Source organism: Acidovorax sp. PRC11 (genome assembly GCF_031844105.1).
Taxonomy (GTDB): Bacteria; Pseudomonadota; Gammaproteobacteria; order Burkholderiales; family Burkholderiaceae_C; genus Paracidovorax.
In genome coordinates this window covers 56,074-111,703 of sequence record NZ_JAUZUQ010000012.1, presented here as the reverse complement: position 1 = coordinate 111,703, position 55,630 = coordinate 56,074, and the positions used below count along the sequence as shown (strand labels likewise).

49 protein-coding genes and 1 riboswitch (2 of these 50 running past the window's edge) are annotated in these 55,630 nt (G+C 71.5%); of the genes, 27 read left to right on the top strand and 22 right to left on the bottom strand.

Features of this window, described 5'->3' with window-relative positions:
- Positions 1 to 2,127 carry the 5' portion of a methionine synthase gene (gene metH / locus Q9R47_RS15115; RefSeq protein WP_311234022.1) on the bottom strand. Its footprint begins 654 nt before the window's first position, so 2,127 of the gene's 2,781 nt are visible here — the first part of the coding sequence; the start codon lies at positions 2,125 to 2,127; its stop codon lies off the left edge, out of view.
- A 32-nt stretch (positions 2,128 to 2,159) separates the two neighbouring features.
- Positions 2,160 to 2,276: riboswitch (S-adenosyl-L-homocysteine riboswitch) on the bottom strand.
- 46 nt (positions 2,277 to 2,322) lie between these two features.
- Positions 2,323 to 3,084: a hypothetical protein gene (locus Q9R47_RS15110; protein WP_311234021.1), complete on the bottom strand. Its 762-nt coding sequence runs from the start codon at positions 3,082 to 3,084 to the stop codon at positions 2,323 to 2,325.
- A gap of 85 nt (positions 3,085 to 3,169) precedes the next feature.
- Between Q9R47_RS15110 and Q9R47_RS15105 the strand changes: the two genes are divergently transcribed.
- Positions 3,170 to 4,231: an acyltransferase gene (locus Q9R47_RS15105; RefSeq protein ID WP_311234020.1), complete on the top strand. Its 1,062-nt coding sequence runs from the start codon at positions 3,170 to 3,172 to the stop codon at positions 4,229 to 4,231.
- 47 nt (positions 4,232 to 4,278) lie between these two features.
- Here Q9R47_RS15105 and Q9R47_RS15100 read toward each other — a convergent pair whose 3' ends face one another.
- The 3 genes from Q9R47_RS15100 to Q9R47_RS15090 all read right to left on the bottom strand — a co-directional run bounded on the left by Q9R47_RS15100 (position 4,279) and on the right by Q9R47_RS15090 (position 7,923).
- On the bottom strand, positions 4,279 to 5,343 hold the full coding sequence (locus Q9R47_RS15100) for a porin (protein WP_311234019.1): 1,065 nt from the start codon (positions 5,341 to 5,343) through the stop codon (positions 4,279 to 4,281).
- A gap of 125 nt (positions 5,344 to 5,468) precedes the next feature.
- Positions 5,469 to 6,392 (bottom strand): substrate-binding domain-containing protein, encoded by a 924-nt coding sequence (locus tag Q9R47_RS15095; RefSeq protein WP_311234018.1) that lies wholly within the window; start codon positions 6,390 to 6,392, stop codon positions 5,469 to 5,471.
- A 166-nt stretch (positions 6,393 to 6,558) separates the two neighbouring features.
- Entirely contained in the window at positions 6,559 to 7,923 is a 1,365-nt protein-coding gene (locus Q9R47_RS15090) for a PLP-dependent aminotransferase family protein (protein WP_311234017.1), read from the bottom strand.
- Positions 7,924 to 8,099: 176 nt separating this feature from the next.
- On the opposite strand from Q9R47_RS15090, the gene Q9R47_RS15085 reads away from it, so the two are divergent.
- Positions 8,100 to 8,333 (top strand): hypothetical protein, encoded by a 234-nt coding sequence (locus Q9R47_RS15085; protein WP_311234016.1) that lies wholly within the window; start codon positions 8,100 to 8,102, stop codon positions 8,331 to 8,333.
- Positions 8,334 to 8,364: 31 nt separating this feature from the next.
- Here the strand turns inward: Q9R47_RS15085 and Q9R47_RS15080 are convergent, their stop codons facing one another.
- On the bottom strand, positions 8,365 to 9,390 hold the full coding sequence (locus Q9R47_RS15080; RefSeq protein WP_311234015.1) for a tripartite tricarboxylate transporter substrate binding protein: 1,026 nt from the start codon (positions 9,388 to 9,390) through the stop codon (positions 8,365 to 8,367).
- A gap of 63 nt (positions 9,391 to 9,453) precedes the next feature.
- The gene (locus Q9R47_RS15075; protein WP_311234014.1) at positions 9,454 to 10,665 is read right to left on the bottom strand and encodes a muconate/chloromuconate family cycloisomerase; all 1,212 of its coding nucleotides are present in this window, start codon (positions 10,663 to 10,665) and stop codon (positions 9,454 to 9,456) included.
- A 134-nt stretch (positions 10,666 to 10,799) separates the two neighbouring features.
- Here Q9R47_RS15075 and cynR point away from each other — a divergent pair, with 134 nt between their 5' ends.
- Both cynR and Q9R47_RS15065 read left to right on the top strand, forming a co-directional pair.
- Complete coding sequence (gene cynR / locus Q9R47_RS15070) at positions 10,800 to 11,738, top strand: transcriptional regulator CynR (RefSeq protein ID WP_311234013.1); 939 nt, start codon at positions 10,800 to 10,802, stop codon at positions 11,736 to 11,738.
- Positions 11,735 to 12,250: a hypothetical protein gene (locus Q9R47_RS15065; RefSeq protein WP_311234012.1), complete on the top strand. Its 516-nt coding sequence runs from the start codon at positions 11,735 to 11,737 to the stop codon at positions 12,248 to 12,250. The genes cynR and Q9R47_RS15065 overlap by 4 nt, the downstream gene beginning before the upstream one ends.
- Before the next feature lie 321 nt (positions 12,251 to 12,571).
- On the opposite strand, the gene Q9R47_RS15060 is transcribed toward Q9R47_RS15065, so the two are convergent.
- A complete protein-coding gene (locus tag Q9R47_RS15060) occupies positions 12,572 to 13,036 on the bottom strand; it encodes a PACE efflux transporter (RefSeq protein WP_311234011.1) in 465 nt (154 codons plus the stop codon).
- A 71-nt stretch (positions 13,037 to 13,107) separates the two neighbouring features.
- On the opposite strand from Q9R47_RS15060, the gene Q9R47_RS15055 reads away from it, so the two are divergent.
- The 6 genes from Q9R47_RS15055 (at position 13,108) to Q9R47_RS15030 (ending at position 20,338) form a co-directional block, all read left to right on the top strand.
- Positions 13,108 to 14,019 carry a LysR family transcriptional regulator gene (locus tag Q9R47_RS15055; protein ID WP_311234010.1) on the top strand — a complete coding sequence of 304 codons (912 nt, stop codon included), beginning with the start codon at positions 13,108 to 13,110 and terminating at the stop codon, positions 14,017 to 14,019.
- Positions 14,020 to 14,143: 124 nt separating this feature from the next.
- Positions 14,144 to 15,049: a glycoside hydrolase family 19 protein gene (locus Q9R47_RS15050; RefSeq protein WP_311234009.1), complete on the top strand. Its 906-nt coding sequence runs from the start codon at positions 14,144 to 14,146 to the stop codon at positions 15,047 to 15,049.
- A gap of 7 nt (positions 15,050 to 15,056) precedes the next feature.
- A complete protein-coding gene (locus tag Q9R47_RS15045; protein ID WP_311234008.1) occupies positions 15,057 to 15,500 on the top strand; it encodes a DUF4087 domain-containing protein in 444 nt (147 codons plus the stop codon).
- A gap of 220 nt (positions 15,501 to 15,720) precedes the next feature.
- Positions 15,721 to 17,910 carry a TonB-dependent siderophore receptor gene (locus Q9R47_RS15040; protein ID WP_311234007.1) on the top strand — a complete coding sequence of 730 codons (2,190 nt, stop codon included), beginning with the start codon at positions 15,721 to 15,723 and terminating at the stop codon, positions 17,908 to 17,910.
- 111 nt (positions 17,911 to 18,021) lie between these two features.
- Positions 18,022 to 18,900, top strand: a complete 879-nt coding sequence (locus Q9R47_RS15035; protein WP_311234006.1) for a PPK2 family polyphosphate kinase — start codon at positions 18,022 to 18,024, stop codon at positions 18,898 to 18,900.
- A gap of 136 nt (positions 18,901 to 19,036) precedes the next feature.
- Positions 19,037 to 20,338 carry a Glu/Leu/Phe/Val dehydrogenase gene (locus Q9R47_RS15030; protein WP_311234005.1) on the top strand — a complete coding sequence of 434 codons (1,302 nt, stop codon included), beginning with the start codon at positions 19,037 to 19,039 and terminating at the stop codon, positions 20,336 to 20,338.
- A gap of 129 nt (positions 20,339 to 20,467) precedes the next feature.
- Here Q9R47_RS15030 and Q9R47_RS15025 read toward each other — a convergent pair whose 3' ends face one another.
- The 6 genes from Q9R47_RS15025 to Q9R47_RS15000 all read right to left on the bottom strand — a co-directional run bounded on the left by Q9R47_RS15025 (position 20,468) and on the right by Q9R47_RS15000 (position 27,683).
- Positions 20,468 to 21,652: a Fe-S oxidoreductase gene (locus Q9R47_RS15025; protein WP_311234004.1), complete on the bottom strand. Its 1,185-nt coding sequence runs from the start codon at positions 21,650 to 21,652 to the stop codon at positions 20,468 to 20,470.
- Positions 21,653 to 21,906: 254 nt separating this feature from the next.
- The gene (locus Q9R47_RS15020; RefSeq protein ID WP_311234003.1) at positions 21,907 to 22,770 is read right to left on the bottom strand and encodes a hypothetical protein; all 864 of its coding nucleotides are present in this window, start codon (positions 22,768 to 22,770) and stop codon (positions 21,907 to 21,909) included.
- A gap of 132 nt (positions 22,771 to 22,902) precedes the next feature.
- Complete coding sequence (locus tag Q9R47_RS15015) at positions 22,903 to 23,484, bottom strand: cytochrome b (protein WP_311234002.1); 582 nt, start codon at positions 23,482 to 23,484, stop codon at positions 22,903 to 22,905.
- A 38-nt stretch (positions 23,485 to 23,522) separates the two neighbouring features.
- Entirely contained in the window at positions 23,523 to 24,152 is a 630-nt protein-coding gene (locus tag Q9R47_RS15010) for a TetR/AcrR family transcriptional regulator (protein WP_311234001.1), read from the bottom strand.
- Between the two features lie 43 nt (positions 24,153 to 24,195).
- Positions 24,196 to 26,661 carry an ATP-dependent DNA helicase gene (locus Q9R47_RS15005; protein ID WP_311234000.1) on the bottom strand — a complete coding sequence of 822 codons (2,466 nt, stop codon included), beginning with the start codon at positions 26,659 to 26,661 and terminating at the stop codon, positions 24,196 to 24,198.
- A gap of 11 nt (positions 26,662 to 26,672) precedes the next feature.
- Positions 26,673 to 27,683 (bottom strand): hypothetical protein, encoded by a 1,011-nt coding sequence (locus Q9R47_RS15000; RefSeq protein ID WP_311233999.1) that lies wholly within the window; start codon positions 27,681 to 27,683, stop codon positions 26,673 to 26,675.
- 195 nt (positions 27,684 to 27,878) lie between these two features.
- On the opposite strand from Q9R47_RS15000, the gene Q9R47_RS14995 reads away from it, so the two are divergent.
- Both Q9R47_RS14995 and Q9R47_RS14990 read left to right on the top strand, forming a co-directional pair.
- Positions 27,879 to 29,228, top strand: coding sequence for a serine hydrolase (locus Q9R47_RS14995; protein WP_311233998.1), 1,350 nt, complete (start codon positions 27,879 to 27,881; stop codon positions 29,226 to 29,228).
- Positions 29,149 to 30,270, top strand: coding sequence for a serine hydrolase (locus tag Q9R47_RS14990; RefSeq protein ID WP_311233997.1), 1,122 nt, complete (start codon positions 29,149 to 29,151; stop codon positions 30,268 to 30,270). The genes Q9R47_RS14995 and Q9R47_RS14990 overlap by 80 nt, the downstream gene beginning before the upstream one ends.
- On the opposite strand, the gene recQ is transcribed toward Q9R47_RS14990, so the two are convergent.
- On the bottom strand, positions 30,228 to 32,090 hold the full coding sequence (recQ, locus tag Q9R47_RS14985; protein ID WP_311233996.1) for a DNA helicase RecQ: 1,863 nt from the start codon (positions 32,088 to 32,090) through the stop codon (positions 30,228 to 30,230). The genes Q9R47_RS14990 and recQ overlap by 43 nt on opposite strands.
- A gap of 276 nt (positions 32,091 to 32,366) precedes the next feature.
- On the opposite strand from recQ, the gene Q9R47_RS14980 reads away from it, so the two are divergent.
- The 5 genes from Q9R47_RS14980 (at position 32,367) to Q9R47_RS14960 (ending at position 37,492) form a co-directional block, all read left to right on the top strand.
- Positions 32,367 to 33,353 carry a tripartite tricarboxylate transporter substrate binding protein gene (locus Q9R47_RS14980; protein ID WP_311233995.1) on the top strand — a complete coding sequence of 329 codons (987 nt, stop codon included), beginning with the start codon at positions 32,367 to 32,369 and terminating at the stop codon, positions 33,351 to 33,353.
- A 172-nt stretch (positions 33,354 to 33,525) separates the two neighbouring features.
- A complete protein-coding gene (locus tag Q9R47_RS14975) occupies positions 33,526 to 34,785 on the top strand; it encodes a CoA transferase (protein WP_311233994.1) in 1,260 nt (419 codons plus the stop codon).
- Positions 34,786 to 34,850: 65 nt separating this feature from the next.
- Complete coding sequence (locus tag Q9R47_RS14970; protein ID WP_311234073.1) at positions 34,851 to 35,264, top strand: cupin domain-containing protein; 414 nt, start codon at positions 34,851 to 34,853, stop codon at positions 35,262 to 35,264.
- Entirely contained in the window at positions 35,264 to 36,427 is a 1,164-nt protein-coding gene (locus Q9R47_RS14965; RefSeq protein WP_311234072.1) for an acyl-CoA dehydrogenase family protein, read from the top strand. The genes Q9R47_RS14970 and Q9R47_RS14965 overlap by 1 nt, the downstream gene beginning before the upstream one ends.
- A 180-nt stretch (positions 36,428 to 36,607) precedes the next feature.
- Entirely contained in the window at positions 36,608 to 37,492 is an 885-nt protein-coding gene (locus Q9R47_RS14960; RefSeq protein WP_311233993.1) for a LysR family transcriptional regulator, read from the top strand.
- 59 nt (positions 37,493 to 37,551) lie between these two features.
- On the opposite strand, the gene Q9R47_RS14955 is transcribed toward Q9R47_RS14960, so the two are convergent.
- Entirely contained in the window at positions 37,552 to 39,138 is a 1,587-nt protein-coding gene (locus Q9R47_RS14955; protein ID WP_311233992.1) for an aldehyde dehydrogenase (NADP(+)), read from the bottom strand.
- 64 nt (positions 39,139 to 39,202) lie between these two features.
- Positions 39,203 to 40,339, bottom strand: a complete 1,137-nt coding sequence (locus tag Q9R47_RS14950; RefSeq protein ID WP_311233991.1) for an iron-containing alcohol dehydrogenase — start codon at positions 40,337 to 40,339, stop codon at positions 39,203 to 39,205.
- Between the two features lie 141 nt (positions 40,340 to 40,480).
- Here Q9R47_RS14950 and Q9R47_RS14945 point away from each other — a divergent pair, with 141 nt between their 5' ends.
- The 9 genes from Q9R47_RS14945 to Q9R47_RS14905 all read left to right on the top strand — a co-directional run bounded on the left by Q9R47_RS14945 (position 40,481) and on the right by Q9R47_RS14905 (position 50,976).
- Entirely contained in the window at positions 40,481 to 41,398 is a 918-nt protein-coding gene (locus Q9R47_RS14945) for a LysR family transcriptional regulator (RefSeq protein WP_311233990.1), read from the top strand.
- 38 nt (positions 41,399 to 41,436) lie between these two features.
- Positions 41,437 to 42,501, top strand: coding sequence for a homocysteine S-methyltransferase family protein (locus tag Q9R47_RS14940; protein ID WP_311233989.1), 1,065 nt, complete (start codon positions 41,437 to 41,439; stop codon positions 42,499 to 42,501).
- 126 nt (positions 42,502 to 42,627) lie between these two features.
- On the top strand, positions 42,628 to 44,085 hold the full coding sequence (locus Q9R47_RS14935; RefSeq protein WP_311233988.1) for a HAMP domain-containing sensor histidine kinase: 1,458 nt from the start codon (positions 42,628 to 42,630) through the stop codon (positions 44,083 to 44,085).
- Complete coding sequence (locus Q9R47_RS14930; protein ID WP_311233987.1) at positions 44,070 to 45,443, top strand: sigma-54 dependent transcriptional regulator; 1,374 nt, start codon at positions 44,070 to 44,072, stop codon at positions 45,441 to 45,443. Before Q9R47_RS14935 ends, Q9R47_RS14930 begins: the two co-directional genes overlap by 16 nt.
- A gap of 161 nt (positions 45,444 to 45,604) precedes the next feature.
- Positions 45,605 to 46,333 carry a hypothetical protein gene (locus tag Q9R47_RS14925; RefSeq protein ID WP_311233986.1) on the top strand — a complete coding sequence of 243 codons (729 nt, stop codon included), beginning with the start codon at positions 45,605 to 45,607 and terminating at the stop codon, positions 46,331 to 46,333.
- Between the two features lie 48 nt (positions 46,334 to 46,381).
- On the top strand, positions 46,382 to 46,933 hold the full coding sequence (locus Q9R47_RS14920; protein ID WP_311233985.1) for a hypothetical protein: 552 nt from the start codon (positions 46,382 to 46,384) through the stop codon (positions 46,931 to 46,933).
- A 4-nt stretch (positions 46,934 to 46,937) separates the two neighbouring features.
- Positions 46,938 to 48,287: an MFS transporter gene (locus Q9R47_RS14915; RefSeq protein WP_311233984.1), complete on the top strand. Its 1,350-nt coding sequence runs from the start codon at positions 46,938 to 46,940 to the stop codon at positions 48,285 to 48,287.
- A gap of 105 nt (positions 48,288 to 48,392) precedes the next feature.
- Positions 48,393 to 49,298 carry a dipeptidyl aminopeptidase gene (locus Q9R47_RS14910; protein ID WP_311233983.1) on the top strand — a complete coding sequence of 302 codons (906 nt, stop codon included), beginning with the start codon at positions 48,393 to 48,395 and terminating at the stop codon, positions 49,296 to 49,298.
- A 229-nt stretch (positions 49,299 to 49,527) separates the two neighbouring features.
- On the top strand, positions 49,528 to 50,976 hold the full coding sequence (locus Q9R47_RS14905) for a methyl-accepting chemotaxis protein (RefSeq protein ID WP_311233982.1): 1,449 nt from the start codon (positions 49,528 to 49,530) through the stop codon (positions 50,974 to 50,976).
- A 21-nt stretch (positions 50,977 to 50,997) separates the two neighbouring features.
- Here Q9R47_RS14905 and Q9R47_RS14900 read toward each other — a convergent pair whose 3' ends face one another.
- From Q9R47_RS14900 to Q9R47_RS14885, 4 genes are all read right to left on the bottom strand, one after another.
- Positions 50,998 to 51,327, bottom strand: coding sequence for a non-heme iron oxygenase ferredoxin subunit (locus tag Q9R47_RS14900; protein WP_311233981.1), 330 nt, complete (start codon positions 51,325 to 51,327; stop codon positions 50,998 to 51,000).
- Positions 51,328 to 51,343: 16 nt separating this feature from the next.
- Positions 51,344 to 51,868: an aromatic-ring-hydroxylating dioxygenase subunit beta gene (locus Q9R47_RS14895; protein ID WP_311233980.1), complete on the bottom strand. Its 525-nt coding sequence runs from the start codon at positions 51,866 to 51,868 to the stop codon at positions 51,344 to 51,346.
- A gap of 13 nt (positions 51,869 to 51,881) precedes the next feature.
- Complete coding sequence (locus tag Q9R47_RS14890; protein ID WP_311233979.1) at positions 51,882 to 53,153, bottom strand: aromatic ring-hydroxylating dioxygenase subunit alpha; 1,272 nt, start codon at positions 53,151 to 53,153, stop codon at positions 51,882 to 51,884.
- Positions 53,154 to 53,219: 66 nt separating this feature from the next.
- Complete coding sequence (locus tag Q9R47_RS14885; protein ID WP_311233978.1) at positions 53,220 to 54,215, bottom strand: 2Fe-2S iron-sulfur cluster-binding protein; 996 nt, start codon at positions 54,213 to 54,215, stop codon at positions 53,220 to 53,222.
- 111 nt (positions 54,216 to 54,326) lie between these two features.
- On the opposite strand from Q9R47_RS14885, the gene Q9R47_RS14880 reads away from it, so the two are divergent.
- Positions 54,327 to 55,238 carry a LysR family transcriptional regulator gene (locus Q9R47_RS14880; protein WP_311233977.1) on the top strand — a complete coding sequence of 304 codons (912 nt, stop codon included), beginning with the start codon at positions 54,327 to 54,329 and terminating at the stop codon, positions 55,236 to 55,238.
- Positions 55,239 to 55,423: 185 nt separating this feature from the next.
- Here the strand turns inward: Q9R47_RS14880 and Q9R47_RS14875 are convergent, their stop codons facing one another.
- Positions 55,424 to 55,630, bottom strand: the 3' end of a protein-coding gene (locus Q9R47_RS14875) for a hypothetical protein (protein ID WP_311233976.1). Its footprint extends 327 nt past the window's final position; the window shows 207 of its 534 coding nt (coding positions 328–534); its start codon lies beyond the right edge, outside the window; the stop codon is at positions 55,424 to 55,426.

Sequence of the window (55,630 nt, the reverse complement as noted above, 5' to 3'; positions counted from 1 at the left end):
GTCGCCTACGCTGTTGGCGGGGTAGAGCGCCAGCACGCCGCTCGCGCTGAGCCAGCGGCCCTCGATCAGCTTCTTCAGCATGGCCTGCCCGTCGGCGAACACGCGCTGCGCCTGCTCGCCCACGACGTCGTCGGTGAGGATGGCGGGGTACGGGCCGGCCAGGTCCCAGGTCTGGAAGAACGGGCCCCAGTCGATGTACTTCGCCAGTTCGGCGAGGTCGAAGTTCTTGAACACGCGCCGGCCCAGCAGGCGGGGCTTCGGGGGCTGGTAGTTGGCGAAATCGACCGGCGTGCGGTTGGCGCGGGCCTTGGCCAGCGGCCACATCGGCGTCTGCTTCTTGTTGGCGTGCTGCTGGCGGACCTTGTCGTAGTCGGCGGTCAGCTCTTCGACATAGCTCTGCGCGCCGTCGCCCAGCAGGCTCTGCGCCACGCTCACGCTGCGCGAGGCGTCGGGCACGTACACCACGGGGCCCTCGTAGTGCGGCGCGATCTTGACGGCGGTGTGCACGCGCGAGCAGGTGGCGCCGCCGATCAGGAGCGGGATCTTCTTCACGCGGAAGTGCTCGTCCTTCTGCATCTCGCCGGCCACGTACTGCATCTCTTCGAGGCTCGGCGTGATGAGCCCCGAGAGGCCCACGATGTCCGCGCCCTCGACCTTGGCGCGCGCCAGGATCTCGTGGCACGGGACCATGACGCCCATGTTCACCACCTCGAAGTTGTTGCACTGCAGGACCACGGTGACGATGTTCTTGCCGATGTCGTGCACGTCGCCCTTGACGGTGGCGATGACGATCTTGCCCTTGCTGCGCACGTCGCGGCCGGCGAGTTCGTCCTGGCGCTTTTCTTCCTCGATGTAGGGGATCAGGTGGGCCACGGCGGACTTCATCACGCGTGCGCTCTTCACCACCTGGGGCAGGAACATCTTGCCGGCGCCGAACAGGTCGCCCACGACGTTCATGCCGTCCATGAGCGGGCCTTCGATCACGTGCAGCGGGCGGCCGCCCCTGGCCAGGATCTCGCGGTAGGCCTCTTCGGTGTCTTCGACGATGAAGTCGGTGATGCCGTGCACCAGCGCGTGCGAGAGGCGCTCGCCCACGGTCTTGGGGTGCTCGGGCGTGCCGCGCCATTCGAGCTTCTTGCTTTCGTCCTTGGCGCCGCTCTTGGCGGTCTCGGCGATCTCCACCAGGCGCTCGCCGGCGTCGGGGCGGCGGTTGAGCACCACGTCTTCCACGCGCTCGCGCAAGGTGGGCTCCAGGTCGTCGTAGACGCCGACCATGCCGGCGTTGACGATACCCATGTCCATGCCCGCCTTGATCGCGTGGTACAGGAACACGGTGTGGATGGCTTCGCGCACCGGGTCGTTGCCGCGGAAGCTGAAGGAGACGTTCGACACGCCGCCCGAGACCTTGGCGCCCGGCAGGTGCTGCTTGATCCAGCGCGTGGCCTCGATGAAATCGACGGCGTAGTTGTTGTGCTCCTCGATGCCCGTGGCCACCGCGAAGATGTTGGGGTCGAAGATGATGTCCTCGGGCGGGAAGCCGACTTCGTCGACCAGCACGCGGTAGGCGCGCTCGCAGATCTCGATCTTGCGCGCATAGGTGTCGGCCTGGCCGACTTCGTCGAAGGCCATGACCACGGCGGCGGCGCCGTAGCGCTTCACCAGCCGCGCCTCGTGCTTGAACTTCTCCACCCCCTCCTTCATGGAGATGGAGTTGACGATCCCCTTGCCCTGGATGCAGCGCAGGCCCGCCTCGATCACGTCCCACTTGGAGCTGTCCACCATGATCGGCACGCGGGCGATGTCGGGCTCGGAGGCGATGAGCTGCAGGAAGCGCACCATGGCCGCCTTGCTGTCCAGCATGGCCTCGTCCATGTTGATGTCGATGACCTGCGCGCCGTTCTCCACCTGCTGGCGCGCCACGGCCAGGGCCTCTTCGAACTGGCCGTTCAGGATCATGCGCGCGAAGGCCTTGGAGCCGGTCACGTTGGTGCGCTCGCCGATGTTGACGAACAGCGTGCCCTCGCCGATCAAGACCGGCTCCAGGCCGGACAGCTTCATGGGGGGCACGGCGGAGGCAGAGGCAGCGGCCTCGGCGGCGGCGGAAGGGGAATGCGGGGCGGAGGACATCAGGCTCACCTGTGCGATCGGTTCGGGGATGAAACAGGCGAGCGTCGTTGTGCGGATGCCGGCCCCGAGCCTGACGCCGCCGTCCTGGTTCTGGGCTCCTGCGCTTTCATCGGCAGGGGACGGCGGGCGCTGCAACGCTCCTCGGGGGCGGGCAATTTTAACGGGGCCGGGGGCGCAGCGGGGTGCGGCCGCCCGTCAACGCACCGGCAGGAACTGCAGGAAGGTGCCGCCCACCAGGTTCTGCACGTAGCTGATGGCCGCGCGGCGGTACTTCTCCGCCACCACGCCGGCCAGCAGGTCGAGCCGGGCGATGACCTTGCCGAACTCGCGCTCGAAGCTCAGGTTGCGCGTGTCCGCCGTGATCTCGTCGGCCAGCAGCAGCGGCCGGCCGTCGGCGCCGCGCCGCTGCGCGAGGATCCACACGGCGATCTCCACGTTGCGCGCGGCGTTGTAGAGGTGCTGCGCGTCCAGGCCGTCGATCAGGAAGAACTCGGTCTTGCCGCCGTGCGCGGTGATGAGCATGTCGGCCGTGGCGCAGGTGAACGCCGCCACGCGGTCGCCGGCGAACTCGGGGCTGAGCGCCAGCGCCAGCGCGGCGACGTCGCGCCGGCCCTGCAGCGGCGCCCAGGGCTGGCGGTGCTCGACGGCCTCGCGCACGCGCTGGCCCGCCAGGATGCGGCCCGGCAGCTGCCCGGGCTCCTGGCCCTTGCGCCATTCGGCCGGATTGCGGCGGTAGAGCTTGTCCATCACCATGTACAGGCTGTCGAGGTTGGCACGCATGCCGAGCGTGGCCATGCGGTTCACGTCGGACTGGGCCAGTTCGGTGGGCGCGACGGCGGCGGCCTGCACCTCGCCGCGGTCCGTGTGGGCGGGCGAGCCGCAGCCGGCCAGGGCGGCGCCGGCGAGGGCACAGCCCTGCCACAGCAGGCAACGGCGGGACAGCGGAGGTGGAGGCATGTGCGCCGCATTATCGGCAGGGGGCGGAGCCCGCTGCGGATCCGCGGCGACAATCGCCCACCGACAGGCACTGGCAGCGAAGGCAATGGCATTGGCATCCCACACCCCCGACAACCTCCGGTCGATCCAGATACTCCGGGCCGTCGCCGCCACCAGCGTCGTGTATTTCCACATCGGCGCCGTTCCCGTGTTCGGCTCGTTCGGTGTCGACATCTTCTTCGTCATCAGCGGCTTCGTGATGGCGATGGTCTGCGAGCATGGCGAAGCACCCCGCGCCTTCGCGGCGAAGCGGGTGGCCCGGATCGTTCCGCTCTACTGGGTGCTGACCACCGGGGTGCTGCTGCTGGCCGCCGTGCGGCCGGACCTGCTGAACTCCACGACGGCCCAACTGGGCAACTACCTCAAGTCCCTGCTGTTCATTCCGTACTTCAAGGAAAACGGCGCACTGCACCCGATGCTGGCGGTGGGATGGACGCTCAACTACGAGATGTTCTTCTACCTGTGCGTGGGGCTGGTGCTGCTGGCGGGCCGCCGGAACCTAGCGCTGTTCGTCGGCAGCGTGGCTGCGCTGGTGACCGCCGCGTACATCGGCCTGGGGCACCTGGCGGGCGGGCCGGTGCTGTCCAGCTTCTTCGGCTCGGCCCTGCTCTTCGAGTTCCTGTTCGGGATGGCCGCCTACCTGCTCTGGCGCCGGGGATGGCCCGCGAAAGCCGCCGGGCCCTGGCTGGCCGCGGCGGCCCTGGCGGCGTACGCGTTCATGGCCGTCTGCGAAAGCCGGGGCGCCACGATCGACCGGGTGTTCGTGTTCGGCCTGCCCTCGTTCGTGCTCGTTCTCGCCTGCGTGGGCTGCGAACGCTGGATTCCCGGGCCGGGCGGGACGGTGTCCGATGCGCTGTGCCGCGTCGGCGACGCCAGCTACGCCACGTACCTGAGCCATTTCTACGTCGTCGAGGGCATCCGCAAGATCGCCCACCAGAAGCTGGGCCTCATCGATCCCTACCGCCCGGTCGGCGTGGCGGTCATCCTGGTGTCGGCGCTCGTCGTCGGGCACGTGGTGTACCTCTGGCTGGACCGGCCCCTCAGCCGCTGGGCCCGGCGGGTGCTGGCGCCCGTGCGCCGGCCCGCGCGGGCCCTGCCGGCGGCCTGAGGCGACGCCCCGGAGGCCGGGGGCCCGCGACCTCCGGCCGTGCACGCTCAGAAAGTGTGCAGCACGCCGGTCGTGACGCCGGTGGCACGCGCCTTGTTGGCCGCGCCCTGGTAGCCGTCGCGCCAGTGCGTGCGGTCCAGCTCGGCATACAGGCGCGTGCGGCGCGAGAGCTTGTATTCCGCGAACAGGATCGCGCGGGTGTAGCCGTCGTCCCGCTGGCCGGTGCGCTGGCGGTCTAGGCGGTAGAGCGAGGCCGTCAGGTCCACCGAGGAAGTGGCGGCCCAGGTCAGGCCGGCCGAATGCACGCGCTGCACCGTGCGGGCGGTGGCCGAGGTGTCGGCCTCGCTGCGCGCGGTGTTCAGGGCCACGCGCACGCTGCCCCACTGGTAGGCGGCTCCCAGCGTGGCGGCCTCCAGCTCCAGCTGCGTGGCGGTCTTGAAGCGCTGGTAGGCGCCCGAGACGGCCCAGGGGCCCGCGGCGTAGGCCAGGCCCGCGCCCGTGGAGGCCTGCGCGGAGGCGCGGCCCGCGTTCTCGCCGAAGGCGTGCATCGCACGCGCCGTGACGGGACCGAACCGGCCGGTGTACTTGACGGAATTGTCCAGGCGGTACGAGCCGGTGGTGGCGCCCGCGCTGCCGTACTCCTGGCCCAGGCCGTGGCTGCTCAGGGCCGCGGTGGCGATGTTCGGGTTGAAGGACGCGAAGCGCATGCCCACCGGGTCCACCGGGCTGATCGCATCGGCCAGCAGGTTGGTCTGCCGGCCGGCCGTGACCTGGCCCCAGCCTCCGCCCAGGCCGACGATGGCGGCACGGTCGAAGAACTTGGTGGAGTTGGCGGTGGTGCCGGTGTCGAGGTTCAGGCCGGTTTCCAGGTTGAACAGCGCATGCAGGCCGCCGCCCAGGTCTTCGCGGCCGCGCAGGCCGAAACGGCTGGTGCTGTTGACGCCGCTGGCGATGCCGGTGGTGGAGGTGGCGGCCGGGGCGTTGGCGGCCGTGAGGCCGGAGCCGTAGCGCACGCCGGCATCGGCGATGCCGTACACGGCGAGGTGGGTCTGGGAGAAGACGAGCGCGGGCGCGCAGAGGGCAGCAGCCGCCGCCAGGGATCGGAGGGCCATGGTAAGTCTCTTGAGGAAAGGCGCGCAGGACCGCGCCGCGCCGGGCGCGGCGGCAGGCCTCGCGCGGAAGCCGAAGAACGAGGAAAGGAACAGCACGGGCGCCGATCGGCCCGGCAGGATCGCGTTCAGAGCGCGGGCGCGGGTTCCTTGCGGGCCGGCGCCGCGGGCTCGGCACGGGCGGGAGCGGCTGCGGGCGCGGCACGCGTGGCAGGCTCCATGCCGGTGCTGCGCACGATGGAGGCGGCGGCGGGCGCGGCCAGGAAGCGGATCAGGTGGCGCGCGGCCTCCGGGTCCGGCGAGCCGGTGGCGACGCCCGCGGAGAAGAACACGCGCTGCTGGACCTCGTCGGGCAGTGCGCCGACGAACTGCAGCTCCTTGAACGGCAGCAGTTCGCTCACCTGCTGGAAGCCGATCTCCGCATCGCCGCGCAGCACCACCGCGCCCACGCGCTCGCTGTAGATCTTCGTGGCCTTGCCCTTCATCTGCTCGGCCACGCCCAGGCGCTGGAACAGCTCGGTGGAGAGGTAGGTGCCGCTCGCGCTGGCGGAATAGGCGACCGACTTGGCGTTCAGCAGCGTCTGGCGCAGCGCGTCCACCGTGCTGATGTCCGGCGGGGGCGTGCCCTTGCGCACGCTCATGCCGATCATCGAGCGGGCCAGGTCCACGCGGCTGCCCGCCTGCACCTTGCCCTGGGCGATCAGTTGGTCGAGCGCCGAGTCGGCCAGGATCACCACGTCGAACTGCTCACCGCGCGCCATGCGGCTGGGGATCGAATCCGGCGCAGTGCCCATCGAGGCGCCGCGCGCGGTCGTCACCTTGTGGCCCGTGGCCTGCTCGTAGAGCGGCACCAGCTGGTCGTACGCCGCCGAGAACCCGCCGGAGGTGACCACGCGGATCTCCGCCGCCTGGGCCGTGGAGGGCAGCGCCCCGCCGAAGGTGAGCCCCAGGCCCAGCGCGGTGCCCCACAGCGCGCCGAGGAAGCGGCGGCGCAGTGCGGGAAGCGCGGGAGAAGGGGCGTGGGAAGGGGAAGAAGCGGCGCGCGGCGGCATGGGATGTCTCCTGTCGTTGTGATGGTGCTCTGCAGGGTCTGCCAGAGAGCCCGGATGCTAGGCAGGCAGGCATGTTCTGTGAATTGCAATTTACGGAGAGACTGTTGCACCAGGAACATCAAACAGCGCGGCTGCCGTACCACGCCTCCCACTCCGCTCCCAACGCCTAGAGCCGCCTTGCCAGCAGCTCCGACAGTCTCCGAAGTCCCGCCTGCAAGCGTCCCCGGTCCTGCACGCTGCCCAAGGAGATGCGGATGGCATTCACCTGCGGGGCTGCGCCGCCGACGGCGAACGCCTCTGCCGGCATCACGGCGATGCCCTCGCTGCGGGTGGCCTGCGCCAGCTGCGACGAGGCCCAATACGCCGGCAGTTCCAGCCACACGTGCAGGCCGTCTCCGGCGCCGCGGTACCGCCCTGCCAGAAGATCCCCTGCCATGCGGTGCCGCAGCCGCGCCTCCTTGCGCACGCCTTCCATCAACCGGGCGGCCGAACCGTCGAGGATCCACTGCGTGGCCAACGCAGCCGTCAGGGGCGTGGCCATGAGCGCGAAGGACCTCAGCGCGGCCAGGAATCGCTCGCGCTCCCGTGGATCACGCAGCAGCACGAAGGCGACGCGCAGGCCGGGCGTCAGGCATTTCGACAGGGTCGCGATGTAGGTCACCTGCTCCGGCGCGAACGTGGCGATGGGCGGCGGCGGGTGGTCGGCCAGGAGCCAGTAGGGGTCGTCCTCGACGATGCGCAGCTTGCAGCGCTGCGCGATGCGGGCCAAGGCTTGGCGCCGGTGCTCCGGCATGGTGATGGCGGTCGGGTTCTGCAGGGTCGGATTGAGATACAACAGCCCGGGGCGGTGCAGCCGGCACGCCTGCTCCAGCGCTTCGGGAACCATTCCCTGCCCGTCCGTTTCCACTGCCACGATGCGCCGGCCGGACTGCGTTGCCGCAGCCAGCAGGCCGGGATACGTGGCGGGCTCCGCGAGGATCGCATCGCCCGGCTCCGTCAGCGCCAGGATCGACGCAGCGATCGCTGCCTGCGCCCCGGGGCAGACGACCACCTGCGCCGCATCCACATCGCCCAGCATCGGGCGGAGCCAGCGGGCCCCGGCCTCCCGGTCGGCATCGCCGCCCCCGCCCGGGTGGTACGTCATCAGCAGGCCGGCATCGGACCGCATCAGGACCTGGGACACGCCCTGCTTGAGCAGGTCGCCGAAGTCCACGCCCTTGGGTGGCGGCGGGATGTTCATGCCCAGGTCGAGGACCGGGGCCCCTTCGGCTTTCGGCGCCGCGACATAGGTGCCGCGGGCGCCGCGCCCCTCCAGCAGGTGGCGGCGCCGGGCTTCGGCGTAGGCGCGGGTGACGGTGGTGAGGTCGATGCCCAGCCGTGCCGCCAGCACGCGCTGGGGTGGAAGGCGGTCGCCCGGGCTCAGGGTTCCGCCCTCCACCGCCGCCTGCAGTGCATCCGCGATCTGCAGGAAGCGCGGCCCGCCCCGCGTGGCCACGCGGGGCAACCAGGAGGGGACGTCGTCGTCATGCATGGAGGATGGATGGGGATACGCCTTGCGCGGCATGTATGGATATTGCTTTTCCATACTATGCCGGGAACGGGCGGCGGCTTCATCCCGGTGCCATCCACCGGGCGAGCGGCTGCCCACCCCACCCACACCCTGCCCGGCACTGCCCGCGTCAGGCCACCCGTCTGGAAACTCTCAGCATGATCGATTGGGTCCCCGTAGCCTTCCTCACGTTCAAGGTCCTCGTCTTCGGCACCTGCATGTTCCTTGCCATCAAGTGGCACTACGACCAGGACAAGAAGACGCTGGACAAGCGCGCGCTGCTCATCAATGCGGCCAAGGTGGGCGCCGCCTTCCTGGTGGCGCTCGCGGTCGTGCTGTGGTTCACGTTCAGCCTGGCCCGGCATCTCGGCATGGACCTGAGCCTGCCGTGAAGCCAGGTCCGGGCCACGGGCAGCCTTGGCGTCAATCCATCCGGATGTTGCGTTCCTTGATCAGCTTGCCCCAGCGCGCCATCTCCTTGTCCAGGTGGGTGGCGAGCTGCGCGGGCGTGCTGCCGATCGGCTCGGCGCCGATGGCGTCGAAGCGGGCCTTGGTGTCGGGCTGTTTCATCGCGTCCAGCAGGGCCGCGTTGATCTTCTGCACGATGGGCGCGGGCGTGCCGGCCGGGGCGAACACCGCGAACCAGGGCGAGACCTCGTAGCCGGGCACGCCGGCTTCGGCGATGGTGGACACGTTGGGCAGCGCGGCCGAGCGCTTGGCGCTGGTCACACCCAGCGCGCGCAGCTTGCCGGCCTGGATGTGCGGGACGGCCGAGGTGATGCTGTCGAACATCAGGTCCACCTGCCCGCCCAGCATGTCGGTGACGGCCGGGCCGCTGCCCTTGTAGGGCACGTGCAGCAGGTTCAGGCCCGCCATGGAGGCGAACACCTCGCCCGCCAGGTGGATGGAGGTGCCGTTGCCGGCCGAGGCGTAGGTGAGCTTGCCGGGCTCGCGCTTGGCGTGCGCGATGACGTCGGCCACCGTCTTGTCGGGGCTGTTGGCGTTCACGACGAGCACGTTGGGCACCACGGCCAGCAGGCTGATGGGCGCGAAGTCCTTCACCGGGTCGTAGCTGAGCTTGGCGTAGAGCGCCTTGTTCGTGGCCATGCCGATGGAGGTGATCATGATCGTGTAGCCATCGGCCGGCGACTTGGCCACGGCGTCCGCGCCGATGTTGCCGCCCGCGCCGGGCCGGTTCTCGATCACGAAGGGCTGGCCCAGGGCACGGCCGGCGCGCTCGCCGAGCGTGCGGGCGATCACGTCCATCGCGCCGCCGGGCGGGAACGGCACCACCCAGCGGATGGGCTTGGCGGGCCAGGGGCCCTCCGACTGGGCGTGCGCGGTGGCCGGCAGGAAGGCGGCGGCCGCCACGGTGGCGATGGCGCCGGCCGCGAGGGCCAGGGTGCGGCGGCGGCTGGGCAGGGTGTGGGGGGTGATGGACGAGGCCATGGTCTTTGTCTCCAGGTTTGTGATTCGTGAGTCGCCTCCAGGCAGCGGTCGGGCCGCCTGGGCTCAGTTCGGGGGGGCTGCCGCGGCGGTGGCGCCGCGGCCCATGTCCACATGCACGGGCGCGAGGCCGTCGCGGGCCCGGTCGAAGCGGCGCAGCGCCTCGGGCAGCACCTCCACGCCGAAGCCGGGGCCGTCGGGCAGCTGCAGGGCGAAATCGCGCACGTCCATGGGCGCGGCGACGATGTCGTCCACCAGCAATTGCGGGCCGAACAGTTCGCAGTTGTGGTGCGCGCCGGGCAGCGTGGCGAACACGTGGGCCGATGCGGCGCTGCCGAGGGACGTCTCCAGCATGGTGCCGCCGTACCAGCCGATGTCTGCGGCCTCGGCCACGGCGGCGACGGCGCGGGTGCGCAGCAGGCCGCCGTGCTTGGCCACCTTCAGCGAGAAGACGTGGCAGGCGCCCTGCCGCGCGAGCAGCATCGCGTCCTGCGGCGTGCAGACGGTTTCGTCGGCCATCACCAGCGCGCCGGCGGGCAGGCCGGCGGTGAGCTGGCGCAGGGCCTCCACGTTCCATTGCGCGACGGGCTGCTCGATCAGGGTCACGCCCGCATCGATGAGCTGGGGCACGTAGCGGCGCGCGGTGTTGCCGTCCCAGGCCTGGTTGATGTCCACCGTCATGTCGGCGCGCCCGTCCAGCCCGCGCGCGATGCGGGCCACGTGGGCCACGTCGTCCTGCGGGGAGCGCGCGCCGATCTTCAGCTTGAAGATGCGGTGGCGGCGCGCTTCCAGCATGCGCTCGGCCTCTTCCACGTCGCGCGCGGAGTCGCCGCTGGCGAGCGTCCAGGCCAGCGGCAGGCTCTCGCGCTGCTTGCCGCCCAGCAGTTGCCAGGCGGGCAGGCCCAGCGAGCGCGCCACGGCGTCGATGGCGGCCATCTCCACGGCGCTCTTGGCGAAGCGGTTGCCCTTGCAGACGGCGTCCATGCGCTGCAGCAACTGCTCGAAGCGGCCCGCGTCCTGCCCGGCCACCGCGGGGCCGAGGTACTGCGTGATGGCGTGCAGGATGGTTTCGGGGGATTCCTCGTTCCACGACGGGCCGCCGATGGTGGCGGCCTCGCCGAAGCCGCAGGCCCCGTCCGACAGCCACAGCTGCACCACCACCGGGCTCTGGCGGTGGATGGCGCCGAACGAGAACTTGTGCGGCCGGATGGTGGGAATGTCGAGGATGCGGGCCTCGATGCGCTCGATGCGCAGGCCGGCGGGAGCAGGTGCGGTCATGGGGGGGGACGGGTGGATGTGCGGGCTTCGGGTGCGACCTTATCCCGCGGAAAGCATCCGATCCAATGGTATATATCGCACGCTCCGTTCGATCCCATCGAACGATTTCCTGCACCTGTCCGGAGAACCTTTCCATGGAGCTGCGCCAGTTGCGCTATTTCCTGAGCGTGGCCGAGACCGAGCACCTCACGCAGTCGGCCGACGCGCTGTTCGTCACCCAGTCCACCCTGTCGCACGGGCTGCGGCAGCTGGAGGCCGAACTGGGCCTGCCGCTCTTCGACCGGCTGGGGCGGGGGCTGAAGCTCTCGCAGGCGGGCATGGCCTTCCGCAGCCACGCGGCGCGCGCGCTGCGGGAGCTGGAGGCCGGCCGCATGGCGCTGGCCGACATGGCGGGGCTGCAGGCGGGCACGCTCACCGTGGGCGTGATTCCCACCTTCCTCACGCACCTCGTGCCGGACGCGGTGGCCGCCTTCAGCGCGGATTACCCGGGCGTGCAGGTGGTGGTGCGCGACCTGCGCGGCGGCCCGATCGAAGAGCAGCTGATCGCCGGGCGGCTGGACGTGGGCATCTCCTTCCATCCCGCGCAACGCGAAGAGATCGAGGCGGAGCCGCTCTTCGAGGAGCGCCTGCAGCTGGTGGTGCATGCGGGCCACGCGCTCGCGCGCCGCCGCAGCCTGCGCATGCGCGAGCTGGCCGGCGTGCCGCTGGCGCTGCTGCCGCAGAGCTTCGCCACGCGCCGCATGATCGACGCGGCCTTCGCCCAGGCCGGCGTGGCGCCGGTGGTGCGGGTGGAGATGGAGTCGGTGGACGCGCTGCTGCACGCCTGCCGCGGCGGGCCGCTCGCCACCATCGCGGCCGAGCGCGCGGCGGGCCAGGCCGGGCCGGGCATGCGCGCGATCACGCTGACCGATCCCGCCACGGTGCGCCGCGCGGGCGTGCTGTGGCGCCGGGACGCGTCGCGCAGCGCGGCGGCACGCGAGTTCGTGGCGCGATTGCGGCCGGTGGCGGGCCCCCGCGCCGCGGCTACCGTTGCCGCCACTCGGCCGGCCGCGTGCCGGACAATGCAGCGATGAACGACTCTCCCCTGCAGAACACCGACGAGGCATCGCCCGACGACCACGAAGCGCCGATCCAGGAGGCGCGCCTGTGGAGCGACGGCCGCTGGACGGCCGAAGTGATCAAGAACGAAGACGACGACGGCTGGGCCGTGTCGATGACGCTGCGCGGCGAATCCGAGCCGGCGCTGGTGGGCCCGTGGACGATGGGCCGCGACAAGAAGAACCCCAAGCCGCTGGACGTGACCGCCTTCCACACGCTGGTCAAGACCGCCTCCGAAGTGCTGCGCCGCCACGAGCAGCAACTGCATGCGCAGCTGCACAAGGAGGTGGCCGTGGGTGCCGGCGCGGACCTCGTCCGCGTGGCGCTGCGCATCGTGCCGGACGAGGAATATCCGTACGCCGTGCTGACGGCGCACGACGCTTCCGGACAGCTGCTGGGCGAGGCGCGCGTGGAGGCGAACTTCAGGCTCGGCCAGGGCAGCGCGCTGGCGTGGATCGAGAGCGGTTATTCGCCCCGGGGGCGCTGATGGTACCGATGCCCGCAGGTGGCCATAGCTGCCGGCATTGGAGTCCCGCGCGGGCCGGGAGCACCGGGTAGCCCCTTCCGCGAATGTCCCCCGGCTTCGCCTCCTCCTTGATTTCGCTGCAGGGGCTACCCGGCACTCCCGACCATTTCAACGCTCTGCCGCGCCAGCCTTCGCAAAGCCGCAGCGGCGCTGGCCGCCTGCGGTGGTGGCATGCCCCGCGCAGCGAAATCAAGGAGGAGGCCGCAGGCCGGGGGACATTCGCGGAGCGGGGCATGCCACCACCACAGGCCACCCCGAACCCAGGCGCAAGACGCAGCCCGGTCAGCCCTGCGCCGACGCCGGCAGGCCGAACACGCGGTCGAACACCCAGTTGAACACGAAGGTGTAGCCCAGGAAGAACAGCAGCAGGCCCATGTCCATCACGAAAGCCTCCCACAGGCCGATGCCGAACCACCAGGCCAGCACGGGCACGAGGACCAGCGCCAGGCCACCCTCGAAGCCGATCGCGTGCGCCACGCGCCGCGCCGTGCTGCGGCCGCGCACCGCCTGGCGCGACTCCCAGCGCTCGAACGCCCAGTTGAACACCACGTTCCACACGATGGCGATGCCCGAGGCGATCGCGGCGACGGCGCCCGAGTGGCCCGCGCCCTGCCCGGTCGCCCACATCATCCCGAACGTGGCGAAGGCGATGGCGATGAGTTCGTACAGCGTGACGTACACCACGCGGCGGACGGGGCCCTGCAGGCCGGAAGGACGGGAAACGGTCGAAGACGGAGTGGAGAACATGGGGGCACTTTATGTGCGCGGCACTGATATATAAAGTCAGCTTCTTTCAGTTTTTCTGATACTTCGCTGCCATGGCTTTTTCTTCCGACAGCGTGCAGGTGTTCCTGGCCGTGCTGGACCACGGATCGTTTTCCGCCGCGGCGCGGGCGTTGTCGCGGGTGCCCTCGGCCGTGAGCATGACCATCGCCCACCTGGAGGCCGAGCTCGCCGTGCAGCTGTTCGACCGCAGCGGGCGCGAGCCCCGCCCCACCCCCGCGGCCCGTGCGCTGGAGCCGCAGGCGCGGCTGCTGGGCGCGCAGTTGCGGCAACTGAATGCGCAGGCCCTGTCGCTCACGCAGGGGCTGGAGGAGCGCCTGACGATCGCGATCGCGCCCGAGCTGCTGGCCGGCCCGTGGACCGAGGCGCTGGCCGCGCTCACCGCCGACTATCCGCAACTGCAGGTGGAGGTGCTGGCCGCGCCGCAGGCCGATGCCATGGCCCTGCTGCATGCCGGACGCGCCCAGCTGGCGCTGGTGTTCGAGCGCTCCAGCCTGGACGGGCGCGAAGGCTTCCAGGAAGTGGGCAGCGCCACGCTGGTGGCCGTCATCGCGCCGCAGCATCCGGTGATGCAGGCCGCCGCGGGCGCGCCGCTCAGCGAGGCCCACCTCACCACCACCCGCCAGATCGTCGTGGCCGGCCGCGACCTGGCGCAGACCGATCCGCGCTTCGTCTTCGCGCGCCACCACTGGCGCGCCGACAACCACTTGGCGGCGCTGGGCCTGATCGAAGCCGGCCTGGGCTGGGGCTGGCAGCCGCGCGAACTGGTGGAGCCGCGCATCCACGCCGGCACGCTGGTCGAGATGCCGTTCGACAACCTCAGCAACGGCGTGAAACTGTGGGTGGACGTGGTGTGGTCCAAGGAGCGCCCGCAGGGCCTCGGCGCACGGCGTTTCGTGGAATGGATCCGCGCTTCCGCGAAGACCGCGGCGGACCGGGACGGCTGAATGCGGGAGCGGCCGTGCGGCCCGCCGCACAAATCGGTTTGCAGAAATTACAAACGGCAAAACGGCGGTGCGCCCAGGCGCCCTAGACTGGCGGCCCGACCGACGGATGGAACCACCCCGACCCATGCCAGCGCCGCAGAAAATCAACTACCACCACACCGGCCCCTACAACCGCGTCGTCTTCCAGGAAGAATTCACCGAGCGCTTCAGCACGAGCGGCCGCTACAGCGCCGCCGCCATCCCGGACATGCTGAGCCTGCTCGGCATGATCGAGCGCGACACGGCCATCAACGACGTGCGCCAGGCCGCCTACATGCTGGCGACCGTGATGTGGGAGACCACCTCGCCGCAGACCATCACCAGGGTGGCGACCAACAAGAAGGGCCAGCCGATCCTGGACAAGCACAAGAAGCCGGTGGTCCTCAAGCAGCGGAAATGGCTGATGACCATGGCGCCCGTGAGCGAGATCGGCCACGGCAAGGGGCGGCAGTACCACGAGCCCGTCAAGGTCAAACCGCTGCCGGACGGCGGCGTGCGCATCACCGAGCAGGACGGCGACCAGTTCAAGGTGACGGCCGGGGGCGACGTGTCGCCGCTCACCAAGGGCGCCACCATGGGCACCAAGGACGGCGGCGCCGCGAGCAAGGTCTACGACGCCGACGACGGTGCCGAGCACGCCTACTACGGCCGCGGCTACGTCCAGCTGACCTGGTGGTCCAACTACGCCAAGGCGGGTGTGGCCCTGGGCCGCGGGCTCGACCTGCTGAACGATCCGGAACTGGTGAAGACGGCGGAAGTCGCCTATGCCCTGATGTCGCACGGCATGCGCACGGGCGCCGGCTTCGCGAACGGCCGCAAGTTCTCGATGTATTTCGCGGGCGACGTGACCGACTACGTGACGGCCCGCAGGATGGTCAACGGCAGCGATCATGCCGAGGACATCGCCGCGATCGCCCGGAAATTCGAAGCCATCCTTCTGAAATCGGTTCCCGCGGCCGCCAACGCCCCCGCTCCCGCAGCCCAGCCCTGATCCCGCCATGACCCAGTCCCCTTCCCCAGCCCGCCGCCCCCGGACCACCCGGCTCCTCGTCCATGCCCTGCTGTGGGCCGGCGCCTGCCAGCTCGCGGCCGCCGGTGCCCCGCCGAATGCCACCGCTGCGGCGGCGGCGGCACAGAACCGCTGCGGCTGGTTCGACAACCCGACGCCGGGCAACGCCACGCTGGTGGACAAGGACGGCGAGTGGACGGTCGGCGTGCAGGGCGGGCACCAGGCCGGAGGAAAGTGGCCCGCGTTCTCCAAGTCCCGCTGGGTGCAGACCGGCAACGGCAGCGCGGGCTACGGCTGCGCCTGCCTGAAGATGAGCGCCCGCCCCGGAACGCAGGAAGTGGCGAACATCGTCTCGGCCCGCTCGCAGCCGCTGGCGACCTGCCGCAACGACAAGGCGCTGGCGGGCAAGGAGCCGGAGAACCCGCTGAAGTGAGGTAGACCGCCCCCGGAGACGGAGGCAGGACGCCATGCCCGGGCAGGCAGGCGCATGCCCCATGGCGGGTGACGGATCCGCGCCACGGCGGCGCGACAATTGATGAGAATAAATCTCATTGCATGTATCATCGCCGCCCGCAACGGCCGGGCCCGGATGCCGCAGGCCGCGGCATCCCGCCGCGTTGCCTGGCCCGATCCTCACCGTCCAACGCTCCGACATGTCCCAGCCCCTGCCCACGGCGCCGTCGCGCCGCCGCCCGCCCCTGGCCCTCTCCCTGGTCACGCTCTGCGTGCTGTCCGCCGCGCGCATCGCCGCGGCGCAGACCGCCCCCGAACCCTCGCCGGCCCCGGCGCCCACCGCGGGCACGGGCACGCCGGCCACCGCCACGCTGCAGGAAGTGCAGGTGCGCGACGCGGGCGATGCGGCCCAGGGTTACCAGGGCGTGCAGCGCAACACCGCCGCCACGCGCACCGACACCCCGCTCATCGAAACCCCGCAGGCCGTGCGCGTGGTGCCCCGCCAGCTCATCGAAGACCTGGGCGCGCGGCGCCTGGCCGACACCGTGGACTTCGTGAGCGGCGTCACCCGCATGAACGACTTCGGCGGCACCTGGGACAACTACGCGATCCGCGGCTTCAGCAACACCGACGGCGGCTCGCTGCTCAACGGCTTCGCCTCCGGCCGCGGCTACGGCCCGCAGCGCGATGCGGCCACCATCGAGCGGGTGGAGTTCCTGAAGGGCCCGGCCGCCGCGCTCTACGGCAGCAGCGAGCCCGGCGGCACGCTCAACGTGGTCACGAAGAAGCCGCAGTTCACCGCCGCGCACAGCGCCGGCCTGCAGATCGGCACGCTGGGCCTGCGCCGCGCCACGCTGGACACCACCGGCCCGATCACGCAGAACCTCGCCTACCGCCTGAACGTGGTGGCCGAGGACGGCACCAGCCGCACGCACCTGGTGGACAACCGCAAGTACGTGGTCGCCCCGGCCTTCACCTGGACGCTCGGCGCCGACACCGTGCTGCAGTACGAGGCCGAGATCATCCGCATCCGCACGCCGCTGGACCGGGGCGTGGTGCAGGTGGGCGGCAACGCCCTGGCCCTGCCCGCCGACCGTTTCCTGCAGGAGCCCGACCGCGGCAACCTGCACGTGAACGGCGACACGCACCAGGTCACGCTCGACCATGACCTGGGCGGCGGCTGGCGCACGCGCCTGGGCGGCACCTACCGCGAGACCGAGTTCTACGGCAATGCCGTGGACTTCGGCACGGGCCAGATCGGCCTGCTGGCCGCCGACGGGCGTACGCTGGCGCGCACCGACAGCTGGCGCACCCTGCCCTCGCGCGACGTGTCGGTGCAGGGCGAGGTGGAGGGCAAGTTCAGCACGGGCGGCCTGCGCCACACGGTGCTCGCGGGCGTGGAATCCTGGCGCCTGTACATGGGGCAGGACATCCGCTATTCCGCGCAAAAGTACCCCATCGACATCTACGCGCCGGTCTACGGCACCGTGCCGCGCGGCCCGCTGGTGCAGGGCTATCTGCAGGACGACCGCCTGCGCGCCACCGGCCTGTTCCTGCAGGACCAGATCGACCTGACGCCGCGCTGGAAGCTGATGGCGGGCCTGCGCTTCGACCGCTTCCACCAGGACTTCGTGAACTGGATGGCGAATGCGCGCCAGGTGCAGCAGCACTCGGCCGCCACGCCGCGCGTGGGCCTGAGCTACATGGTCACGCCGGACAGCTCGGTGTACGTCTCCTACGGCCGCTCGTTCCGCCCCAACGCCGGGGCCGACGCCGCAGGCAACGCCTTCGATCCGCAGGAGGGCAAGGCATGGGAGGCCGGCGCCAAGTGGCAGTCGCCCGACCAGCGCCTGAACGCCTCGATGGCGGTGTTCGACATCCGCAAGACCAACGTGCTCACGCGCGACCCGAACAACGGCAATTTCAGCGTGGCGGCGGGCGAGGTACGCAGCCGCGGCATCGAGGCCGACGTGGCCGGCCGGCTGGATGCCCACTGGCGCCTGACGGCCAACGCGGCCTTCACCGACACCGAAGTGCTGCGCGACAACAACCCCGCCCTGGTGGGCAAGCGCCTGCTGGGCATTCCGCGCGTGAGCGCCGGCCTGTTCGCCCTCCGCGAAGACCGCCTGGCCTCGGGCGGGCGCTACGGCGTGGGCGCGGGCCTGGTGCACGTGGGCGAGCGCACGGGCACCGCCACCGACACCTACCGGCTGCCCGCCTACACCACCGCGCGCCTCACGGGCTACTGGCAGATCGACCCGCGCACCCGGCTCACGCTGGACGTGAACAACCTGTTCGACAAGCACTACGCCGCCGCGTCGTGGAATGCCATCGCCGTCATCCCGGGCCTGGGCCGGCAGGTGGTGGCGGGGGTGCAGGTGAAGTTCTGAGGCCGGGCGGGCCCGGCCGCGGCCACCGCAGCGGAAAGCCGCTGCCGCTATAAGATGCATAGCGGCAGCGCGGCCTCCCCCTGCGCCGCGCCGCAGACCAGGAGCCTTCCCATGTCCGACACCCCCCATCCCGGCGCCCAGACGTTCCAGCTGCGCGACCCGGCGCTGGCCGAGCGCTGGGCCCGCTGGCAGCCCCGGCCCGCCGGCAAGTCGCAGTCCTTCTCCCTGGGCGACTTCGATCCCGGCAAGAGGCCCTTCTCCCTCGGCGACAAGGCCACCGACAAGGCCGCCGTGCAGGACCTGGCCGCCGAACTGGACGGCCTGCAGAACCTCTTCTACGCCGACCGCCGCTTCAAGCTGCTGGTGCTGCTGCAGGGCACCGACACCTCGGGCAAGGACGGCACCGTGCGCGGCGTGTTCGGCCAGACCAGCCCGCTCGGCGTGCGCGTGGTGGGCTGGAAGGCGCCCACCGAGACCGAGCGCGCGCACGACTACCTCTGGCGCATCCATGCCCAGGTGCCCGCGGCCGGCGAAACCGTGGTCTTCAACCGCAGCCACTACGAAGACGTGCTGGTGCCCGTCGTGCAGGGCTGGATCACGCCCGAGCAGCACGCCCAGCGCCTGGCGCACATCAACGACTTCGAGCGCATGCTGGCCGAGACCGGCACCGTGATCGTCAAGTTCATGCTGCACATCGGCAAGGACGAGCAGCGCGAGCGCCTGCAGGCCCGGCTGGACGACCCGGCCAAGCACTGGAAGTTCGAGATGGGCGACATCGCGGCGCGCAAGCAATGGGACGACTACCAGCGTGCCTACGAGGCGCTGCTGCCGGCCACCCACACGCCCTGGGCGCCTTGGACCATCGTGCCGGCAAATTCCAAGACGCACCGCAACCTGATGATCGCCACCGTGCTGCGCGCGGTGCTGCAGAACCTGGATCTGCGCTATCCCGAAGGCGATCCGGCGCTGGCGCATTTCACGGTGGAGTGAAGCGGCGGCGGCGCGGGAACGCCGCTGGAGGGTCTATGCATTAAATGCATGATTCTGTAACGCACCGGCCTTGGACAGTGCGGGAGGCGAGGCATAAAGTCCTTCTCCTGACCCCGATCCTCCAAGGAACCCCTTCATGTCGAACACCAACGACACCCTCGTCCAGCACGCCGTGCCCTCCTACCTGCAGGCCGACCACCTCGGCCCCTGGGGCAACTACCTGCAGCAGGTGGACCGCGTCACGCCGTACCTCGGCGGCCTCGCGCGGTGGGTGGAAACGCTCAAGCGTCCCAAGCGCATCCTGATCGTGGACGTTCCCATCGAAATGGACAACGGCACCATCGCCCACTTCGAGGGCTACCGCGTTCAGCACAACCTGAGCCGCGGCCCCGGCAAGGGCGGCGTGCGCTTCCACCAGGACGTGACGCTGTCCGAGGTGATGGCCCTCTCGGCCTGGATGTCGGTGAAGAACGCGGCCGTGAACGTGCCCTACGGCGGCGCCAAGGGCGGCATCCGCGTCGATCCCAAGAAGCTCTCGCGCGGCGAACTCGAGCGCCTGACGCGCCGCTACACCAGCGAGATCGGCCTGCTGATCGGCCCCTCGAAGGACATCCCCGCACCCGACGTGAACACCAACGGCCAGGTCATGGCCTGGATGATGGACACGTACTCGATGAACGTGGGCGCCACCGCCACCGGCGTGGTCACCGGCAAGCCGGTGGACCTGGGCGGCTCGCTGGGCCGCGTCGAGGCCACGGGCCGCGGCGTGTACACCGTGGGCGTCGAGGCGGCCAAGCTGACGGGCCTGCCGATCGAGGGCGCGCGCATCGCCGTGCAGGGCTTCGGCAACGTGGGCGGCATCGCCGGCAAGCTGTTCGCCGAGGCGGGCGCCAAGGTCGTCGCCGTGCAGGACCACACCGGCACCATCATCAACAAGAGCGGCCTGGACGTGCCCGCCCTGCTGGCGCACGTCAAGCAGACCGGCGGCGTGGGCGGCTTCGCCGGCGCCGAGGCGATGGCGAAGGACGACTTCTGGGGCGTGGAGTGCGAGATCCTCATCCCCGCCGCGCTGGAGAACCAGATCACCAAGGACAACGCCGGCCAGATCAAGGCCAAGCTGGTGATCGAAGGCGCCAACGGCCCGACCACCACCGAGGCGGACGACATCCTGGCCGACAAGGGCGTGCTGGTGCTGCCCGACGTGATCGCCAACGCCGGCGGCGTGACGGTCAGCTACTTCGAATGGGTGCAGGACTTCTCCAGCTTCTTCTGGAGCGAGGACGAGATCAACGCCCGCCTGGTGCGCATCATGCAGGAGGCCTTCGCCGGCATCTGGCACGTCGCGCAGGAACACAAGGTGACGCTGCGCACCGCCACCTTCATCGTGGCCTGCCAGCGCATCCTGCACGCCCGCGAAATGCGCGGCCTGTATCCCTGATGCACTGACTTCGGCAAGACCGATGCCCTCCCCGCCGTGCGCGCCCACCGAGCGTGCATGGCAGGAAGAAGCCGCCAGCGCCCTACCCGGGCCTGGCGGCTTTTTTCTATGGCATGGCAAAAGCACCGGTCAGGCCGGGCGGCGGGGCTCGACGCGCAGTGCCAGGCAGAAGGGCTGCGCGCAGGGCGCGCGGCCCTCGTAGGGGCAGCCCGGCTGGTCGCAGGCCGGCAGTGCGCCCCGGCGTGCGGCGGCCTCCGCTTCCTCGTCCTCCGGACGCCATCCACCCGCCTGCAGCGCCGCCATCTGCAGCCAGGGGTCGGCCCGCATCGCCGCCTGCTGCATCCACTCGCGGCCATAGAGCGCGGCCTGCGGCGGTGGCTGGAACTCCAGTGACAGCAATGCGCTGGTGCGGCCCGCCGCGCCTGGCTCGCCCGCTCCCTGCTGCAGCACCAGCGCGAACACACCCGAATCAAGCCGGCCCATCCGCCCCGGGAACGGCAGTGCCAGCGAGGGCGCCGCAGTGCTTGCGGCATTCGGGCCCGACGCACCGGGCGCGCCTGCCGTGGCGGTAGCGGCGCCCGCAGCCGATGCTGATGCCGCGGCGGTCGCACCGCGCTCCGCCCAGGCGGCGGGCACCTGGAGCGTGAAGGTGAATCCGCGCTCGCCGTCCTGCGCCAGGACGCTGCCCTGGCCCACGCGCCAGGTCTGCAGGGCGGCCGCCGCCCCGCCCTGCGCGGCCAGGGCATCGCGCAGGCCCTGGGCCAGCCCGGCCGTCCACGGCTGTGCCGCCACCACGCGCACGGCCTCCCCGCCGCTGCCCTCTCCCAGGCGGTGCGCCAGCAGGCCGAGCAGCGTGCGCATCGGGCCCGAAACCCCGCCGGCCGGCCAGGCCTCGCCCGCGCCCCCCACCACGCCCGGGCCTGCCGTGGCGGCGGGCGCCGGCAGGGCCATGCCGGGCGAGGCACCGCCCGCCAGGCGGCCCGCGGCAGGGGATTCCCGGCCGGGCACGCCGGACGGCGCACCGCCCGCCATGCCGGCGCGTGGCGGCGGCGCCGTGCCTGCGCCGCCCGCGGCGGCCTCCGCGGTGCGCGCCCGCTCGCGGGCTTCGGGGGAGACGCTCACCCGGTCGGCGGAAGGGAGCGGCAGAGGGGGAGGCGCAGCCGCCGCCCCGGGCGCCGGAGCAGCCGCCGGCGCGGATCCGTCGGCCCGGTCGCTGCCGAGCAGCATGCCCTGCCGCTGCAGGGCAGCTTCCGCCAGCAGGCGTGCCAGCGGCGCCTGGGGCGGGCGGGGTGGATCGATGGACGAAGGGGGCATGGCACTCCGGACCGGGCCGCGCCCTGCGCACGCAGGCGCACAGGCGGCCCGGCTGGGATTCTGCGCCGGGGCGGGCCGGAATGCCACGTCCGCCGGCACCTGCCCGGCCGTGGACGCGGCACGTACCAGTGCCGTGCCGGGCCCGGCGGCTGGGGTGCTACGGCGGCTGCGGCGTTATGGCGGCAGGGCCCGGAACGGCGTCATCGTGGCCCCACGGGGACACCCGATCGCCCGGGCGGCCCTGCCCTGCCCGTTCAGGGCGCGGCGGCTTCGCGGGCCACGGCCTCCAGCTGGTCGCGCAGGGCCTGCTGCAGCAGGGGCGAAGGCGGCGTGGAAGCCTCTTCGGACGCCTTGTAGACGATGCCCGTGCCGTCGCCCTGGAGCGTCGCCACGCGGCGCACCACCATGAGCTGCTGGGTATTGCTGGAAGCGCCCTGCGAGTAGCCTTCGCCGTCGTTCACGCTGTAGTTCATCGCATACGCGCGCAGCAGCGAGCCGCCGCTCGTGACCCGCACGCACAGCACCGTGCCGGCCAGCTCGCCGGACACTTGGTGCTCGCACCCGAAGAGCCCGTCGCTGCTGACGGCCAGGCCGTTGCCGCTGCGGGTGGCCGGCTGGAAGCCGCTCAGCTGCACGGCGTCGGTGCGCACGCCTTCGGAGCCGATCGAGGTGAAGGTCCAGAGGCCCAGGAGGCTGGGCGCCGTGCGGGGGTAGCCGAAATTGAAGCGGGAAATCGCTTTTTCGGGCTCGTTCGGGAAGGTGATGAAGCCGGTGGTGCCGCTCGTGAAGCGGATGCTGACGTTGCCGGGGCTGCCGGCTTCGGCGCCGGACTGCGCGGGGCCGCCGAAGTACGGCCCGCCGGTGTAGCGGTTCAGGCGCGCCGTGACCCGGTTGTTGGACACCTGCCCGACGGCCAGGTAGAAGGTCGGCTGCCCGTTGCCTTCATAGGCGTACATCTGCAGCGCGAGGGTGCCGTTCTGCACGTCCACCGACAGGCCCCGGCCGGGCTTGCCGTTCACCTCCGAAGTGACGACCCAGGTGCCCGCCTGGGGCTCGTAGGCGTGCGCGCCCATGGCGCAGGCCAGCAACGCAGCGGCTGCCCATTGTTTGAAACCCAAAGCGCTCTCCTCCGAATAGTGGGTACGTTATACCCAAATGGGGAGGAATCGTGAACTTTTGTAATCCATTGTCCCACCGTGGTACTGGGGCCCTGCAGTCGTCAGGGCTGCGTAAGCCGGACGGTCTAGCCCTCATCGCGCCCCCGGCAGCATGCGCTCCAGAACGCCGTCACGGCGCACCCGGTGGTGGTAGAGCGCGGCCGCCACGTGCAGCAGCACGACGGCCCAGGCCACGTACTGGCCGATGAAGTGGTGCACGGCATCGATCGGCGCCTCGAAGGCCTCCCAGCCCACGCCCCAGGTGCGGCCGATCCAGCGGAACAGGGCCGTGTCGTTGAAGCCGGGAACGGTGAACAGGCCGAAATCCGTCGGTGCCCCGGTGCCGATGTAGCCGGTGAGCGGCATCACGATCAGCAGTCCGTACAGACCCCAGTGCGCGGCACGGGCGAGCGCATGTTCGAGCGGCGCGCCCGGCGGGTCGTCGGGCTGCGCGTCCAGCCACCGCCAGAGCAGCCGCGGCAATACCAGGAAGCCCACCAGCAGTCCCAGCACCCAGTGGATGTTCAGCACGGGCAGGGACGCGTCCGAGGTGTCGTCCATGCACCAGATGACGTAGTAGACGACGGCATAGGCGCCGATGAACGCGGCGGCGCTCGTCCAGTGGAAGAATTGGGCGAGCGCGCCGAAGCGGGTCGCGGTGTTGCGCCACTGCATGGCCGTGTGCTCCTGGTTGCGTGGTGGAGAAAATGCCGTCAGTGGGCGAGCAGGCCTGCCAGCAGCCGGTCGAGCCCGCGCTGTGCCTGGGCGAGGCGCGCGGCCGGGTCGCCGTCCGGCTCGGCGATCCAGAACGAGGCCTCGGTGACCGCGCCATAGAGCATCCTCGCCGTCACTCCCGCATGCACGGGCGCCACGGTGCCGCTGGCGATCAGGCCTTGCAGGGCCTCTTCCAGCGCGGCGATGGCCACCGATTGCGCGGCCTGCGGAACGTCGCCGAACACCGCGCGCGCATCCTGCAGGATGATGCGGCGGATCTCGGGCACCAGGGCCAGCTCGAGGTAGGTCTGGCAGCGGCGGCGCAGTCCCTCCCACGGATCGGGCGCGGCCTGGGAGACTTCCTGCAGGCGCTCGCCCACTTCGGCCTCGATCTGCCCGATGACCGCCACCAGCAGCCCCTGCTTTCCGCCGAAGTGGTGGTAGAGCGCCCCGCGGGTGAGCCCGGCCTCGGCCGTGAAATCGTCCATCGACGTGCCGGCGTAGCCCTGCTCGGCAAAAGCACGGCGGGCCACGGCCAGCAGGCGGGCACGCGTGGCGGCCATGGCGTCGGCGCGCGTGCGGCGCGGGGCCGGCGCGGCCTGCGCGGAAGGAGATGATCGCTTTGGCATACGGCGCGTATGTTAATCCACATACGTACCGTATGCGAAACCATCACACCTCCCACCAGCGCGGCAGCAGCCGCCGCACCTCGGCCCGCGCGAAACGGTCGTCGATCAGGTGCACCACGCCCTCGTCGCTCGGCGTGCGGATCACGCGGCCCGCGGCCTGCACGACCTTCTGCAGGCCCGGGTAGAGGTAGGTGTAGTCGTAGCCGGCCCCGAAGAGCTGCTCCATGCGCGCGCGGATCTGCTCGTTCACCGGGTTGATCTGCGGCAGGCCCAGCGTGGAGAGGAAGGCGCCGATCAGCCGACGCCCGGGCAGGTCGATGCCCTCGGCGAAGGCGCCGCCGAGCACGGCGAAGCCGATGCCCTCGCTGTCCTCCGTGAAACGGGCCAGGAAGGCGCGCTGCTCGGCCTCCTGCATGCGACGGGACTGGCACCAGTGCGGCAGCGCCGGATGGCGGCGGGCGAAGGCCTCGGCCACCTGGGCGAGGTAGTCGTAGCTGCTGAAGAACGCCAGGTAGTTGCCGGGCCGCTCGCTGAACTGCCGCGCCATCAGGTCGGCGATGGGCACGGCCGAGGCGGCGCGGTGCGCGTAGCGCGTGGAGATGTGGCGGGCCACCTGCACCTGCAACTGCGCGGCGGCGAAGGGGGAAGCGACCTCGGTGGCCGCATGCCCTGCGGGCAGGCCCAGCAGGTCGGCGTAGTAGCGCGTGGGCGCCAGCGTGGCCGAGAACAGCGTGGCGGTGCGGGCGGCGGCGAAGCGCGGCGCGAGGAAGGGCGCGGGCACGATGTTGCGCACGCAGACCGTGGAGCCGCCCGGCGCGGCGCCTGCGGGCCGCTGCACGTCCACGAGGGAGTGGGCATCGAGCAGTTCGGCCATGCGCAGCGCCTGCAGGGCTTCGAGGTAGAAGGCCTGCAGCGCGCCGTCGGCCTGCTCGGGGTGTTCGGCGAAATGCTCGCCCAGGGAACTGCTGCCCTGTTGCAGCGCCGCCAGCAGCTTCGGCGGAAAGCCTTCCGGCTGCACCACGTAGCTGGCCGCGCCCGCGGGCCGCGCGGCCGCCGGCGCCTGCGCTTCCACCGCCTTGTCCAACGCGACCCACGCGCGGCGGATGCGGTCCAGCGCCTTCTTCACGACCGGCACCGCGGCGGCCGTGGGCGAGCGGCGCGCCTCGTGCAGCGTGCCGGGCAGCAGTTCGGCCGTGTACATGCGGCGCCCGCGCTCGACGAGGTTGTGCGCCTCGTCCACCAGCACGGCCACGCGCCACTGGTTGGCCTGCGCGAGGCCGTGCAGCATCGCGCCCAGGTCGAAGTAGTAGTGGTAGTCGCCCACCACCACGTCGGCCCAGCGCGCCAGCTCCTGCGAGAGGTAGTAGGGGCACACGCCGTGGGCCAGCGCGGCCTCGCGCACGCGGGCCTGGTCCAGCGCCAGCGGGCCAGTGGCGTGGGTGGCGGTCGGGGCGGTCGCAACGTTCGTGGCGAAGGCGCGCGGGCCGAGCGCCGCGGCGCGGGCGGCGGGCAGCCGGTCGTAGAAGCCGCGCGCCAACGGGCAGGCGTCGCCATGGCAGGCCTGGCCCGGGTGCTCGCAGGCCTTCTCGCGCGCGACGAGTTCCAGCACGCGCAGCGGCAGGGCGCCGCCGCGGCCGTCCTCGCGCGCGGGCCCCGCCATGCGCGCCAGCGCGTCCAGCGCCACCTGCCGGCCCGAGGTCTTGGCGGCCAGGAAGAAGATCTTGTCCAGCCGCTCGCCGGGCGCCGCCTTCAGCAGCGGGAACAGCGTGCCCGCCGTCTTGCCGATGCCCGTGGGCGCCTGGGCCAGCAGGCAGCGGCCGGCGGTGGCGGCGCGGTAGACGGCCTCGGCCAGGGGCCGTTGCCCGGTGCGGAAGGCGCCGAACGGGAACGCCAGCGCGGCCAGGGCGGCGTCGCGCGCCCGGCGGTGCGCCACCTCCTGCGCGGCCCAGGCCACGAAGCGGCGGCACTGCGTGTCGAAATGCGCGCGCAGCGCTTCGGCGGTGCAGCGCTCGGTGAACACCACCTCCTGCTGGGTGCCGATGTCGAAGTACACCAGCGCCACCTCGACCGCGCCGAGCTGCCGCGCCTCGCACAGCAGCCAGCCGTAGACCTTGGCCTGCGCCCAGTGCAATGCGCGGTGCGACGCGGGCTGCCGGTCCAGCCGGCCCTTGAAGGTCTTGACCTCTTCCAGCCGGCCGGCGGCGGCATCGAAACCATCGGCCCGGCCCCGCACCCGCAGGTGCAGCGGGCCGTCGCGCCAGTCGCCGGCGAGCGTCACCTCGCGCTCGTAGCCGGCGCCGCGCCGCCCGCCCACCACCGCATGGCCGGCGATGCCTTCGAGCGCGGTGGGCGCCGGTGTGAAGCGCAGGTCCAGGTCGCCGGCCTTGGCGGTGAACTCGCACAGTTCGCGCACCGCGACGGTGTAGCTGGGGTCCAGGCCCGGATCCTGCTGCGGGCCGGACGCCGGCTCCGCGCCGTCCGGGGGCACGGCCATGGGCACCGCCTGCATGGTGCGCTCCGTCAGGGCTGCGCCGCGGGCACGGGCCCGTCCTGGGCAGAGCCCGGCATGCCGCCGGCCACCGCGCCGGTCTCCGCACCCTCCCCCCCTTCGCCCAGCAGCGCCTGCGCGGGCTCGCCGTCGCCGTACATCGGCGTGGCCCGGCACAGCGCCATCCAGACGGCGAAGGGTAGCGGGCAACGCGCATGGCGCGCGGGGCGCAGCAGCTCGAAACGGCCGGTCTCGATCGTGCCGTGCAGCACCCACACGCCGAACGGCTCGGGGATTTCCTCGGGCCGGGCGATGCCCGCGGGGAAGACGTAGTAGCACTCCTCGCAGAGCCACTGGTAGGCCTCGCGCTTGGCCGCATGCCGCAGGTCGGAGAGCAGGTCGGCGCGGCTGGCCTTCACCTCGTGCACCATGGGCTGCAGGTAGGCGGGCACGCTGGTGTGCCGGATCGAGAACAGATCAGGGCGCGCCATGCGCCAGATGCGCGCCACCGCGGGTGTGGGGGCGCATGCGCCGCCTGCGCCCTCCTCGTCGTCGTCCCACAGCCCGCGCAAGGCCAGGCGGCCGGCGGGCACGGGCATGGGTGCCGTCTGCGAACCGGGTGCCGGAGTGGATGCAGGTGCAGGTGCAGGTGCAGGTGCAGGTGCAGGTGCAGGTGCAGGTGCAGGTGCAGGTGCAGGTGCAGGTGCAGGTACGGGCGCGGTCGGCAGCGCCTCCACCGCCGCGCGCAGCGACAGCTCGCGCCAGACGATGCGCCCCGCCGCGCGCAATTGCTCCGAGAAGCGCATCGCCAGCCGGTCGTGGGCGCTGAGGGCGCGCGCGCCCTTCTGCCGCGCTTCGGCCAGGCAGACGATGCCGGCATCGGTGAGGCGCAGCACCTCGTGGCCGCCCGGCTCTTGCGCCAGCCGCACCATGCCGGCCGCGAGCAGGTCGATCTCGATCGCATCGCGGCAGGGCCAGCCCGCGGACCGCCAGATCTGCAGGAGGCGCGTGCGGTGGATGCGTTGGATGGCGATGTCCGGCATGGCGTGGGCTCAAACCACTGATTGTAAATACAGTGCAACGGACGAGTCCGGCCTCGGCCATTCGCCATCCGCGGCGCAAGGGACATTGCCCTACGGCGCAGCGCCCGTGGGCACGATAGGGTGGAACCTCGCGCCCGTGCCGAGGCCGGGCTTCGCCCCTCCCCTGCCATCCGCCCGCATCCCGGGACCGCCCGCATGCCCGCCACTTTCTTCCCCGCACTCTCCGCCGCCACCGCTCCGTCCGCCCGCGCCGCCCGCTCGCTGCGGCGCCTGGCATGCGCCGTCTCCGCGCTGTGGTGTGTCGCCCTGGCACCCGCCATGGCGCAGACCGTGCGCACGGCCTCGCCGGTCGATTTCCCGCCCGCCACCCTGCCGCAACCGGCCGAGCGGGCGCCCGTGGTGTCCGCACCGGCCTGGGTGCAGCCCCTGGAGCGCGCATTGGCACAGGCCGAGGCCGACAGCCGGGTGCGCCTGGGCGTCTACGTGCGCGACCTGGAAACGGGGGCCTCGGCCTCGTTCCACGGATCGGAGCCGTGGTACCTGGCCTCCACCGTGAAGGTGCCGGTGGCGATCGCGGTGCTGCGCGGCGTGGAGCGCGGCGACTTCACGCTCGACACCCCGCTCACCCTGCGCGCCGCCGACTACGTGGACGGCGCCGGCCCCACCAACGGCCGGCCCGTGGGCGCGCCGCTCACCGTGCGCTACCTGCTGGAGCAGATGATCGTCTACAGCGACAACACCGCCAGCGACATGCTGATCGGGCTGGTGGGCATCGGCACCGTGAACGCGGTGGTGCAGTCGCTGGTGCCCCGGGGGTTCGGGCGCATCACCTCGCTGGCCGACGTGCGCCGCCACGTGTACGGCGTGCTCACGCCCGAGGCGGCGCATCTCTCGGGCACCGACTTCCTCGCGCTGCGCCAGCAGCAGCGGCTGCACGGCGACGCGGCGGCGCGGGCGGCGCTGGCCACGCTGCTGCGCGTGCCGGAGCGCTCGCTCGCGCCCACGGACCTGGCCTCGGCCTACGAGACCTACTACGCCGGCGGCCTGAACAGCGGGCGCCTGGACGCCTACGCCGACCTGCTGCAGGCGCTCGTGGAAGGCCGCGCGCTCGATGCCCGGCACACGGCCTACCTGCTGTCGGTGATGGAGCGCGTGAAGACCGGCCCGCAGCGCATCAAGGCGGGACTACCGCCGGGTGCGCGCTTCGCCCACAAGACCGGCACGCAGCGCGCACGAACATGCGATTCAGGCTTGGTCACCGTGCCGCGCTCCCTCCCCGAGCGGCGCGTGCTGGTGGTGGCCTGCACGCGCGGCGAACCTTCCACGGCCCGGTCCGATCGCGCGCTCCGGCAGGTCGGCATCGCTCTCTGCCAGTCGGGCCTGCTGTCCGACGGGAGATCGCATGAACCACGCTGCCCCACCCTGCCCGCCCGGGCGTCCGGCCCCGGTGCCGCGCCGTCCGGCGATGCGCCGGGGGCTCGCCCGCACGGTGCTGGCGGCGGCGCTGCCCCTGCTGCTGACGGCGCTGGGGACGACGACGCCTGAACGGGCGCTGGCCGCCCCCGCCTGGGCCGAGGCGCTGGGCGCCCAGGTGCAGAAGCTCGAACGCGAGACCCCCGGCCAGTTCGGCCTGTACGTGAAGCGCCTGGACAATGGCGAGACCTTCACCTGGCAGGCCGACCGGCGCTGGTACCTCGCATCGTCGGCGAAGCTGCCGCTGGCGATCGCGGTGCTGCAGGAAGTGCAGCAGGGCCGGCTGCGCCTGGACCAGGAACTGCGCGTGGAAGAGCGCGACAAGATCGACGGCTCCGGCGCGCTGGTCTGGCAGCCCGTGGGCACGCAGCACAGCGTCGAGACGCTGCTGCGCCGCATGCTGATGGAGAGCGACAACACCGCGGCGAACCTGCTGATCCGCACCATCGGGCAGGAGACATTCAACACCCGCGCGCAGGCGCTGATGGGCGCGCGCAACGTCGGCCCGCTCACCAATTTCACGCAGGTGCGCCAGGACGTGTACGCGGAGCTGCATCCGCGCGCGCGCGAGATCGCGCCGATGGACCTGGTGCGCGTGGCCGCCGCCCCGATGGGCCCGCAGCGCGTGCAGGCGCTGGCGCGCACGCTGCAGGTCGGGAAGGACGAGCTGCAGGTGAAGACGATGGAGGAGGCCTATGACCGCTACTACGCCCGGGGCGCCAACACCGCCACGCTCGCGGGCTACGGCGGCATGCTGGAGAAGCTGGTGCGCGGCCAGTTGCTGACGCCGCCCCACCAGCAGATGCTCTACAAGGACCTGAAGTTCGACACCTATGACGCCTACCGGCTGGAGGCGGGCCTGCCGCGCACCGTGCGCTTCATCCACAAGACCGGCACGCAGTACCACCGCGCCTGCCACATGGGCGTGATCGACCCGCAGGACGGCGGCGCGCGGGCGATCGTGGTGGCGACCTGCGCCGAGGGGATGGACGAGATGCGGCAGGCGGGCCGGCTGTTCGAGCAGATCGGCCGCGCGATCACGCGCACGCTGCTGCAGGACCGGCCGGCCGCTCAGCCCGCCGAGGCGCAGACGCGCAGCACGTCGGCGCCGTAGGCCTCCAGCTTCTTGGCGCCCATGCCGCTGATGCCCTGCAGGTCGGCGAGCGAGGCGGGCTGGCGCTCCGCGATCGCGGCCAGCGTGGCGTCGTGGAAGATCACGTAGGCCGGCAGGTTGTGCTCGCGCGCCACCTCGGCGCGCCAGGCCTTGAGGTTGATGAAGCGCACCTGGGCGTCCGGCCCGAGGTTGGCAGCGGCCGCCGGCGGCGCGGTGCTGCGGCGGGTGCGCCTGGCCGGCGTGCTGGCGGTGGATTCGCGCAGCTGCACGGGCACCTGGCCCTTGAGCACCGGCTTGGAGCCGGCCGTGAGGCTCAGGGTATCGAAGCTGTGGCCGCTCTCCAGCATCACCTTGTGCAGGCCCACCGCGCCCGTGGCGAGCAGTTGCCGCAGCACGCCGCGCAGCTGCGGTTCGGTGTATTCCTTGCCCACGCCGAAGGTGGAGAGCTTGTCGTGGCCGAACTGCCGGATCTTGTCGGTGTCCTTGCCGCGCACGATGTCCATGATGTGGCCGGTGCCGAAGGTGAGGCCGCTCGCCTCGTGCACGCGGTAGATGGTGGACAGCAGCTTGCGCGCGGCGTCCGTGCCGTCCCACACCGCAGGCGGGTTCAGGCAGTTGTCGCAATTCCCGCAGGGCTCGGACGGCTCGCCGAAGTAGCCCAGCAGCCGCACGCGCCGGCAGTCCGTGGCCTCGGCCAGGCCCAGCAGCGCGTCCAGCTTGCCGCGCATCACCTGCTTGAACTCCTCGCCCGCGGGGCTCTCGCCGATCATGCGGCGCTGGTTCACCACGTCCTGCAGGCCGTAGGCCATCCAGGCGTCGGCGGGCAGGCCGTCGCGGCCGGCGCGGCCGGTCTCCTGGTAGTAGCCCTCGATGTTCTTGGGCATGTCCACGTGGGCGACGAAGCGCACGTCGGGCTTGTCGATGCCCATGCCGAACGCGATGGTGGCCACCATCACGATGCCCTCCTCGCGCAGGAAGCGGTCCTGGTTCTCCTGGCGCACTTCGGGCGGCAGGCCGGCGTGGTAGGGCAGCGACTTCAATCCCGCATCGACCAGCGCGGCGGACATCTCCTCCACGCGCTTGCGCGACTGGCAATAGACCACGCCCGCGTCTTCCGGATGCTCGCGCTCGATGAAGCGCAGCAGCTGCGCGAGGGGCTCCTTCTTCTCCTCGATGCGGTAGCGGATGTTGGGCCGGTCGAAGCTGCTGACGAAATGCCGCGCGTCCTCCAGCTGCAGGCGCTCGACGATGTCCTCGCGCGTGAGCGCATCGGCCGTGGCGGTGAGCGCGATGCGCGGCACGCCCGGGTAGCGCTCGTGCAGCACGGTGAGCGCGCGGTATTCAGGGCGGAAATCATGGCCCCACTGGCTCACGCAGTGCGCCTCGTCGATCGCGAACATCGACAGCTGCCCGCGCTGGTGCAGGCCGTCGAGCAGCTCCAGGAAGCGCGGCGTGGTCAGGCGCTCCGGCGCCGCGTACAGCATGGTGATGTCGCCGCGCGCCACGCGCCGCTCCAGTTCCTGCGTCTGCTGCCAGTCGAGCGTGGAGTTCAGGTAGGCCGCATCCACGCCCGCTTCGTGCAGCGCGCCCACCTGGTCGTGCATGAGCGCGATCAGCGGCGACACCACGATGGCCACACCCCTGCCCGCGTCGCGCCGCACGATGGCAGGCACCTGGTAGCACAGCGACTTGCCGCCGCCCGTGGGCATGAGCACCAGCGCGTCGCCGCCGGCGATCACGTGTTCGACGATGGCCTCCTGCGGGCCGCGGAAATGCTCGTAGCCGAAAACGTCGTGCAGGACGAAAAGCGCGGGGGACAAGGCGGTGGAACTCTCTGTTCGGTGGCGTCGGGGGGTGCCCGCGCGGCGTTGGCGCCGGGCATTGGGCGGGTACAGGGCAGGACGGCATCCCGGCGGAGCCGCTGCGCTGCACGCAGGCAAGGGGGTCTATTGTGCTCCGTCCCGCAGGCCGGAAGCACCGCAACCATTCGCAAAAGCTATCGCACGCATCAACGATTGAATTGGACCCGAATGGATGGTCGCCGCAAGATGCCTGCAGGCCCGGGTACAGAGGCCGCCCTTCCAGGAGACAACACCATGCGTTTTTCCCTTCCCCGCGCCCTCTTGCGGGCCTGTGCCGCTGCCGCCGCACTGGCCGCCACGGCAGCCCTGGCGCAGGCGCCCGCCTATCCCAATGCGCCCATCACCCTCATCGTGCCCTTCGCCGCGGGCAGCGGCACCGATGCCGTGGCGCGCACCGTGGGCCAGAAGCTGTCCGAACGTTTGAAGCAGCCGGTGCTGGTGGACAACGAGCCCGGCGCCAACGCCCAGGTGGGCGCGGTGCTGGCGGCCCGGGCCAAGCCGGACGGCTACACGCTGTTCATGACCACGAACACCTCGCACTCGGCCAACCCGGCGCTGTATTCCAGCCTCAAGTACGACCCCATCAAGGACTTCACGCCCGTGGCCCGGGTGGGCGAGCTGCCCTTCGCGCTCGTGGTGAGCCCGGCCCTGCCGGTGAAATCCCTGCCCGAGTTCCTCGACTACGCCCGCGCCCACCCTGCCACGCTGAGCTACGCCACGCCCAACAGCACCTCGCTGGTGGCGATGGAGAGCATCAAGCACATCGCGAAGGTGGACCTGCTGAGCGTGCCGTACAAGTCCAGCCCGCAGGCGCTCACCGATCTGCTGGGCGGGCAGGTGCAGGCCTACGTGGTGGACCTGGGCTCGGGCAAGAGCATGCTCACGGGCGACAAGGTGCGCACGCTGGGCATCACCACCGCCCAGCCCTCGCCGCTGCTGCCGGGCGTGCCGCCCATCGGGCAGACGGTGAAGGGGTTCGACCTGACCTCGTGGAACGGCATCTTCGGCCCGGCCGGCATGCCGCCCGCGGTGGTGCAGCGCCTCAACACCGAGCTGCAGGCCGTGCTGGCCGACAAGGACACGCAGGACAAGCTCGCGCAAATCGGCTTCCAGGTCTGGCCGAGCAAGACGCCGGAGGAGTTCGCGCAGTACGTGGCGCAGCAGCTGGCGCACTGGCGCAGCTTGATCCAGCAAGCCGGTATCCAGCAAACAACCCCCTGAGCGGCTGCGCGCTTCCCCCTTCTCTCGGCTTCGCCGGGAAGGGGGACGACGCCGGTGGCCTGGCGGAGCCAGTTCCACGGCGTCTGCTGGCCTGGGCCGCGCCTGAGTGAAGGCCGTGGGAGTAGGTAACGCTGCCTAAACGCGCCAACAGACTTGTCCAACGGAACACGAGATGACAGACGACTCTTCTTCCCCTGCTCCATCCGCTTCACGCACCGGCCCGCTGGCGGGCGTGCGCGTGCTCGATCTCACCTCGGTGATCATGGGTCCGTTCGCCACGCAGATCCTCGCGCAGCTGGGCGCGGAGGTGGTGAAGGTGGAGACGCCCGAGGGCGACAACATGCGGCACGTGGGGCCGATGCGGCATGCGGGCATGGGGCATATCTTTCTGCACGCGAACGCGGGCAAGCAGAGCATCGCGCTCGATCTGAAGCACCCGCAGGGGCGCGAGGCGGCGCTGCGGCTGGCCGAGGGCTGCGACGTGCTCATCAGCAACGTGCGGCCGCAGGCGCTGGCGCGGCTGGGGCTGGACTACGAGGCGGTGAGCGCGCGCAACCCGCGCATCGTCCACGTGAGCTGCTGCGGCTTCGACCAGGAGGGGCCGGACGCCGCGCGCCCCGCCTACGACGACCTGATCCAGGGCGCCACCGGCATCCCGTGGCTCATGCAGCGCTACGGCGCGCCCGAGCCGTCGTACGCGCCCACCACGTTGTCGGACCGGGTGACCGGGCTGCACGCCGTCTATGCCGTGACGGCGGCGCTCTACGCCCGCGAGAAGACGGGGCGGGGCCAGGCGGTGGTCGTGCCGATGTTCGAGGCCATGGCGCAGTTCGTGCTGGGCGACCACATGGCGGGCCTCACCTTCGAGCCGCCGCTGGGCGAGCCCGGCTACGCGCGCCTGCTCACGGCCCACCGCAAGCCCTACGCCACGGCCGACGGCATGCTCTGCGTGCTGATCTACAACGACAAGCACTGGCGCAGCTTCTTCGCCGCGATCGGCGAGGACGGCAGCGGCGGCCTCGCGCACGATCCGCGCTTCGCCACGCACGGCGCGCGCGCCGCGAATATCGACGCCGTGTACGCCGAGGTGGCGCGCATCCTGCGCACGCGCACCACGGCCGCATGGCAGGCGCTGCTGGACGCGGCCGACGTGCCCAACATGCCGATGAATTCCCCGGCCGACCTGCTGCACAACCCGCAGCTGCGCGCCACCGGCTTCCTGCGCGACACCGAGCACCCCACCGAGGGGCCGATGCATGCCATGGCGCATCCCACGCGCTGGTCCGCCACGCCCCCGGCGCGCGACCTGCCCCCCGCGCCGCGCCTGGGCGAACACACGCGCAGCCTGCTGGCTAGGGCCGGCTACACGCCCGCGCAGATCGATGCCCTGCTCGCGCAGCGCGCCTGCCGCGCCGCCGGAGACGGTGCATGACCCCCACCACCGCGCCCACGACCTCTTCCGCAACCCCGTCCCCGACGACCGACACGACCACCGCCATGATCCCTGCCGCCCCGTCCTCTTCCCGCTACCTGGTCCGCGCCGCCCAGGTGCCCGGCTACCAGCCCGCCAACCACCACCACACCGTGAACCAGCGCCTGATCGGCCCCGAGACCGTGGGCGCGCGGCAGATGGAAGTGCTGCTCGGCACCCTGCACAAGGGCGGCGGCGCGCTGCCGCATGCGCACCCGGGCATCGAGCAGGCCTGCTACCTGCTGGAGGGCACGGCCCGTGCCGAGGTGGAGGGCGAGGCCTTCGACATGGTGCCGGGCGACATGTGCTTCTTCCCGGCCGACCGCATGCACGTGTTCACCGTCACCAGCGACACGCCCGTCAAGCTGCTGGTGATCTACAGCCCGCCCTACGGCGAATCGCCCGACAAGGTGATCCGCCCGGCCGCGAAGGGCGCATGATGGACTTCGCCCTCTCGCCGGAACAGGAACAGATCCGCGATGCCATCGAGCGCGTCTGCGCGCCCTTCGATGCCGACTACTGGCTCGCGAAGGACCAGGGCGGCGGCTTCCCGCACGACTTCCACCAGGCGCTGGCCGATGCCGGCTGGCTGGGCATCGCCATGCCCGAAGCGTACGGCGGCGCGGGCCTGGGCATCAGCGAGGCCGCGCTGATGATGCACACCATTTCGGCCACGGGCGCGGGGCTGTCGGGCGCCTCGGCCGTGCACATGAACATCTTCGGGCTGCACCCGGTGGTGGTGTTCGGCACCGACGAACAGAAGGCGCGCTGGCTGCCGCCGCTCATCCAGGGCCGCGACAAGGCCTGCTTCGGCGTGACCGAGCCCAACACGGGCCTGAACACGCTCAAGCTGAAGACCCGCGCCGTGCGGCAGGGCGACCACTACGTGGTGCACGGCCAGAAGGTGTGGATCAGCACCGCGCAGGTGGCCAGCAAGATCCTGCTGCTGGCGCGCACCACGCCGCTGGAGGAGTGCCGCGGCACCGAGGGCCTGAGCCTGTTCTACACCGACCTGGACCGCAGCACGGTCGAAGTGCGCGAGATCGAGAAGCTCGGCCGCAAGTGCGTGGATTCCAACCAGGTGTTCATCGACGGCCTGCGCATTCCCGTGGAGGACCGCGTGGGCGAGGAAGGCAAGGGCTTCCAGTACATCCTGCACGGCCTCAACCCCGAGCGCATCCTGATCGCCAGCGAGGCCGTGGGCCTGGGCCGCGCGGCACTGGCACGCGCGGCCGGCTACGCGCAGGAGCGCGAGGTGTTCGGCCGCCCGATCGGGCAGAACCAGGGCATCCAGCACCCGCTGGCGCAATCGTGGATGGAGCTGGAGGCCGCGCACCTGATGGTGCAGAAGGCCGCCTGGCTCTACGACCGGCACCAGCCCTGCGGCGCCGAGGCCAACGCCGCCAAGTACCTCGCCGCCGAAGCCTGCTACCACGCCTGCGAGCGCGCCATCCTCACCCACGGGGGCATGGGCTACGCCAAGGAATACCACGTGGAGCGCTATATGCGCGAATCGTGGATCCCGCGCCTCGCGCCCGTGAGCCCGCAGCTGATCCTGTGCTTCATCGCGGAGAAAGTGCTCGGTCTACCCAAATCCTATTGACATCCCCCCTGATACGGGTTTGCCTTCAACCGGATAACTAGGCGGGAAGCCGAAGACAGTGCTATGGCACGGCGAGGCGAACCAACGACGTTATACGGTCGAAGGCGAATCCGTATGAGCGGCTGCGCCGCTTCCACGCACCGGATCGCCGGGACCGCAGCGGCTGGCATGATCCCTCGCATGAAACTGCACCTGCTGCGCTACTTCGCCGTGCTGGCCGAGGAGCTGCATTTCGGCCGCGCGGCGGAGCGGCTCGCCATCACGCAGCCGCCGCTCAGCTCGGGCATCAAGGCGCTGGAGGACGAGCTGGGCGTGAAGCTGTTCGACCGCAGCAGCAAGCACGTGGCGCTCACGCCCGCGGGCCAGGCCTACCTGGCCGAGGTGCGCGTGGTGCTCGACCGCGTGGCGCGCGCGGGCGATGCGGCGCGCGCCGTGGCCGCGGGCCTGCGCGGGCGGCTGGACATCGGCTTCACCGGCTCCATGGTCTACCGCGACATGCCCGCCATCGTGCGCGCCTTCGGCGAGCGCGCGCCGGGCATCGAGGTGCATCTGCGCGAGATGTCCTCGGGCGAGCAGATCGAGGCGCTGCTGCACCGGCAGCTGCATGCCGGCTTCATCAACGCCAGCGTGGTGCCCGTGCCCCTGCGCAGCCTGCCGCTGGCGCCGGACCATTTCGTGGCCTGCCTGCCGCACGACCACGCGCTGGCCGGCGCGGCGCAGGTGGACCTGCGCGCCCTGGCCCAGGAAACCTTCGTGATGTTCTCGCGCGACGTGGCGCCGGCCAACCACGACAACGTGGTCGCCCTCTTCCACCGCGCCGGCATCCATCCGCACACGCGCCACGCCACGCGCCAGTGGCTGACCGTGGTCGCCCTGGTGGCCATGCGCATGGGCGTGGCGCTGGTGCCCGCCACGATGGCGCAGGCCGCCGTGCAGGGCGTGCGCTTCGTGCCGATCGCCCGCCTGGAGCACCCCACGGTGGGCGTGCTCGCGTGGCACGAGGCGGCGCCGAATCCGGCGCTGCAGACGTTTCTGGAGGTGGCGGGCGCTGCGGCGGCGCGGTAAGGCGCCTCACGCCCCGGGGGCAGCCACCGGCCCGTTCCGGGCGGCCGGTGGAACGCCCGTCACGCGCGCCCGGGCTGGCCGTCCGTCAGCCGCCAGAGGCCCAGCGGATTGGCCTGCTGCAGCGCCTCGGGCAGCAGGGCGTCGGGCAGATCCTGGTAGCACACGGGCCGCAGGAAGCGGTCGATGGCGCTGGCCCCCACCGAGGTGAACATCGCGTTCGAGGTCGAGGGGTACGGCCCGCCGTGCACCATGGCATGGCAGACCTCCACGCCCGTCGGGAAGCCGTTGGCCAGCAGCCGGCCGGCCTTGCGCTCCAGCACCGGCAGCAGCCGGCGGGCGAGCGGATGGTCGGCCGCTTCCAGGTGCAGCGTGGCGGTGAGCTGGCCTTCCAGCTGCTCGGCGACGGCGATCAGCTCGTCCATGTCCTTCGCGCGCACCACCAGCGATGCCGGGCCGAACACCTCGGACGACAGCGCATGCTGCTGCATGAAGTGGCGGGCATCGGTGGTGAACAGCGCGGCCTGCGCGGCGTTGTGCAGCTCCCCTGCGGCCTGGCCATCGGCCACGCGCTGGACGCCCGGCGTGGCCGCCACGGCCTCCACGCCGCTGCAGTAGGCGCCGTGGATGCCGGCCGTCAGCATGGTCTGCGCATTCTTGCGGCCCAGGGCCTCGGCCGCGGATTGCACGAAGCGCTCCAGATCCGGTCCGTCGACGGCCAGCACCAGGCCCGGGTTGGTGCAGAACTGCCCCGCACCCATGGTGAGCGAATCGGCGAATCCCTGGCCGATGGCCTCGGCCCGCTGCGCCAGGGCGCCGGGCAGCAGGAAGACCGGGTTGATCGCGCTCATCTCGGCATAGACGGGAATCGGCTCGGGGCGGCGGTTGGCGATCGCCACCAGCGCCAGGCCGCCCTGGCGCGAACCGGTGAAGCCCACGGCCTTGATGGCGGGATGGGCGACCAGCGCCTCGCCGATGCTGCGGCCCGCGCCGATCAGCAGCGAGAACACGCCCTCGGGCAGGCCCTGCTCGCGCACCGCGGTCTGGATGGCGCGGCCCACCAGCTCGGACGTGCCCAGGTGGGCGCCGTGCGCCTTCACCACCACGGGCGCGCCGGCGGCCAGTGCCGAGGCCGTGTCGCCGCCGGCCACCGAGAAGGCGAGCGGGAAGTTGCTGGCACCGAACACCGCCACGGGGCCGAGCGGCACTCTGGCGAGCCGCAGGTCCGCGCGCGGCAGGGGCTGGCGCTGCGGCTGGGCCGGGTCGATGGTGGCGTGCAGGAAGTGGCCGTCCCGCACCACGGCGGCGAACAGGCGCAACTGGCCGACGGTGCGGCCGCGCTCGCCGGTCAGGCGGGCCATCGGCAGGCCGGTTTCGGCATGGGCGCGTTCCAGCAGGGCATCGCCCAGCGCCATGATCTGGTCGGCGATCGCCTCCAGGAACGCGGCGCGGCGCGCGAGCGGCAGCGCGCGGTATTCGTCGAAGGCCGCCGCCGCCAGGCCGGCGGCGCGGTCCACGTCGGCCGCGGTGCCGAAGCCGAACAGGGGTTCGGCGATCTCGGCATTCGTGGTGGGGTTGAAGGCCCGCTGGCCTCCGTCGGTACCGGCTACGCAGGAAGCACCGATCAGCATCTCGCCCGTCAAGGTCATGGTTGGCTCGTCTTGGAACAATTCGAAAGGGACCGCCGGCATGCGCCGACGGCGGGAACACCGCTCACATCGCCGCTTCGAGCAGCCGCGCGTAGTCGTCGGCGCTGGCTTCGCGCGGGTTGGTCCTGTGGCTGTGGTCGGCCAGCGCGCCGGTGACGATGCGCGGCGTCAGCTCGGCCGCCACGCCCATCGCGCCCAGGCCGGCCGGAAGCTGGAGCCTGCGCGACATGTCCTGGATCGCGTCCTCCACCGGCACGTGCGCCGGCAGGCCCATGGCCTGCGCCAGGCGGTCGATCTTCTCGTCGCGCACGACCGTCTCGGCCTCGCGGTTGAAGCGCACCACCGCCGGCAGCAGCACCGCGTTGAGGGTGCCGTGGTGCAGGCGCGGATCGATGCCGCCCAGCGAATGGCTCAGGCTGTGCACGCAGCCCAGTCCCTTCTGGAACGCCAGGGCGCCCTGCAGCGAGGCGCTCATCATGTTGCTGCGCGCGTCCAGGTTGCCCGGCTCGTGGAAGGCGCGCTCGATGTGCTTCCAGGCGCGGCGCAGGCCGTCCAGGGCGATGCCCTCGGCCGGCGGGTTGAAGCCGGGCGCGAGGAAGGTTTCGATGCAGTGCGCGACGGCGTCCATGCCGGTGGCGGCCGTGAGGCCCGGCGGCAGGCCCACCGTCAGCGCCGGATCGCACAGCGCCACCTTGGGGATCACGTGGGGCGAGATGATGCCCACCTTGCGGCCGTCGTCCAGGATGATGATCGCGCCGCGGCCCACCTCGCTGCCCGTGCCGGCCGTGGTGGGAATGGCCACGATCGGCACGGTGGCCGGCGTGATGCGGGCGAGCCCGCCCTCGATCAGCGCGAACTGCCGCAGCGGGCCGGGATGGCGGGCCGACACCGCGACGGCCTTGGCCAGGTCGATCGACGAGCCGCCGCCCACGGCGACGATGCCGTCGCAGCCCGCTCCGAGGAAGCTCTCCACGCCCGCGCGCGTCGCCGCCTCGGTCGGGTTGGAGGGCGTGCCGTCGAACACATGGTGCTGCGGCAGCGCGTTCATGGACAGCAGGGAGTCGATCAGCCCTGCCGCCACCACGCCCTTGTCGGTGACGAAGAGCGGCTTCTTGAAGCCCTGCGCCGCGCAGACCGGGGCCAGTTCGGCGGCGGTGCCCAGGCCGAAGCGGATTTCCGTCACATAGTTGATCACTGCCATAGGGCCCTCTGCTATCAGCAATTCTTATATTCAGCTGGAAGGCAGCGAGTCTATTGAGCTATCTCTGGCGGATAAACTGAGCTTTTTCGATACTCCTATAACTTTTTCTCAATGCAGAGCCCGCACAGCCTCAACTCCGTGATGTCCCGCCTGCACGCGCGGCAGCTGCGGCTGCTGATCGCCGTGGCGGAGCACGGATCGCTGCTGGCGGCGGCCGACCGGGTGGGGCTCACGCAGCCCGGTGCGAGCAAGGCACTGAAGGAGCTGGAGACGACACTCAACGCGGCGCTCTTCATGCGCACCAACCGCGGGCTGGTGCCCACGCAGGCCGGCCAGTGCGCGGTGCGCTTCGCGCGGCTGATCCAGTCGGACATCGGCCGCCTGCAGCAGGAGCTGGGCGCCATCGCCAGCGGTGCGGGCGGCCGCATCGCGGTGGGCACGATCATGGGGGCGGTGCCGCTGCTGACGCGGGCGCTCACCCGGCTCATGGAATGGCAGCCCGACCTGTCCGTGGAGCTCGTCGAGGACACCAGCGAAAGCCTGCTCGCGCTGATCGACCAGGGGCGGCTGGACGCCGCGATCTGCCGGCTGTCGGTCAGTCCCCGGCCCCACCTGTACGACGCCGTCGTGGTGAAGGAGGAGTCCCTGGCCGTCATCGCCCACCAGTCGCACCCGGCGGCGGGCCTGCCGTCGATCACGCTGCAGGACCTCTCCGCCAACCGGTGGGTGGTGTACCGGGCGCACATGCCGATGCGCCGGACGCTCGAGCGGGAGTTCTTCGAAGAGGACCTGTTCTTCCCGGCGCACCTGATCGAAACCACGTCCGCGCTGGCCACGCTCTCGCTGCTGAGCCACGACCCCAACCTGGTCGCCCTGGTGTCGGACGACGTGGCCGACTACGTCTGCCGGCACGGTCTGGTGGCCCGCCTGCCGCTGCGGCTCAAGTCGCGCAGCGAACCCTATGAGCTGATCGCGCGGCGCAACGCGCACCGCCATCCCGCGCTGGTGCTGCTGACGGAGGCGCTGCAGGCCTTGCAGGCCGTTCCCGACCCCGCGTGAACGGCGGGGTGCGACGCCACTTTCTACAATGGAGGCTTATGCAACGCCCCCACTACACCCGCGCCCAGCAGCTACCCGCCATCCTGGCCCAACGCATCGCCATCCTCGACGGCGCCATGGGCACCATGATCCAGCGCTTCAAGCTGGGCGAGGCCCAGTACCGCGGCGAGGGGTATGCCGGCCCCGATGGCGCGGGCGACCGGTTCAAGGACTTCCCGCACGACGTGAAGGGCAACAATGAATTGCTCTCGCTCACCCGGCCCGACGTGATCCGCGACATCCACGAGCGCTACCTCGCGGCGGGCGCCGACCTGATCGAAACCAACACCTTCGGCGCGACCACGATCGCGCAGGAGGACTACCACATGGCCGATCTCGCGCGCGAGATGAACCTGCAATCCGCTCGCCTGGCCCGCGCCGCCTGCGACAAGTTCTCCACGCCCGACAAGCCGCGCTTCGTGGCCGGCGCCCTGGGCCCCACGCCCAAGACGGCGAGCATCAGCCCCGACGTGAACGATCCCGGCGCGCGCAACGTCGATTTCGAGCAATTGCGCGCCGCCTACTACGAGCAGACGCAGGCGCTGGTCGAGGGCGGTGCCGACGTGCTGCTGGTCGAGACCATCTTCGACACGCTGAACGCCAAGGCCGCGCTCTTCGCCATCGACGAATACTTCGAGGCGAGCGGCGAGCGCCTGCCGCTCATCATCAGCGGCACCGTCACCGACGCCTCCGGCCGCATCCTCTCGGGCCAGACGGTGACGGCCTTCTGGCACAGCGTGCGCCACGCGCGTCCGCTGGCCATCGGCCTGAACTGCGCGCTGGGTGCCACGCTGATGCGCCCCTACATCCAGGAGCTGAACCGGGTGGCGGAAGACACCTTCATCAGCTGCTACCCCAACGCCGGCCTGCCCAACCCGATGAGCGACACCGGCTTCGACGAGACGCCCGAGGTCACCAGCCGCCTGGTGCACGAGTTCGCGGCCGAGGGCCTGGTCAACATCGTGGGCGGCTGCTGCGGCACCACGCCGGACCACATCGCCGCCATCGGCCAGGCCGTGGCGCCCGTGCCGGCGCGCAGGCTGTTCTACCCCGAAGCCGCCTGAGCCCCCGGAGGCGGCGCGGGCGAGGAAGCGCCTGCGGCAGCGGCCCGCCCACGGATGGGCCGGCCTCCTACGCCGGCTCGACCGTGGTGCCGTAGGATGCGCGGGATTCCCCTCCACGCAACCCCTGTGCGCTCCCTGCGGATCCAACTCACCCTTTTCTGGGCCCTGCTGCTCGGCGCCTGCGCGCTGGTGGCCGTGGTGCTCACGGTGCTCTATCAGTCGGGCTCCGGCGCCCAGGTGGCCGCCGGCCGCGCGCGCGTCGCCCAGGCCTGCGGCGACATCGCGGCGCGCTATGCCCAGTCCGTTCCCGGCGTGGCGGCCGACGCCCCGCGCGAAGACCTGCTGCGCGTGCTGCTGCACGTGGTGCTGCTGGAGGCGCCGCGCGTGGAGGGCGGCGTGTGGAGCGCGAGCGGCGGCATGCTGGGCTACGCCTACCCCACCTACGAGGGCAGCGGCGTCAAGAGCGACGTGCCTTCCGCCGAAGAGCCGCTGATCGTGGAGATGGCGCGCCAGGCCGGTGCCGGGCGCCAACCGTTGGTGAACCTGGTGCGCGGCACGCACGAAGTGCTGATCGTCGCGGCCTGCCCGCTCGCCGCGCACCCCGACACCGCCGTCTGGACGATGACGCGCGTGCATGCCGGCGCGATCGCCGCGCAGGACAGCCTGCGCGCCGGCATCGCCATCCTGGCGCTGCTGGTGGTCGTCTCGGGCGCCTGGCTGGGCTGGGTGCTGCTGCGCGGCCTGCGTCAGGTCGGGCGCCTGGAAGAAGCCCTGGCCGGCGCCGGGGGCGACACCGCGCCCGTGCTGGAGCGCACCGGCATCCGCGAGCTGGACCGCATCGTGGATGGCTTCAACGGCTTCGGCGCGCGGCTGCAGGAGGCCCGCGCCCGCCTGCAGGAGGCGCTCGCGCAGCAGCACCGCGACCTGCGCCTCACGTCCCTGGGCCGCATGACGGCCTCGGTCGCGCACGAGATCCGCAACCCCATCGCCGCGATGCGGCTGAAGGTGGACAACGCCCTGGCCGCGCCGCCCGGGCGCGAGGCCGGCGCGCTGACGGCCATCGGAACGCAGATCGACCGGCTCGAAGGCCTGGTGCAGAGCCTGCTCTCGCTGGTGCAGCCGCTGCAGCTGGCCCCGCGCGCCGTGGACCTGCCCGCCTGGCTGCAGGAGCGCCTGGACGCGGTGCGGCCCGCCGCCGAAGCGCGCGGCGTGCGCCTGGCCCTGCGCGGCGACGTCCCATCGCAGGCGGTGTTCGACCCGGTGCATGCCGCCCGCGCCATCGACAACCTGCTGGACAACGCCGTGCGCCATGCGCCCGGGGGCGGCGAGGCCGTGCTCTGCGTGCAGGTGGACGCTGCCCGCGCGCGGTGCGTGCTCACCGTGGAAGACGACGGCCCGGGCGTGCCGGAAGACCTGCGCGCCCAGCTCTTCGAGCCGTTCGCCACCGGCCGCACCGACGGCAACGGCCTGGGCCTGGCGCTGGCGCGCGAGGTGGCGCTGGCGCACGGCGGCGAGCTGCGTTACGCGCCGCGCGAGGGCGGCGGCGCGCGTTTCATCCTGGAGCTGCCATGGCGCGCATCCTGATCGTCGACGACGACGCGGCCTTCCGCGAATCGCTCGCCGAAACCCTGCAGGGCCTGGGCCACGAAGTGCACGAGGCCGCCAGCGGCGAGGAGGCGCTGCGGCGCGCGCAGCAGCACCGCTACGCCACCATCTTCCTGGACCACCGCATGCCCGGCATGGACGGCCTGGAGACGCTGGCCGCGCTCGCGGCCCGGCTGCCGCAGCTGCCGCCCGTGCTGGTGCTCACCGCCTACGCCAGCGGCTCCGGCACCATCGAGGCGATGCGCCTGGGCGCCTTCGACCATCTCACCAAGCCGGTGGGCCGCGCCGCCGTCATCGAGGCGCTGGACCGCGCCCTGCGCTCCCGTGCCGATGCGGAGGCCACCCCGGCCGCACCCGCCGCACCGGCGGGCGCCGACGATGAGGGCGAATTGATCGGCGTGAGCGAGGCCATGCGCGAGGTGCACAAACGCATCGGGCTGGCCGCCGCGAGCGAGGCCCCGGTGCTGGTGCAGGGCGAAACCGGCACCGGCAAGGAGCTGGTGGCGCGCGCACTGCACCGCCACTCGGCCCGCAGCACCGGTCCCTTCGTGGCGCTGAACTGCGCGGCCATCCCGCGGGACCTGCTGGAGAGCGAGCTGTTCGGCCACGTGAAGGGTGCCTTCACCGGCGCCGCCACCGACCGGCCCGGGTGCTTCCGCGCGGCCGACGGCGGCGTGCTGCTGCTCGACGAGATCGGCGACATGGCGCCCGACGTGCAGGCCAAGCTGCTGCGCGCGCTGCAGGAGGGCGAAGTGACGCCGCTGGGCAGCCACCGTGCCGTGCGGGTGGACGTGCGCGTGGTGGCCGCCACGCACCGCGATCTGGCCGCCGCCGTGCGCGAGGGGCGCTTCCGCGAAGACCTGCGCTACCGGCTCGACGTGCTGCAGATCACGCTGCCGCCGCTGCGCGAGCGCCTGGCCGACATCGTGCCGCTGGCGGAACACTTCCTGCGCCGTGCCGCGGCGCCGCAGCCCGCCAAGCGCCTCGCGCCGGACGCCGCGCGCGCGCTCATCGCCCACACCTGGCCCGGCAACGTGCGCGAACTGCGCAACGCGATGGAGCGCGCCCAGGCGCTGCAGCGCGGCCCCGTGGTGGGCGCGGCCGACCTCGATCTGGGGCCGGCCGCCTCGGCCGGCGGTGCCGATACGGCGGACAGCCATGCCCTGCCTGCGGGTGCGCTGGACGGCAACCTGCCCGAGGCCGTGGAGCGGCTGGAGCGCCGCATGATCGCCCACGCCCTCGCCGAGGCCCGCGGCAACCGTTCGCTCGCGGCGCGGCGCCTGGGCATCCACCGGCAGCTGCTCTACAGCAAGCTGGCGCAGTACGGCATCGAATGAGACACCCGGGGCCATCCGCCATGTCGCGAATCCGGACAAGCTGTCGCCACGCCATGCAGCGCGCCACCGCAGCGGAACGCGCAACCCGTTGATTCATAAGGCGAACCATGCTGGCACGCGTCTTGAGACACCAGGGCATCCACACCCGAAGGAGTTTCTCCATGCGACTGTCCCCCCTCACCCGCGCCGGCCTCGCCGCCGCCCTGCTCGCCTGTGCCGCCGCGCAGGCCCAGCCCGCAGCCCCCACCCCCGGCGCGGTACCGCCCCCGCCGCCCGCCGCCGGCCAGCCCCCGGGCCCGATCGGCCAGCCGGCCGCCGTGGAACAGGCCACGCACAGCGGCGTGCTGCAGCGCTGGCTGCTCAACCCCAACGGCGAGGCCGACGGCCTGCTGCTGCAGGACGGCACGCAAGTCGGCTTCCCTCCGCACCTGTCCGGCAGCCTGACGTCCTGGCTGCAGCCCGGCGCCGCGGTGGACGTGGCCGGCTGGCACCACAGCGGCGTGCCCGTGCTGCGCGCCAGCGCGATCCGCTCGCAGGGCCGCACCGTCGAGGACACGCCGCCCGCCGCCGGGCAGGTGCCTCCGCCGCCCCCGCAGCGCCAGGCGCTCGCCGAACTGCAGGCCGACGGCCGCGTGGCCGCCGTGCTGCTGAACACCCGCGGCGATGCGCACGGCCTGCTGCTCGACAACGGCGTGATCGTGCGTTTCCCGCCGCACGTGGCCGCCGGCATGGGCGCCCTGCTGCAGCCCGGCGCGACCGTGTCGGCCCGCGGCTGGGGCACGCGCAACGCCCTGGGCACCGCGCTGGAAGCCACCCAGCTGGGCAGTTCCTCCAGCACGCTGCAGGAAGTGTTCCGCGGCCCCGCCGGCGGCCCGCCGCGCCAGCCCTGATCCGCGCCTGCCACCCACTCCACACCCCCATTCACAGGAACCCTGTCCATGACCCAACCCCAGGAAACCATCGAAGTCTGGTCCCTCGAAGGCCGCTTCCAGCACCTGCTCCACAGCCCGCGCGGCGAGGTGGAAGGCGCGATGATCGACGTGGACGGCGTGCCCGCGCAGTTCACCTTCGGCAAGAACGACGAGCGCGCGGCGCGCGCCTTCGAAGCCCTGCGCCCCGGCCAGGCCCTCGTGGTCGAAGGCACCGTGGCGCCCGCGCCGCGCCATGGCGAGGCCGCGCACGAGGTCTATGCGCTCGAACGGCTGGTGTCGACCGACGGCGCGCCCGCCGCGCCCGACGAGGCGGTGCGCCGTGCCCAAGGCCGCGTGGCACGCATCCACCACGCCCGCCACGGCGAGCCCAACGGCGTCGTGCTGGACTCGGGCGACTTCGTCCACATGCGGCCCGACGGCTTCGCGGCACTGCCGCTGCAGACCGGCGACGCGGTCGAGGCCAGCGGTCCGGCACGCCCGCTGCGCGGCGCCGCCGGCCACGTGATCGACGCCCGCACCGTCAACGGCCAGACGCTCCCCACGAAAACCCACGGGTGACACCATGACCACCGCCGCGCACGCCGCCACCGCAGACACCGCCCCCGCCGCCCTCATCGGCGACCTGCACCGGGACGCACGGACTGCCGGCGGCAGTGCGCCGGTGGCCGCCGGGGCCTCCCTCACGGCCCTGGCGTGGATGGCGTTCTTCATGGCGGACGTGCGCGACGGGCTCGGCCCGTTCCTCGCCACCTACCTGCAGACGCAGCGCATCGACCAGACGATGATCGGCATCGTGATGTCGGCCGGGGGCCTCGCGGCCATGCTGGCCACGCCGCTGGCCGGCGCCTGGGCGGACCGCACCCGCGCCAAGCGGGTCCTGATCGCGATCGCGGCCATCGCCGTCCTGGGCGCGAGCGCGCTCGCCTTCGGCACCCGGTCGCCGGCCATGCTGGTGCTGTCGCAGGTGCTCACCGGGGTGGCCGGCGCCCTGCTGGCCGCCGGGCTCGCGGCCCTCACGCTGGGCCTCGCGCGCAGCAGCGGCCTGCGCCACCAGACCGGCCGCAACGAAGCCTTCAGCCACGCCGGCAACATCGTCTCCGCGCTCGGCGCGGCGGCCTTCGCGCACTGGCTCGGCGCCCCCTGGATGCTGGTCGTCATGGCGGCCATGGCCGTGGGCGCCCTCGCCTGCCTGGCATCCATCCGCGACCGCGACATCGACCACGTGGCCGCGCGCGGCAGCGCCGCCGCACCGGAGCCCGGGCGCGCCGAAACCGCGGCCCCCGCCACCGGGGCCACGCAGGCGCCCGAGGGCTGGCGCGCCTTCCTGTCGCACCGCGCGCTCTGGCTGTTCGGCCTGACCTGCGCGCTGTTCCACCTGGGCAATGCCGCCATGCTGCCGCTGCTCAACCAGCGGCTCGCGGCCACCGTGCCCGATTCCGCGCCGCTCCTGTGGACCGGCATCGCCATCGTCGTCGCCCAGCTCACCATGGTGCCCGTCGCGCTGTGGGTGTCGCGCAGCCGCCGCTTCGACCTGCAGGTGTTCGTCTACCTCGCCATCCTCGCGCTGCCCGTGCGCGGCATCCTGGCCTGGGCGATCCCCGAGGCCTGGGCCAACATCCCCGTGCAGATCCTCGACGGCCTCGCCGCGGGCGCGCTCGGCGTGGCCACGCCCCTGATGGTGGAGCGCTACGTGCGCGGCAGCGGCCGCTACAACACCGCCCTGGGCCTGGTGATGACGCTGCAGGGCGTCGGCGCCGCGCTCAGCCCCGCCATCGCCAACAGCGTGGTGGGTGCGCAGGGGCATTTCGGGCTGGCCTTCGCCGTGCTCGCGGGGTGCGCGGTGCTGGCCCTGCCGGTGTTCTGGTTCGCGCAGCGGCAGGCGGCCCGGCGGCCCGCGCCCCAGCCCGCTTGAAACGGCAGCGGCGCTCGAGGAAAGCCAGGGCCGCGCGCGGCCGCCACTGTCGAGCCGGCCCATAATGAAGGGGCACTCCACCCCTGGCTCCGTTCCGAGGTCCGCATGCTCCTGCCGCGCCGATTCCTGCCATTGCTGTTTGGCGCCCTGTTGACGGCCTTCCTGGCCACGGGCCCCGCCGGCGCCGCGCCCCCCTTGCCCGCACCGGACACCCAGGTGCTGCCGCTCGCCATCGATGGCCGCACGGTGGACGTCGCCACCCAGGTCTTCCGCCCCGAAGGGGCCGGCCCGTTTCCGCTGGTGATCTTCTCGCACGGCCGCTCGGCCGATCCCGCGGTGCGCGCCGGCCTGCAGTACCCCGTACCCCTGGGCCACGTGGCCTTCTGGCTGCGCCAGGGCGTGGCCGTGGTCGCGCCCATCCGACCCGGCTACGGCGCCACGGGCGGCGCGGACCGCGAGAACTCCGGCGCCCGCTGGCCGGCCCCCGGAACCGCCTGCACCGGGCTGCCGGACTACGCCGCGGTGGCGCGGCATGCCGCGTCCACCGTCCGGGCCGTGCACGGCTGGGCGCTGCAGCAGCCCTGGGTGCGGCGCGACCGCATCCTGCTCGAAGGCCAGTCCGTGGGCGGCATGGCCACCATCGCCGCGGCCTCGGAACACCTCCCCGGCGTGGTCGGCGCGGTCAACTTCTCCGGCGGCGCGGGCGGCAAGCCCGACACCGCCCCCGGCCACAGCTGCCGGCCCGAAGTGCTGACCGCGCTCTACCGCCAGCTGGGAACGCAGGTGCGTGTGCCCAGCCTGTGGCTCTATGCCGGGAACGACCAGTACTGGGGCCCGGACATGCCGCGCCAGTGGTTCGGCGCCTTCCGCGAGGGTGGCGACGACGCGCAGTTCATCGCGGTTCCGGCGCTGGAAGGCGCGGACGGGCACAACCTGCTGCGGGTGGGCGGGCGCCACTGGCGCGACCCGCTGCATGCGTTCACGGCCAGGGTGGGCCTGCTGGCGCCCTGAATAGCCCCGGTAGCCGGCACGCCGCCACCGCACCCGGCAGCACCCTCGCAGCCCGCCCCCCACATCCCCGATTGACTCGACAGTGCCGAACATGTTACAAAAAGTATCCCTCCCCCTCAGGAGCTCTCCGTTGCCGCCGTTTCGCCTTTGCCGCCCCGACACCCCCCTGCCCTGAGCGCACGGCAGGCAAACGGTTTCCTCCACACCCCACTCACCAGGAATCCGCCCTATGGAAGAAACGACACGAAGCCGCTCGCTGTCTCCCAGCGCGCAGCAGTCCCTGCAAGCCATCGGCCGGAGGGCGGATGGCCTCCTGCTGGCCACCTGCGCGCTCGGCGCGGTCGTCGCGCTGTGGATCGGTTCCGTCCATGGCCGCGCCGGAACCGCCCTGGTCTGGAGCGGTGCGCTCATGGCGCTGGCCGTGTCGGCCTATCTGGCGGCGCGCGGCAGCCTGCTGAGCCGGCTGGCGCTGGTGACCGCCGGCATGGGCCTGGTGGCGCTGCACATCCAGCTGAGCCTGGGCACCACCGAGATGCACTTCGGCGCCTTCGTCTTCCTGGCCTTCGTGCTGGCCTACCGCGACTGGCGGCCCGTCGTCTACGCGGCGCTGCTGATCGCCGTGCATCACATCGCGTTCGACCGCCTGCAGCTCGCCGGAGCACCGCTGTACTGTCTCAGCGAACCCGACTTCGGCCGCATCCTGGTGCACGCCGCCTTCGTGGTCGTGCAGACCGCCGCGGAGGTCGGCATCGTGCTGCGCACCCGCGCCGACGCGATCGAATCGGCGGAACTGCAGCACCTGTGCCGGCTGCAGCCGGACGGCCAGCTGTCGCTGGACGTGTCGGGCGTCGTGGTGCACAGCCCCGCGGCGCAGGCGCTGCAGGCAGCGCTGTCGCGGCTCAATGGCGTGGTCTCCGACGTCCACCAGGCCGCGGCCGGCGAGATCGCCACCGGCAACCGCGACCTGAGCCAGCGCACCGAGCGCACCGCCTCGCACCTGCAGGACGCCACGGCGTCCATGGGCCAGCTGGACGGCGCCGTGCAGCACAGCGTGCAGGAGGCGATCGCGGCCCGCAGGCTGACGCAGGAAGCCACCCAGCTCGCCGAGCACTGCGGCGGCGTGGTGACCGAAGTGGTCGCCACCGTGCAGGACATCCACTCCAGCGCCGGGCGCATCGCCGACATCGTGGGCGTGATCGACGGCATCGCCTTCCAGACCAACATCCTCGCGCTGAACGCCGCGGTGGAGGCCGCGCGGGCCGGCGAGCAGGGCCGCGGCTTCGCCGTCGTGGCGGGCGAGGTGCGCTCCCTGGCGGGGCGCAGCGCCGAGGCCGCGCGCGAAGTCCGCACGCTCATCGCCGCCTCCGTGGAGAAGGCCGAGCGCGGCAGCAGGCTGGCGACCGATGCCGGCGAGCACATGCAGAACGTGGTGGACTGCACCCGCCGCGCTTCCGCCGTGGTGGGCGCCATCAGCACCTCGGTCGAAGGGCAATCGGGCGAGCTGGGCCGCGTGAACGCCTCCGTGGCCGAGCTGGACCACATGACCCAGCAGAACGCGGCGCTGGTCGAGGAATCCTCTGCCGCCGCCACCAGCCTGCTGGAGCAGGCCGGCCGGCTCAAGAGCGTGGTGGACGGCTTCCAGTTCCAGCCCGCACGCGCGATCGCGCTGGCACGCTGAAACCGCCCGGCCCCGCCCCGGTCACGCGCCTTCGAGCTGCAGGTACACCCGCCCCTGCTCGATGCGCACCGGGTAGGTGCGCAGGCCCTGCGTGAGCGGCGCGCACAGCGCGCTGCCGTCGCGCACGTCGAAGCGGCCCTGGTGCAGCGGGCACTCGATCTCGTGCCCCTCCAGGAAGCCGTCGCACAGCCGCGCATTGCCGTGGGTGCAGAGGTTGTCGGTGGCGAACACCTCGCCCTCCACCGAATAGAGCGCCACGTCGCGGCCGGCGACGGTCACGCCCACCACGTCGTCCTGCGGCACATCGTCCAGCGCGGCGGCCTCGGTCCATCCGGTATCGATAGCGGTCATGGAATATCTCCTCGGATCAGATGGGGTAGATGATGGAATTCAGGATCATTTCGCTGTCGTAGATGCATTCCTTGCGGGCGAAGCGCAGCCCGCCTGGCGTGCGCACCACCACGTCGAGGTAGCGGCCCACGTTGAACACCGTGGAGGGCTCCGACAGCTTGGTGCGCAGCACGGCGTAGTTCGCCTCGCACTCCCAGCGGCCCCCGCCGGCCGCGCGCACGCGCGGCACGCCGATCACGTGGCGCTGGTAGTAGGGATCGTGGAACAGCGTCTCGCGGATGCCATAGACGCGGTCCTTCAGCATGCCCTGGCTGTCGAACGACAGCGTGGCCAGCGGCAGGCCGCGCTCGTGGTTCTCGCGCGGCTGCAGGCGGTACACGCAGTCCTCGGTGAAGAAGCCCGGCCAGCGGTCCCAGTCGGCGGCATCCAGCGCCGAGGCGTAGTCGGCATAGAGCTGCTGCAGCGCGAACCAGTCGGCGAAGTCGATGGCGGGCGTTCCGGTGGTGGTGGCCGCGGCGGTGGAAGTGGTAGGGATCGTCATCGTGCTCATCGCCTCAGTCCTCCTTCTCCATCACGCCGCGCCAGTACTCGTACATGCCGCGGATCAGCGTCTCGGTCACCATGTGGTCGGTGTCGCCCACCCCGTGGCCGCCCAGCTCCACCAGCGCGCGGTGGAACGGCTTCTGCTCGAAGCCCTGCTGCGAGAACTCGATCACCTCGCCGTCGTCGGCCGACACGAACCCCGCCGGGCCGAACAGGTTGGACTGGCGCAGCCGGCGCTCGGTCATCTCGTCGGTGTCGCCCTCGTAGCCGAAATGCGTCCACACGAAATCGAAGGCATCGTGGCCCACGGGCTGGATGTGGCGCGTGGAGACGCTGTTGACCTGCTGCTGCAGGATCACGCTCGGGAACAGCGTGGTCATCACCGCCGTGGGGCCGCCCCACCAGGGCTCGGGCACGATGTCGAGAAAGCGCGGGTCTTCCAGCTGCATGCCGGCCTTGAAGCTGGAGACGTTCGACACGTCCGACGCCTGCTTCTTCGCCTCGCCGCGCGTGGACACCATGGCCGCATGGCGGTGGCGCTCGTCCATCTTCAGTTCGGACTTGTTGTCCGCGCGCCAGAGGCCGAAGGTGACGAACCAGGTGTGCAGCAGGCCGGGGTGGTACGGGTCCTTGATGTTCTCCTGCATCAGCTTCCAGTTGCCCGGAATGCGCTGGCGGTTGTAGCCGAGGATCTTCAGCTTGCGGCCGTTGAACATGCGGTCGAAGTAGCCCAGGATCACCGGGCCCATGAAGTCCTCCAGCGATTCCACGCCGTGGTCGAACGAGGCGAACACCACCCCGCCGCGCACGGCCACCTTCAGCCGCGTGAGGCCGTGCTCCTCCAGCTTGAAATCCGCCGGCATGCCGCCGTGCACCTTGCCGTCCTGCTTCACGCCGCGCCGGAAGGGCACGCCCTGGAGCGCGCCGTCGAGCTTGTAGTTCCACTGGTGGTAGGGGCAGACGAACTCCTTGCGGTTGCCGTGCCGCTCGCGGCAAAACCGCATGCCGCGGTGCGCGCAGACGTTCTCCACCACATGCAGCTGCATGTCCTCGCCGCGCGTGAGGATCACCGAGCGCTCGCCGATCGCCGTGCGCTTGAAGTCGCCCGGGTTCGGCACCTCGGCCTCCAGGCCCACGTAGCACCAGTGGCCGCGGTAGAAGAAGCGCTCCAGCTCGCGGAGGTAGATCTCTTCGCTGGTGTAGGCCGCGAACGGCACGCGGTGGGTGCCTGAGCTTTCCCAGACGGGCTGCAATGGAAAGACGGGGTGGGGCGAACTGCTCATGTCGTTGTCTCCTTGGGACTTGTTCTTGGGCGTTGCGAAAAAAATGGAAAGCCGCCGCCCTCTGGCTCAGGGCGTGCTCGCGTAGAAAGCATCCGCATAGAGATGCTCGGGCGCGATGCCGCGCTGGCGCGCCAGCAGCGACACGGCCTCCACCATGGGCGGCGAGCCGCACAGGTAGGCGCGCCAGCCTTCCAGGCTCGGCCAGTCTTCGGCGATGGCGTCGGTGACCAGGCCCATGCGCTGGCCCGGCGCCGCATCGGCGGCGGCCACCACGGCATGCACGTGCAGTTGCGGGTAGCGCTGCTGCAGCGTGGAGAGCCACTGAAGGCCATAGACATCGCGGGCCGATCGCGCACCGGCGTAGACATGGATGGGGTTGGGCATGCCGGCTTCCAGCGCGCCGCGCACGATGGAAAGGATCGGCGCCAGCCCCGTGCCGCCCGCCACGCAGAGCATCGGCCCCTCGTACTTGCGGCGCAGGTAGGCCGAACCCAGCGGCCCGCTCACGCGCACCGCATCGCCCACGGCCAGCACGTTGGCAACGTGGGTCGAGACGAGCCCGCCTTCGACCAGCCGCACGTGGAACTCGAGTTCGCCATCGTGCGGCAGCCCGGCCATCGAATAGGGCCGCACCAGGCCCGGGCCGAACTGCAACTGCGCGTACTGCCCCGGCGAGAAATCCAGCGGCTTGGCAGGCTTCAAGCGCAGGCGGCGAATGTCGTGCGTGAGCGTTTCCACGGCCGTCACCGTCGCCTTGAGCGTGCGGGCGGTGTGCACCACCACCTCGTCGGGCTCGGGAATCTCGATGGTGCAGGACTCGCTCAGAATCGTCTGGCAGGCCATCACATACTGGGCCTCGCCATCGCCGCCCAGCGGCGGCATGCGCAGGGCCTGGCCGGAATCCAGCACCTCGCCCGCGATCACCTTGCAGCGGCAGGTGCCGCAGCGCCCGGCCATGCAGCTGTACGACACGGGAATCTGGTGCTCGCGCAGCACTTCCAGCAGGTTGGCGCCGGGTTCCACGGGCAGGACGCGGCCCAGCGGCTCGATAAGCAACTCCATCGGGGACTGTCTCCAGGTTTTCGTTATGGCCCCGATCATTCCTGCGAATGACCCATCAGCCAATAGAATGGCATGAATACATCCCATCACTCGGATGAATAAAGGTGCAGCGTGGAACTGGAAGAGATCGACCTGAACCTGCTGGTGGTTTTCCAGCAGCTGCTGGTCACGCGCAAGGTATCGCAGGCCGCCGAGAACCTGGGCCTCACGCAGCCGGCGGTGAGCAACGCCCTCGCGCGGCTGCGGCGCCTGCTGGGCGACGAACTGTTCCTGCGCACGGCCCACGGCATGCAGCCCACGCCCTACGCCGACCAGCTCGCGGAATCCGTGTCGTACGCGCTCGCGATGATCCACGGCGCGCTGAACCACAAGCTGGGGTTCGACCCCGCCACCAGCCGGCGCGTGTTCAAGGTGGGCATGACGGACATCGGCGAGATCTACTTCCTGCCGCGCCTGCTGGAGCGCCTGGCCCAGGTGGCGCCCGGCGTGCGCCTGACCACCGTGCGCAACTCAGCGACCGACCTGAAGGACGCCATGGAGGCCGGCAAGGTGGACTTGGCCGTCGGCCTGCTGCCGCAATTGAAGGCCGGCTTCTTCCAGCGCCGGCTGTTCCGCCAGCCGTATGTGTGCCTGTTCCGCCAGGGCCACCCGCTGCACAAGCGCCGCCGCATCGGGCTGGACGACTTCGCTAAGGCGCAGCACGTGGTCGTCGTCTCCGAAGGCACGGGCCACGGCAAGGTGGACGAACTGCTCGAGCGCATGGGCGTGGCCCGCGACGTGCGCCTCACCGTGCCGCACTTCGTCGCCATCGGCCACATCCTGCAGGCCACCCAGATGGTCGCCACCGTGCCCGAGAAGATGGCCCAGAGCATGGCCGAGCCCTTCGGCCTGGCGTATGCGCCCCACCCCGCGAAATTGCCGCAGGTGGCGATCAACCTGTTCTGGCACACGAAGTACCACCGGGACCCGGGGAACCAGTGGTTGCGGGGGGTGGTGGTGGAGATGTTTGCGGAGGGGGAGTGAGCTTGCTGACCCTGCTCCACATCCAATACGGACTTGGTTGCGATGCCACCTTTGTGGCAGCCCTGGGCTCTGCCCGAACAAAGATAGGCCCAAGGCTGAATCCAGCACCTGCAAATGCAGCCACGACTCTGCAGGCCGGGAGTCCTAAGTTTGCGGTTTGCTAGATAGTCACCGTTGCGGGGAGATCAGTTGGCGATCTGGCGGAATTTAGGATCGCGGATCACGTCACCGACAAGCTTCTGCACAGCAGGGCCAAACGCTTGGGCAACTTCTTGACAGGCTTTATCAGCCACAAAACTGCCCGAGAAATTGAACCTCGACTTCGTCGTAAAACTCTCGTTCCGCGAGTTGGTCAACGTGAGTGTGAACGACCAGTTGCCATCGGTCATGCC

What these genes read in the sequence shown, in the direction of transcription:
- Q9R47_RS15110 (WP_311234021.1), bottom strand. Translation starts at nt 3,084, where the DNA reads ATGCCTCCACCTCCGCTGTCCCGCCGTTGCCTGCTGTGGCAGGGCTGT.
- Q9R47_RS15105 (WP_311234020.1), top strand. Translation starts at nt 3,170, where the DNA reads ATGGCATTGGCATCCCACACCCCCGACAACCTCCGGTCGATCCAGATA.
- Q9R47_RS15100 (WP_311234019.1), bottom strand. Translation starts at nt 5,343, where the DNA reads ATGGCCCTCCGATCCCTGGCGGCGGCTGCTGCCCTCTGCGCGCCCGCG.
- Q9R47_RS15095 (WP_311234018.1), bottom strand. Translation starts at nt 6,392, where the DNA reads ATGCCGCCGCGCGCCGCTTCTTCCCCTTCCCACGCCCCTTCTCCCGCG.
- Q9R47_RS15090 (WP_311234017.1), bottom strand. Translation starts at nt 7,923, where the DNA reads ATGCATGACGACGACGTCCCCTCCTGGTTGCCCCGCGTGGCCACGCGG.
- Q9R47_RS15085 (WP_311234016.1), top strand. Translation starts at nt 8,100, where the DNA reads ATGATCGATTGGGTCCCCGTAGCCTTCCTCACGTTCAAGGTCCTCGTC.
- Q9R47_RS15080 (WP_311234015.1), bottom strand. Translation starts at nt 9,390, where the DNA reads ATGGCCTCGTCCATCACCCCCCACACCCTGCCCAGCCGCCGCCGCACC.
- Q9R47_RS15075 (WP_311234014.1), bottom strand. Translation starts at nt 10,665, where the DNA reads ATGACCGCACCTGCTCCCGCCGGCCTGCGCATCGAGCGCATCGAGGCC.
- cynR (WP_311234013.1), top strand. Translation starts at nt 10,800, where the DNA reads ATGGAGCTGCGCCAGTTGCGCTATTTCCTGAGCGTGGCCGAGACCGAG.
- Q9R47_RS15065 (WP_311234012.1), top strand. Translation starts at nt 11,735, where the DNA reads ATGAACGACTCTCCCCTGCAGAACACCGACGAGGCATCGCCCGACGAC.
- Q9R47_RS15060 (WP_311234011.1), bottom strand. Translation starts at nt 13,036, where the DNA reads ATGTTCTCCACTCCGTCTTCGACCGTTTCCCGTCCTTCCGGCCTGCAG.
- Q9R47_RS15055 (WP_311234010.1), top strand. Translation starts at nt 13,108, where the DNA reads ATGGCTTTTTCTTCCGACAGCGTGCAGGTGTTCCTGGCCGTGCTGGAC.
- Q9R47_RS15050 (WP_311234009.1), top strand. Translation starts at nt 14,144, where the DNA reads ATGCCAGCGCCGCAGAAAATCAACTACCACCACACCGGCCCCTACAAC.
- Q9R47_RS15045 (WP_311234008.1), top strand. Translation starts at nt 15,057, where the DNA reads ATGACCCAGTCCCCTTCCCCAGCCCGCCGCCCCCGGACCACCCGGCTC.
- Q9R47_RS15040 (WP_311234007.1), top strand. Translation starts at nt 15,721, where the DNA reads ATGTCCCAGCCCCTGCCCACGGCGCCGTCGCGCCGCCGCCCGCCCCTG.
- Q9R47_RS15035 (WP_311234006.1), top strand. Translation starts at nt 18,022, where the DNA reads ATGTCCGACACCCCCCATCCCGGCGCCCAGACGTTCCAGCTGCGCGAC.
- Q9R47_RS15030 (WP_311234005.1), top strand. Translation starts at nt 19,037, where the DNA reads ATGTCGAACACCAACGACACCCTCGTCCAGCACGCCGTGCCCTCCTAC.
- Q9R47_RS15025 (WP_311234004.1), bottom strand. Translation starts at nt 21,652, where the DNA reads ATGCCCCCTTCGTCCATCGATCCACCCCGCCCGCCCCAGGCGCCGCTG.
- Q9R47_RS15015 (WP_311234002.1), bottom strand. Translation starts at nt 23,484, where the DNA reads ATGCAGTGGCGCAACACCGCGACCCGCTTCGGCGCGCTCGCCCAATTC.
- Q9R47_RS15010 (WP_311234001.1), bottom strand. Translation starts at nt 24,152, where the DNA reads ATGCCAAAGCGATCATCTCCTTCCGCGCAGGCCGCGCCGGCCCCGCGC.
- Q9R47_RS15005 (WP_311234000.1), bottom strand. Translation starts at nt 26,661, where the DNA reads ATGCAGGCGGTGCCCATGGCCGTGCCCCCGGACGGCGCGGAGCCGGCG.
- Q9R47_RS15000 (WP_311233999.1), bottom strand. Translation starts at nt 27,683, where the DNA reads ATGCCGGACATCGCCATCCAACGCATCCACCGCACGCGCCTCCTGCAG.
- Q9R47_RS14995 (WP_311233998.1), top strand. Translation starts at nt 27,879, where the DNA reads ATGCCCGCCACTTTCTTCCCCGCACTCTCCGCCGCCACCGCTCCGTCC.
- Q9R47_RS14990 (WP_311233997.1), top strand. Translation starts at nt 29,149, where the DNA reads ATGCGCCGGGGGCTCGCCCGCACGGTGCTGGCGGCGGCGCTGCCCCTG.
- Q9R47_RS14980 (WP_311233995.1), top strand. Translation starts at nt 32,367, where the DNA reads ATGCGTTTTTCCCTTCCCCGCGCCCTCTTGCGGGCCTGTGCCGCTGCC.
- Q9R47_RS14975 (WP_311233994.1), top strand. Translation starts at nt 33,526, where the DNA reads ATGACAGACGACTCTTCTTCCCCTGCTCCATCCGCTTCACGCACCGGC.
- Q9R47_RS14970 (WP_311234073.1), top strand. Translation starts at nt 34,851, where the DNA reads ATGATCCCTGCCGCCCCGTCCTCTTCCCGCTACCTGGTCCGCGCCGCC.
- Q9R47_RS14965 (WP_311234072.1), top strand. Translation starts at nt 35,264, where the DNA reads ATGGACTTCGCCCTCTCGCCGGAACAGGAACAGATCCGCGATGCCATC.
- Q9R47_RS14960 (WP_311233993.1), top strand. Translation starts at nt 36,608, where the DNA reads ATGAAACTGCACCTGCTGCGCTACTTCGCCGTGCTGGCCGAGGAGCTG.
- Q9R47_RS14955 (WP_311233992.1), bottom strand. Translation starts at nt 39,138, where the DNA reads ATGACCTTGACGGGCGAGATGCTGATCGGTGCTTCCTGCGTAGCCGGT.
- Q9R47_RS14950 (WP_311233991.1), bottom strand. Translation starts at nt 40,339, where the DNA reads ATGGCAGTGATCAACTATGTGACGGAAATCCGCTTCGGCCTGGGCACC.
- Q9R47_RS14945 (WP_311233990.1), top strand. Translation starts at nt 40,481, where the DNA reads ATGTCCCGCCTGCACGCGCGGCAGCTGCGGCTGCTGATCGCCGTGGCG.
- Q9R47_RS14940 (WP_311233989.1), top strand. Translation starts at nt 41,437, where the DNA reads ATGCAACGCCCCCACTACACCCGCGCCCAGCAGCTACCCGCCATCCTG.
- Q9R47_RS14930 (WP_311233987.1), top strand. Translation starts at nt 44,070, where the DNA reads ATGGCGCGCATCCTGATCGTCGACGACGACGCGGCCTTCCGCGAATCG.
- Q9R47_RS14925 (WP_311233986.1), top strand. Translation starts at nt 45,605, where the DNA reads ATGCGACTGTCCCCCCTCACCCGCGCCGGCCTCGCCGCCGCCCTGCTC.
- Q9R47_RS14920 (WP_311233985.1), top strand. Translation starts at nt 46,382, where the DNA reads ATGACCCAACCCCAGGAAACCATCGAAGTCTGGTCCCTCGAAGGCCGC.
- Q9R47_RS14915 (WP_311233984.1), top strand. Translation starts at nt 46,938, where the DNA reads ATGACCACCGCCGCGCACGCCGCCACCGCAGACACCGCCCCCGCCGCC.
- Q9R47_RS14910 (WP_311233983.1), top strand. Translation starts at nt 48,393, where the DNA reads ATGCTCCTGCCGCGCCGATTCCTGCCATTGCTGTTTGGCGCCCTGTTG.
- Q9R47_RS14905 (WP_311233982.1), top strand. Translation starts at nt 49,528, where the DNA reads ATGGAAGAAACGACACGAAGCCGCTCGCTGTCTCCCAGCGCGCAGCAG.
- Q9R47_RS14900 (WP_311233981.1), bottom strand. Translation starts at nt 51,327, where the DNA reads ATGACCGCTATCGATACCGGATGGACCGAGGCCGCCGCGCTGGACGAT.
- Q9R47_RS14895 (WP_311233980.1), bottom strand. Translation starts at nt 51,868, where the DNA reads ATGACGATCCCTACCACTTCCACCGCCGCGGCCACCACCACCGGAACG.
- Q9R47_RS14890 (WP_311233979.1), bottom strand. Translation starts at nt 53,153, where the DNA reads ATGAGCAGTTCGCCCCACCCCGTCTTTCCATTGCAGCCCGTCTGGGAA.
- Q9R47_RS14885 (WP_311233978.1), bottom strand. Translation starts at nt 54,215, where the DNA reads ATGGAGTTGCTTATCGAGCCGCTGGGCCGCGTCCTGCCCGTGGAACCC.